We start from the raw sequence: 57,671 nt of genomic DNA on the forward strand, positions 1-57,671 counted from the left end.
TTACCAACACCAGCATCATTGTTATCATGTTCTAATATTTTATCAGCGACTTGTTTAAGTTCGGTTGTACCATTAGGCATTGCAATTCCTAAATTGACACCTTTAATCATTTCAATATCATTTAATCCATCACCAAATGCAATCATGTTTTTTTGATCAATTCCAAAGTGATCAGCAACCCAGTTTATTGCAGATAATTTTGATGAATTAAATTTATAGATTTCATAAACAGCATGTTTAGAATCATGACCCCATAATCTAAAGCCTAATTCACCTTTTAACTTTTCGGTAATAAAATGTTCGAATTCACTCATAAAAGGTGTGGATACTAAATATATCATGCCTGTAGGCGTATGCCATAAATCATTAAAATCTGCATGAATAATTTTAGCATTTTGACTTCCCATAAAGATATTATGTAAACGGTCTAAATATTTATAAGCATAAATATGATCGCCATATGAATAAAAAGCGGACTCTAAGTGAGGCTTTGTAAAGTTAAAAAGACTATGTGCTATTTCTACTTGGATTCCATCTGTTACAATTTGGAATTGAGGATTTTTAGGTTCTCTAATGTTTCCACCGTTATCGGTTATTACAGGGGTTTTCAAATCAAGTTCATTATATATATCAATGGTTGCATGAAATGGTCTACCGGTAGCAAGAACGACCATATGCCCTTTTTCTACTAACTTTTTAATAACCTCCTTATTTTTTTGAGGTACTTTAGAATCATCATTTAATAACGTGCCATCTAAATCGATAGCAATCAAGTGTTTTTCCATATAACCATCCCTTTCATATATTTCTTTAATTATCGCATATTAAATGTATTCTTACAAGTTTATATGCCTAATTATGGCTTAAATATAGTATAATTTATGTAAAGGTAGGTAATTTCAAGACATGATATGGGACTTAGGTTTTATTCAATTAAATATTGGTTGGCTAATCGCATTTTTTACAGGTGTTGTCTTTGGAGTTATATTGCTTTCTATGTGGTATATCGTTGCAGTGATTGCATCTTTAAACAAGGGAATGAGACGTACTAAAGTACAAGAAGAAGATATTGATGAAAAAGAGATTCAGTGGCTAATAGAAGATGCACATAAAACATTTAAAAATAAAGAGTTAAGAAATCGTATAGGATATGGACAACACTTACTAAATACCGCTTTGGAACTCAGTTCTGATATTGCAACTAAGTTTTATCCACGAAGTAAATATCCATATTTAGAATTATCTCTTGATGAATCACTTGTATTGTTAAAATATGTTTCTGATAGATTTGATGAATTGTTAGAAAAACCAATATTAAAAATGTTTAAAGGAATTACTCTGCGCAGATTAATTACATTAAATGATGCTAAAGTAAAACTAGATAAAAACCTACTAGTTCGTACAACAAATAAACTTAAATTAAATGAAATATTTAAACAATCGATGATGGCATTAAATGTTGTAAATCCTATCTACTGGTTTAGAAGATTGGTACTTGATAATGTAACCAATGCTGTCATGATAAAACTTGGATTAGTAATTATATCTCTGACCGGAGAAGAAACATATAAAATATATTCTAAAAAAGTATTTAATCAAGAATCAACAATTGATAGTGGAATTGATGATTTATATAATGATATTGAAAAGACCTTAAAGGAGGATGCACCAAGTGAAACGTAAAAAGAAAAAAATAGATGTTTATGAGCAAACGTTTAAAATCCCTCAAATACCTAAAATTGATGGTATTCGTTCCACTTATAAGTATGTAAAAGAAAGATTTGTATCCCCTCTTTTTGGAAGTGATGTAAAAGATGAGGTTCATGTACCATTTGTAGTTAATGTTATCGGCGATAAGGTAAAAAAATATGATGCATTTAGAACTAATCCTAAAATGACAGATGATGAAACTCAAAAAAATGGTGGAAAATATTACGAATTTAAAGAATCAATCATTAATAAGGAAACAAGAAAACGAATATTTGGAATTGATTCATATCATAACAAAGATAAAATTGATGAAAAAGAAGTTCATGAAGTTGAAGAAGATGTCATTAAACCTGTCATTCAAATTGAAAAAGATGAGAACAGCCAGTTACCTCCTTGGATGCGTGGTAAAAATATCGAAATCGAACCAATTGAAAAAAGTGAGATTTTAATCGAAACACATGAACGTTCAAAAAAAGATATTCAAGTAAAAACAAACTTCAACCAAAACTATGAAGCTGATGATATTAAACCTAATAATCAGTTTAAAGTTGAAAGAAAAGAAGTACCTATTTATTCCAATAGTTTAGAAAAAACTTATGATTTACCACCACTGTCAATATTGGGTAAGTTAGAGCGTAATGTTGATGATAAGCCACAATGGTTATTAGAACAAGTAGAAATTATCAATAGAACCTTAAGAGATCATTCAGTAGAAGGTGAGGTTGCTAATTCTAAAAAAGGACCTACCGTTACCAGACATGAAATCTCTTTAGAACCAGGTGTTCCTGTAAAAAGAATTAGCGCACTTCAAGACAACTTGATGATGAATTTAGCAGCTAAATCCTTAAGAATTGAAGCACCAATTCCCGGAAAACCTTTTGTAGGTATTGAAGTACCAAACAAAATTGCTGATATTGTATCTTTTGGAAATGTAGTCGATCATGCTGACTTTTTAGAAGATCATAATCATCCACTTAAAGTAGCATTAGGAGAAGATATTGACGGTACAAATATTTATGTTGATATTGCAAAAATGCCACATGGACTGATTGCAGGTGGTACAGGTAGTGGAAAATCTGTTTGTGTGAATTCAATATTAATTTCTTTACTGTTAAAAAATAAGCCGGAAGATTTAAAACTTATATTAATAGATCCAAAAATGGTAGAGTTAACACCTTATAATGATCTACCACATTTAATCACGCCTGTTATAACTGACCCTAAAATGGCTGCAACTGCACTCAGTTGGGTCGTAGATGAAATGGAAAATAGATACAAAAAATTTGCATCTACACGTTCAAGAGATATAAAAAGTTATAACGATAATATAAGTAAAGGCTTTATAGATGAAGAAAAAATGCCTTTAATTGTTATAGTGATTGACGAATTAGCAGATTTAATGATGGTTGCTGCACATGATGTTGAGGATGCTATCCAAAGAATAACTCAAAAAGCTAGAGCTGCTGGAATCCATTTATTAGTGGCAACTCAAAGACCAACTGTAGATGTTATTAGAGGTACAATCAAATCAAATATTCCAACACGTATTGCATTTAGAGTGTCAAGTTTTACAGACTCTATTACGATTTTGGATAATGCTGGTGCTGAACAGCTATTGGGACGTGGTGATATGTTACTAAAGGAAGCAGATCGTCCAATACGTCTACAAGGTGCTTTTATTTCTGATAAAGAAATTGATACTGTAATTGACTTTATTAGAAAGCAAACAAAACCAAATTATGTACTCAAACATGAAGATTTAAAATATATCGTACAAGCTAAAGAAACCATTGATGATGAAATTTTTGCAACAGTGGCAGAATATGTTGTATTAGAAAACAATTGTTCAATAAATTCAATACAAAAAGAATTTAATATTGGTTTTAACCGTGCTCAAAAGATCGTCACATTACTTGAGCAATATGGAATCGTATCTAGCCAACAAGCAACAAAAGCACGTGAAGTGTTGGTTACAATGCCAGAATTACGTGAAATACTAGATAAAGCAGGATTATAAAATGAAACAAGTTCAATGGTTCCCAGGACATATGTTTAAGTCCCTTAGGGAGATTAGAGAAAAAATAAGTTTGATGGATATTGTCTATCTACTTATAGATGCTAGATTACCATTTAGTAGCATGAATCCAGAAATACTTAAAATTGTTGGTGATAAGCCAACACTTTTACTATTTAACAAAATTGATTTAGCTGATAGAAAAACTGTAGATAAATGGGTACAATACTATGAATCACTAGGTTTTTATACACTCTTAATAAATAGTCAAAATGGCTTTAACATCAATAAAATATATAGTCGTAGTAAAGAGGTACTAGAAGAAAAAATATTGAGAAAACAGTCTAAGGGTATGCAATTTAATCGCGTAAGAGGCATGATTTTAGGGATTCCAAATGTAGGCAAGTCAACCTTGATAAATAAGCTGGTGTCAAAAAAAGCAACGACTGTAGGCAATAGACCTGGTGTTACCAAAGCTCAACAATGGATTAAAGTTAATCCGAATTTTGAACTTTTAGATACACCTGGTGTATTATGGCCAAAATTTGAAGATGAAAATGTAGGTTTTGCACTCGCTATTACAGGGGCAATTAAAGATGATACATTACCAATGAATCAGGTGGTTATATATGCCCTTGAGTATTTAAAAGAATTTTATCCAAAAAGACTACAAGAAAGATATGCAATAGAAAATGTTTCAAGTTTAAGTCCATTAGAAATACTCGATCACATTGGCAAAGTAAGAGGGGCAATTATTAGAGGTGGAGATACAGATTATGAGAGAGTATATTCAATCTTACTAACGGATATACGTAATAAAAATTTAGGAGCATTAAGTTTTGATAACAGACAATCTAGTATATGAAAAAAAATTATGGAGTGAAGGATATACTTTTATAAGTGGTGTTGATGAAGCAGGGCGTGGTCCACTTGCAGGACCTGTAGTTGCTTGTGCAGTTATTTTGCCTACAGATTTTTATCATAATGAAATAAATGATTCCAAAAAAATATCAAAAAACAAGCGAGAAGAACTTAAAAAAATTATTGAAACTCACGCATTATCAATTGGTTATGGAATTGTATCTCATGAGACTATAGATTCAATCAATATCTTAGAAGCATCTAGAATAGCGATGGAAGAAGCTATAAATAACCTGAAAATAACACCTGATATATCATTAACTGACTATATGAGGTTAGATAATCATAAACATATAGCTATTAAATATGGTGACAGGCTATCCTTTACAATTGCATCCGCAAGCATATTAGCTAAAACAAAACGTGATGAAATTATGGCCCATTATGATGAGGTTTATCCAAATTATGGGTTTATTAAGCATCAGGGCTACGGGACAAAACTACACTTAGAAGCTTTAGAAAAATTTGGTCCTTGTAAAATACATAGAAAAACATTTAAGCCGATTCAAAAATATATGAGTCCTAATAATTAATTTTATTAATACTCTACTTTGATTTTATTTTATTTATTAATCAACTAGTGATATAATAAAACAAACGGTATAATAAACAATTATAAGACAATTATACGTATAAAACAAAATGATACGTTATAATAGACAAAAAGGATAAGGAAAAGGAGTAAATAAATGGCAAAAGTTATTACGTTAGGTGAAATAATGCTGCGTTTGTCAACACCCGGACAATCAAGATTCGTACAAGCTGAATCTTTTGATGTTGTTTATGGTGGTGGAGAAGCAAACGTTGCAGTATCTTTAGCAAATTATGGACACAAGGCACACTTTGTTACTAAATTACCAACTCATGAAATCGGACAAAGTGCAATTAATGCATTAAGACGTTACGGAGTACATACAGACTATATTGTACGAGGTGGAGAACGAGTAGGGATATATTATTTAGAAACTGGTGCATCTATGAGACCATCTAAAGTTATTTATGATCGTGCAAATAGTGCAATCGCACTAGCAAAAGCAAATGAGTTTAACTTTGATGAAATTTTTAAAGATGCAGACTGGTTTCATTTTTCAGGAATTACTCCAGCTTTAAGTAAAGAGGCTGCCGAATTGACTAAACAAGCATTAATTGCAGCTAAAAAGAACAACGTGATGGTATCTGTAGATTTAAATTACCGTAAAAAATTATGGACACCAGATGAGGCTAGAAGTGTAATGCGCCCGTTGATGGAATATGTTGATGTCTGCATTGGTAATGAAGAAGATGCGGATTTAACATTAGGTTTTAAACCTAAAAACACAGATGTAACAGGTGGTAAATTAAATATTGATGCCTATAAAGATATCTTTAAAGAAATGGCAGAAACATTTAACTTTAAAATGGTTGGAACATCTTTACGTGAATCACATTCTGCAACACATAACGGTTGGAGTATTTTACTATATGATGGTAATGATTTTTATCATTCAAAAAAATATGAGATTAATCCGATTATTGACCGTGTAGGTGGAGGGGATTCCTTTAGTGGTGGATTAATTCATGGACTTCTTACTCGTACACCAAAAGAAGCAGTTGAATTTGCCGCGGCTGCAAGTGCACTAAAGCATACAATTCCAGGTGATTTTAACCAAGTAAGTGAATCTGAAGTAGATAATCTTTCAGGTGGAGATCAATCAGGAAGAGTTCAACGATGAAAGAAAACAGATCTGTTGTCAGATTACTAGAAATTCTGGATTTAATTTCAAAGCATGAAGAAGGTTTAACCTTAGGTCAAATTTATAGAAAACTAAACATTCCCAAGTCGACTGCTTATGATTTTTTGAAAACACTTTATCAATATGATGTTGTATATTATAAAGATCACCGTTTAAGAAATTATATTATTGGTTCTAGATTATATATTATGGGATCAAGTTATAAGAAAAACTCTAAACTAATCGAATCCGTTGAAAGAGAGTTGAAAATATATTCTAACAAATATGGAAAAACAACATTTATCAACAAAAGTAGCGACAATGAGGTTGTATACATTTTTAAATATCAACCGACTAACAGTTTAATAGCTACATCAGAAGAAATTGGTACAGTCCTTAGTGCTAAAGATAAACATCCAATTAGCCAGGCATTCAGTATATTTAATAGAGATGTCTCTGAATTATCCGAATTAGAACTTGAAATATACCGTAAAGGATATATTATAAGTGATAATGGTAATTCAGGCCAAATACAAACAATCGCGGTTCCAATTAGAAACTTTGAAAACCGTGTGATTGGAGTAATTTCTGCTTCTGACTTGTATCAAGAATATAAAGATCCTACTGAAGAAATTGAAGAACTTATGTCTATTGGTGTGGTTGCATCAAAAAGATTAGGTTATATAGAATCAATTTAAATATAATAACAAACAAAAGATAATTGATAAATACTTTATTAAGTAATTCAATTATCTTTTTTTATTTTTATAGATTTAAGACGAGCGCTTATCATAAGGTAATGAAGTGCGGTATAATGAACGATACAACAGATAAAATGAATAGAAATGATAAAACGTTTTTTATTTAGCACGATTTTGAAGTTTTAAGTTGCATTCGAAATATAAATCTTATATAATCACAATGAAAACGTTTTTATAGGAGGATATGGATGATTAAAGTTTTAAAGCGTCTATTTATAATAGGAATATTTACATTAGTTTTAGTTCTAACAGGATGTTTAGAAACTAAAACAACTTATTTAGAGACACCAAGATTTAATCAAGTGAATATACATGCCGGATTAGAAAGAGGAAGTATTCAACTTTTTGTTGGTGCTAAAAATAATGAAACAGTTATTAATTATGCAGTAACTGATGCAAATACAAAACAACTTACAAAAGAAGAGTTTGAAACATCAAGTTCAGTTATTAATAAAGGAAATGCCAAAGGTGTTTTATTTAAATTGGTTGATGGATTAGCAGATGAGACATACTATAATGTTTTTGTAAGTTTATCACTCAATGAATTTGAAAGTGACATATTAATGTTTCCAGTTAAAACTGTATCAGAAATTGAAACACTTATTAAAGGAACAGGAACTGAAGAAGATCCATTCTTAATTAGTGAAGCGTGGCAGTTAGCAGAAATTACTACCGGTAATTTTGGTTATATAGATACTGCACATTACCAATTAGTAAATGATATAGATTTATCAGAATATGAAAATTGGATACCAATTGGTAAACAAAATGGAGCTAATAAAAAGTTTAATGGTGTATTTAATGGTAATGGGTATACAATATCCAATTTAACTATTAAAAGTACTGCTGGTGTTGAAAAGTGGGGATTATTCCAAGAACTAAATTTTGATGGATTAATCATTAACTTGAAGTTGGATAAAGTGGATATAACTGTTGATGGATTTAGAGTTGGTGCTTTAGTAGGATATGCTAAAGGAACAATCCATCAAGTTCATGTGACAAATGCTAACATTACTCAACCAAGTGGTGAAGGTCAAATTGGTGGAATTATCGGATCATTTTATGATTCAGGTTCGATTTCACAGTCTAGTTACCAAGGTAATGTAACTGCTAGTGGCAGACGTGTAGGTGGTATTGTTGGAGCAGCTACTACCAACCAAGGTTATGATAGAATCTCATTAAGTGATCTATTATTTATTGGTGAGGTTAAAACTGTTGATGCAACAGGTCGTCAAGTAGGTGGTATTTTAGGTGCTGGAACTGGTGTATCTGTAAATGCTGTCGTTGTAAAAGGTAACGTTTCAGGTGTTCGTCAAATTGGTGGAGTTTTAGGATACATTGAAAATAATGTAGGAGTTCCAACGCATGTTAGAAACTTAGTGTTCTTAGGCGATAAGGTTGAAGCAGTTGGCGGAGACGGTAATACAACAATTGGTGTGGGATATATTCTAGGTGATGGTTCATTTACGCGCGGTGATTATGTATATGAATTAGGATTTGCACATGATTCAATTGAAGGTGCTAATAATAATAGTTCATCCAGAGCACAAAATGGAACAATTGCTAAACTTGAAGAGTTAAAAACCGTAGAATACTACAACCAAAATATCATTCGTTTTAATTTTGAAACTGTATGGCAAATGTCAAATGGTGAAATAAGTCTTAGGAGGATTGGTTAATGAAAAAACTACTTTTATTATTTTTAATACCTTTAATGTTAATTGCACTTGTTGCATGTACAAATGAGGAAGTATTACCACTTCCAATAGAAGATCAAACCTCTTTTGAAGAATTAAAAATACTTGTTGATGAATTTGATTTAGGCATTGACTTGGATAATGTTAGAACAAACATATCCTTACCAAGAAGAACAACACATCCATTGCTTGAAATTTCATGGCGATCAGATAAAGTGGATTTTATAAATTCGGATGGGCATGTAACAAGACCCAATCATGATCAAGCACCTGAGGTTGTCAGATTAACAGGTCAATTTGTTCTATCTGGAAGTAGAATTGATAAGATATTTGATATTACAATCTTACCTGAGCCTTCAAGTGAAGAATTGTTATTAGAAGAAGATATAAAAGATTTAGAATTATTTCCTTTAGATAAAGTAACGACAGATTACTTAATATTACCTAGAGTTACATATAATGGTTCATATGTTGAGTGGACTACAAGTGATGCTTCAATTATTGATTTAGAAGGTAATGTTACTTTACCTGAAAAAGGTCAACCAGATAAAGATGTGGTACTGACTGCACAAATATCTACAAGTAATTTATCTGTATTTAAAGATTTCAATGTAAAAGTATCATATGAAGAACCAAGTATTGAAACAATTAATGAAGATGATCCTCGAATTCTAAGAAAAATAGTAATTAATAATAAATTGGAACTTCTCCAGGCAATGTTAAATGCTAAGCCGGGTGATGCATTACTATTAGAACCTAAAGCATTTTTAGATGTCAATGTTAAGTTAATGAATAGTGGTACAAAAGATAATCCAATATTTATTATTGGAACGCCTGGTCAAACTTCGATAGAAGGTCAATCAATGATTCACATACAGGCTAATCATGTAGTTGTAGCAAATCTAACATTTGAAAATGGTTCTCCAACCAATGACCGTGGAGCGGTATGGTTACAAGGTGATCATTTAAGATTAACAAACAATTTATTCTATAAATTTGAACGAGTTGGTGAAGACTATAAATGGGTATCATTAACTGGTAAACATCATGAAGTTGATAGAAATACATTTGATGGTAAATCAACAGGTGGATCACTACTAACAATTTGGAGAGATGACCGCTCACCACAATTCCATAAAATATACCAAAACGCATTTACAAACTATGCAAATGGTGGTGGACAAAATGGTTATGAAACAATCCGTTTAGGAACATCCATTCATTCGCAATCAGATAGCTACATTTTAATTGAAGATAATTATTTTGCTGATGTGAATGGCGAAATTGAAATTATTTCAGTTAAATCAGGTAGAAACATGATTAGAAATAATACATTCCTAAGAAACTTAGGTCATATTACACTAAGACATGGTAAGAATAGTATCGTTGAAGGTAATGTTATGGTAGGTGAATTTATCCAAGATACGGGTGGAGTTAGAGCCTATGATGCTGGTCACATTATTAGAAATAATTATATTGATGGTATTAATACAACAAGTAATACAAGAGCGGGTATCGTTATTCATTCAGGTGTAAATTTACCTGGAGATGAAACGGTTTTAAATGCACAGTGGACACCATATAATGTATTAATTGAAAACAATACAATTTATAATTCAAGACAATCAATTTTATTTGATGGAAAATACTCACAAACATCATTAGATGTTACTTTAAAAAATAACTTTATTGTTGCAAGATCAGGTTTTGCAGTTATTAGATATGACAAACCTCACAATAATACAACATTCATTAATGAACATTATTATAGTGATACAGCATATGCAGGTGGTGGAGCATTTAATGTTACAACACCACCAACAGGTGTGACATATCAAAATGAAATTCCATTAATTACTCCGGTTGATGGTTTATACTTACACGAAAGCTTCGGAGCTAGCGGTGTTAAACGTATAAAAGTTAACGAGGTTGGAGTAAGCTGGTTAAAGTAGTTCTCCCTTTAAAGTATAAAATAAATTTATACCCCTAACTAATTTATTTTATATAAGAGTATATTATTAGACAACCGAGTTTAATCTTGGTTGTCTAATAATAATTGATAACTGTCCGGTATTTTAAACAAAAACGAGATTGAATCAACAATGAAATTAAATAGTCTATATATTCGTACATAATCAATTGACAACCTTATTTAAGTTGACTATAATAAGTATGTATGAAAGCGCTTTACTAAATATGACTATTTCATCTTATAAACTTAATTAAATAGGCATGCAGTGGCCAAAATAATAAAAAAGTAGACTGCACTACATTAAAGTTGGAGGATTTATGAAAAAAATATTATCAATGTTATTTGTATTAGTTGGCATACTATCACTCATCGCATGTACCCCAAGTGATGATGTAAATTTACCGTCTTTTGATGGTGAACCAACAGTTACACAACATACAGATGCAGGGAAATTACAAATTACAGCTGAAAGTACACATGAAGAAGGTCGTATTTTCTATGCTGTATATTTAAGTAGTGTAACAACTAAAACTGCAAGTGAAGTAGTTTTAGGCGAAGGTAGTGTATCAAAGGGAAGTTCAACTTCTAAGTCTTTAGACGTTGTCCTAACATTAGAAGCTGATACTGATTATGCTGTATTTTTTGTAGTAGCACATGGTGAAACGTATACATCGGTAAAACGTGTTACTGGTAAAACAAAAGCCGTAGAACAATTAACCTTAGGTTTTTCATCATTAGCACTTGCAACAGGTACTGAAGATGGAGAAATCATACTAAATGCTCAATCAAATGGTCTTGGAACAATTTATTATGTATTGGTTGAAGAAGGTAAACAAGCTCCAACAGCAAGCCAAATTAAAGCTGGAGCAAATTATGGTGATGTTGTTGTAGTTAAATCAGGAAATGGTGCTTCACTATCAAATGTTGTTTTAAGTGGGTTAACACCACAATCGAGATACACAGCTTATTTTGTAGTTGAATTAGACAATACATTTAGTACAGTTCGTAATATGTCTGCAACAGCAAAATTAAATATTGTTCAAATTGATAAAGGTGAAGGTACTGAAGAAAATCCGTTTAGAATTTCAACTATTCAAGACTTAGAACAAATAGGAAAAGGATTCTATGAACTTACAGGTAAAGAATGGACTGTAACAGATTTCTATGTACTAGAAAATGATATTGACTTAACTGAAAAATATGGTGCACAAAAAGAAAGTTTCGAACCATTAGGTGCTGATAGTCAAGGATCAAGATTCGAAGGTACACTTGATGGGGCTGGATTTAGTATTATTGGGTTATATATTGATAAAGATTCATCAATTGCTCCATATAGAGGATTATTTGCATCAAGTGAAGCAACTGCAGTTGTAAAAAATATTAAATTTGTAAATCCATATGTACATGCATCAGGTATTGGTGAAAGTGATTCAAACCATGGTGCTGGTATAATATTTGGATACTTAAAAGGAACAATAGATAATGTAGAAATTATTAATGGTGTTGTAGAAGATACACTTAATGGTACACGTGTTGGAGCAATTGCGGGGCGTATGTATGTTACAGGTTCAATTACTAACACATATATTAATGCAGACGTGAGTGCATTTAACCGTGTAGGTGGGGCAGTTGGTGTGGTAGACACATCAAGCGCAGGTACTGCACCAATCGTATTTAAAAATATCGTATTTGATGGTTCAGTTATCGGAGAGGATGAACACATCGGTGGTTTAATTGGCTATGCCAGAGCAGCTGATGTATCTAATGTATTTATTACAGGATATATTCAAGGTGCAAGAAATACCGGTGGAGTTTTAGGGTTCTTCCAAAAAAGAGGTGATAATTCAAATGTTATTGCTTCGATCAAAGATGTAATTGTACATGCAACCATTTATGGTACTGGAACAGCTGCAAATGTTGGTGAAATCATTGGTAATAGAAGTACAAGTGGATTAACTGGGTTTGAACACTTACTATTAATTGGTAATTTATACACTGCTGAAGGTTCATCTGTTGATGGTGGTGGTGGTGCAAGTGCAATAAATGGTACACCAATTACATTAGAAGAATTATCTACAAAAGCTTGGTTTGAAACAAATATTCCAACTTGGGACTTTGTAGAAGATTTTGAATTAACTGAAACTCAAGATAGACCGGTTTTACAAGGTACTGCCGACTTAGGCTTAATTAAAGAATTAGCAATGCCACTTGTAACATTACCAAGTGTAGGTCCTGGTCAAGAAGAAAAAGAATTAAAAGTGGATATTCAAACAAATCAAGAAGGATCAACAATTTATTATGTTGTTTTAGACACAGAAACTGAACTAACTAAAGAAGCAATTATGTCACCATCAGGTGTGTTATTTAGTGGTAGTGGATCTGTAATTAGTGAAACTCATTTAATGGCAGAATTTGATACAACATATTTTGTTTACTATGTAGTAGAACTTGCTGATGAATCAGTTAGTGAGGTATTTACTACATCAGGAAAATCTAAGGTAATGACTGAATTAGTTATTAGTGGTGGGTTAAGACCAGGTGCATTAAATAAAGAGTTAGTTATTAATTTAGAAACAAACCTACCATCTACAATTTACTATATCATTGTAGATGCTGCAGGTGAATATACAGACGAAGAAATTAAATTAGGTACAGATGCACTATTTAAGGATAGTGGATCAATTATTAGTAACGTTACACATTTAATGGCTGATGCTGATACTGAATATTTCTTCTATGCATATGCAGAAGCAAGTGACCGTGATGGACGTGCAAATGGTTCAGGTAAATCTGGGTCATCTGAAGTCATTAATTATGGTACAGGTACAGAAGTAGATCCATTTATTATTCGTTCTGTAAATGATTTGGCTGCTATTGGTAGTGGATCATATAATGGAAATGGTGTGGACCTAACGTATGCAAATAATGCACACTATGTTCTGGCAAATAATATTGATTTAAGTTTAGTTTATGGTGAAGGTAAACAATCATGGACACCAATTGCTGAATTTAAAGGAACATTAAATGGTGCAGGATTCACAATTAATGGTTTATACATTAAAGGATCAGGTGCTGGTAGATTTGGATTTATTAAATATATTAACAATGGTGTTGTTAAAAATCTAAACTTTGAAAACTCAACTGTGATAATAGAGTCTGATGGTACAACATATGATCATAATGATAACGCTGTTGGTACACTTGCAGGACATGTAGGTAACAGTTCAGTAATTGAAAATATTAGAATAATTAATGGTTCAGTTAATGCATTAAGAGAACGTGTAGGTGGGCTAGTTGGTTCATCCACTGATCACTCAACAAATGCAAATAATATATTTAAAAACATTTATGTTGAGGCGAATGTTACTGGTACAGGTCGTACAGGTGGTGTGTTTGGTAACTTAGGTGGCACTCAATCACAAACTCGTATGTTAGTTTCTGATATCGTGTTTATTGGTGAGGTTAAAGCAACAACAAATAACCGCGTAGGTGGAGTTATTGGTTGGACACAACATTCTTCCATTCAAAATGTTTATGTTGATGCAGTTGTTGAAGGATTAGGAAGTGGAAATAACGTAGGTGGAGTTGTTGGTTATACACAAGACAGTGCAACAGCAGTTATAGTAAATAACATTTTAGTTAACGTTAAAGTTACACATAGTGGTTCTAATAATATTGGAACAATTATTGGTGCAAAACAATCAACATCTAACCCGACTGTTACGAATGTTTATGAAACTGAGGCAAGTTCAATTACATTTGTTGGAGAAAGTACAAGTGGAAATTCATTCCAAGCTGAAGTTTTACCATTAGAATTTAATGCAGCATGGTTTGAAACAAATATGCCAGGATTTAATACTCAAAATGGATGGGAATTTAAAGTTGGTTCTCAAAGACCTTCATTAATTGGAACACCTGATGATGGATTATTTGGTGTATTAGAAGCATAAAAATTGATATAAGATTTGATGATGGGTGGATTAAAATTAATCCACCCCCATCAAAAAATATTTTATTTAAATGTGTTTTGTAACATATGGTTACATATAGATTTAAGTAAACTGTTTTAAATAACTTTATTACGAACATTTAAGGAGAATACGAATGAAAAAAATGAGTTTAGGTTTATTACTGTTGTTAATGAGTGTAATTTTATTAGCGTGTACCCCAAAGGATGATGATAAAGATCCAAATCCGGACCCGGATCCAGATCCTATTGTTGACTTCAATGATTATGAGTCATTATTTGAAGGTGACTGGAATATGCCAGGCTTGTTTAATAAAAATGGGCAAGCCCATCAAATGCCAGAAGAGGTTAAAAAAACAGGGTTAACTTTAGATGTTACAAACTTTGGTGCAAAACCAAATGATGAATCATTTGATAACTTTGCAGCATTTAGGGATGCAATTGATGCTGCTGAAGCAGGGGATGAAGTCTATATTCCTGAAGGTACATTCCATTTTACAGGGTACATAAACCGTGATGGATATTATTCCCATATATATCTAAAATCCGGTATTATCTTAAGAGGTGCTGGTAAAGATAAAACAATTTTAGTTTCTAAATTCTCAGAACGAACAAATGAAACAAGTCAAACAACATTTATTACTGTAATTAATAGTCAAAATATACTGATTGAAGGGTTTAGTCTAACATCACCAGTTTTAGATAGTGAACTACCTGATCCTAATAATTCAAACTTTACATCATCAGTTTTTAAAGGTATGGTCAATGGGATTGCTATTGATACTATTGGGACAGTCACATCACCAGAAAATCAAACTCAAAATATCGTTGTTAGAAATGTTTTAATTGAAAAATTTAGACGTATGGCTATACGTTTGAAACAATCAAAAGAAGTAACAATTGATTCAATTACCGTACAAAAAGCTACAAACCTAGGTGGCGGTGGTGCGGGTTATGGAATTTCTATTCAGGGTTCAGGATGGGAAGTAGACTGGACAGATACAACTAAAGATACAGTTCATAATATTGTTAAAAACTCAGAATTTTTAGGGCCTTATTTAAGACATGGTATTTTAATACAGTATCATGCACATAATAATTTAATTATTGGAAATACATTAAAAGATCATCTACTGGATGCTATTGATTTGCATGGTGAAGATGAATATTCTAATGAAATAACAGAAAATACAATCATTAACACTAGAAGTGGTGCAGGTATTGGTGTTGGTAACTCAGGAGCAACCCACGATGCAGCAGGTAGAAATAACTATATCCATAAAAATATAATTGATGGTGGACTAAGAGGTATTGATGTTATACTAGGTAGTCCAAGAACGGTAATTAAAGAAAATGTTATAAAAAATTTAAATCTACCTAAATCCAATGGAATTACCTTAAGTAAAGCACCTTATACTTTTATCATAAATAATGAATTTGAAAATATAAGTGGTGATGAAGGTCATGCGATTAAAGCAACTTACTCATATGATCCATTTGATCCACAAAGTGGTGTGCCAAACTATCTTAACATCGTAGGAAATACTTTTAATGCTGTAAAAAAAGGTGTATATGTACAAACTCATACAGAAAACTTTACATATGAAAATAATTCATTTTCAAATACATTAGAGTTTGAATTTAAAACAGATGTCGACACATTTGTTGTACCTGGAAAATCAACATTAATGGACCCAGTTCAAGGATTTGAAATACTACCAACAGACATAACATTTGTTTCAACAGAAATCAAAGATTTTACATATTATCAAAAGAATATGAAGTTTAAAGCATCAATGATTGAACCCCAATTTAACCGTATGATTTATGCTAAGTTTGATATTACCGAGAGAACAAATATTGTATATAACAAAGTATATTTAAGTATCACTGCTAAAGCTCAAGAAGGTCAGCCGACAATTAACATTTGGGGTTCACCTTCCTATACGGGCTGGTCAAAAGATACAATCACTTGGAATAATTCAAAATATCATGAACCAAATCTATCAAAGATAAGTTTTGATCCTGAAGTTGATGATTTAACTAAAGTTGTGGATTTCCAATTTCCTGTTCCAGGATACAATTTCAACACATATTACATCGATATTACTGAATGGATTCAAACTGTTGATAAAAATGCATTTACATTTATTTTAACTAATGATTTAGTAGAAGAGGTGTATATGGAAGTTTATAATCACGAACAAGTATCCAGTAATCAACACTTTAGACTAATATTCAAATAAACGATAAATATAGGGATTTTTCATCAAAAGTGATAAATCCCTAAAAAAGTGATAAACTTCTGATAAAGCGTTTACATGTTCGGTATATCGCACGAAGTAGGAATAGTTGTTACTTCTATTTATTAATCGTGCGATTATATATACGATATTCATTGACTAAAGAATTTTAATACGGTATAATAGCTATGTATTGAAAACGCTTTTATATATCTATGAAAATAAGAGGAAGGTGACTTATGACATATCAAAATTATAGAAAAATGGATTTATCATTTTTCGCTCTAATTGGTATGATCTCAGTTCTAATTAGTGAAGGTGCATTTATTTTAATGCCCGATGTACAGTTTAGAATATCCTTATTATTATTGGTGGGTTTTATCGCCGGAATAAGATGGGGAAAATTTGCATTTATACCTTACTTCTTATCCATGATGTTACTTTTAATATTTAATGATCTTTATAAAGATTCAATCATCTGGATTCCTTATTATTTGATAAGTTCTATAGGGTTTGTCATTCCAATAGAATTATTTAGAAAATATTTGAGTGGGTATGAAAATAACTTATTTAAAGTAATTGGTGTTTTTATATCAGCATTCTTAAGTCAAGCGGTATTTTCAAGTTTATTTGTAATGATTATAGATGGTGTTAATTTCTTCGGATTTCTAATAGATTATGTTGCAGTTAACTTACTAACAATTACAATGGTTTTATTATTTATTATCGTATTATTTAAAGCAAGTAATGCATTATTCAAAAATATGGATGTGTATTTAAAACAAGTTCAGGAGGAACAAGAAGAAGATGTTTAAACAAAATCATAATGAGCTTAAACGAAATGTTGGTATAGGTGAACAAACATTTTGGGATAGAGGGCTCCACATCATAAAACGTGATTGGCAACTTTACTTATTAATTATTCCCATGGTTATTTGGTTTGCACTCTGGGTATATAAACCAATTACTGGATTACTCATCGCTTTTAAAGATTACCGTCCTGTATTAGGCGTATATGGATCAAACTTTGTTGGCTTTAGAAACTTTCAACAAATTATGTTCAGCGCTGAATGGGCACCATCTTTTTGGAGAGCATTTAGAAATACTTTTTTAATTAGCACGTATGGATTGGTATTTGCATTTCCAATACCTATATTACTAGCACTATTATTTAGTGAAATTACTAATGAATTTTATAGAAAAGTTACACAAACTATTGCATATTTACCTCACTTCTTATCAGAGGTAATTATTACCAGTTTAGTTCTAACGATGTTATACAATGGTCCGGATTATAATGGTATACTTGCATCCTTTTTTGAAAATATTGGATTCATAGAACCTGGAAAAAAAGTAGCTGAAATGGCAATCTACTTTAGACCAATGTACATTATAACAGGTATATGGAAAGAAGCTGGATATGGGTCAATTGTTTACTTTGCGGCAATTATGGGTATATCACCGACACTTTATGAAGCACTAAAAATTGATGGTGGTAATAAATTACAAGAAATTAGATATGTCACATTACCTGGGATGGCTCCAACATTAATTATTATGATTGTATTAAGAATAGGTCGTATGTTAAGTGTTGGTTATGAAAGAATTATTCTTCTATATAGTATTCCGACATATTCTACTGCCGATGTAATTAGTACATTTGTATTTAGAAATGGGCTAGAGGGTGCAAATAGAGCAATCGCAGGATCTGCAGATATCTTTAACTCATTAATTGGGTTTGCGCTTGTCATGGCAGCAAACATGATTAGTAGACGTTTATCAGATACGTCTTTATGGTAGGTGAATGATAATGGAAAGAATGAATCGTAGTGAAATTGTATTTAAAATCATAGCCTATATTTTAATTGGAGTATTTGCAGCTGTTGCCTTATATCCTCTAATTTATGCAGTATCTGCCTCAATTAGTTCAAGAGCTCCTTATGAATCAGGACAAGTGGTTTTATTTCCAGTAGATGTAAATTTTGATGTATATAAAATATTGTTTACAAGAAATGCATTTTGGATCACTTATACAAATACATTATTCTATACAGTATTTGGAACAATTTGGAGTATGTTTGTATCTGTAACTGGAGCATATGCATTAGCCAAAAAAAGATTACACTTTAGAAGACAATTTAACTTCTTTGTAGTCTTTACTATGTGGTTTAGTGCAGGTATGATTCCCTCATACTTAAACTATGTTGAAATGGGTGTGGATAATCGCTGGGGAATGGTATTTGCATTTGGTGTTCAAGCCTTTAATATTATTTTATTAAGAAATTATTTTGAAAGTGTTCCTTCGGAAATTGAAGAGGCAGCAAGAATTGATGGGGCAAGTGAGTTTCAAATGCTTAGTTCAATTTACTTACCAATGTCTAAAGCAGCACTTGCAACTGTCACACTATTTTATGCAACATCTCGTTGGAATGGATATTTCTGGGCAAGTATTTTACTTAAGAATTCACAAGAAAAACCTTTGCAAGTATTCTTAAGAGAAGAAATGCAAAGTTATCAAACATTACTTGATAATATGTTAGGAGCAGATACATTAGCATTCTCACCAGACTCCTATGCATATGCAATATTAATTTGTTCAATCATCCCAATATTAATTATTTACCCATTTATTCAAAAGTATTTTGCTAGGGGTGTTAATATGGGTGGAGTTAAAGGTTAAAAAATATTAAAAAAACTACTTTTTCAAATAAGGAGGAAAATAATGAAAAAAGTGTTTAGTTTAGTTTCGATATTAATTTTAGGAGTGGTGTTAGTCGCATGTGGACCTAAAGCCGATATTATTGGACCAGATGAAGTTGTTGCAATTAAAACAAGCTTTGCTGACCAAAATACACAACGTAGATTTACATACGAACAATCAAACCCTCTAGTTATGCCAGATGGTAAAACAATCACAACGGGTGAATTAAAACCAACTTGGCAATTTGTTGAATCACAATTAAACCTAGATATCACTGACGTATCAACACCTGGTCAAAGACCAGTTGATATGTTTGACTTTGCTGCAGCAAATAGTTTTGCAGATGCAAACGTTTATGGTGGTGGTAACTTAGGAGAAAGAATTATGGATGCTGGTGTTGAAGGATATTTTGTACCATTAAATGATCATTGGGATAGATTACCAAACTTTAAAAAATATCTAGACGCTAATCCACTAGTTTCAGAGTCAATTACTGCTTGGGATGGTAACATTTATCATGCACCATATATTGCTGAAATTGATAACTATGCTCGTATGTATATGGGACGTTATAGCTGGGTTACTGCATTATTAGATGGTGAAGTAGACGGTAATGCATTTGCTCACGAAACAGAAACAGCAGAATTAACAATTGCTTATGAACCATATTGGGTATCAGGTAGTATAACTGGATTACCTTATGGTAATTTAAGAAAAACTAAAAACGTTGCACAATTACAAGCAGATGCAGCTGTGGCTGGGAAAATTAATGGTGTTACAGCACTACAAGTACTAAAAAATTATATTGATGAAGTTTATCCAACACTAGAAAAACGTTCAGATTTATTCTTGGGTGAAACAGGACAATATGACATCGATGAGTTAACAGCATTATGGAGAGTAATTAAATTACATCCAAATACATTAACTAAAGAAGCAACTGGTACAGTGCGTGCAGAAGCAACAATTTATCCTTTCTTCACACGTCAATCTAACCATAGAGAAGAATTATTAAGATTACAAGTTTATTTTGGTGGACAAAGAGTCCATGGATCTGACTCATATGGTTCAAGATTCTATATTGACCATAATGGTGAATTACAATATTCATATGCTCAAGATTCATTCTTAAACAACTTACAACGTATTAGAGGTTGGGCTAGAGAAGGTTTAGTTGATCAAAGAATCTTTGGTCAAGCAAACTCAACAAACTTAAGAACAGGTTTAATCTTCTCAGATGGTAATGAAGCTAATAAAGTATTTGGTTTTATGACTTATGACTTTACATCTTCAACTACTGCAGCAACTGGTGGTCAAGATGATGTTATCGCTATCTTACCTCCTCTAACAACTACACCTGCATCTAATGGAGAATTCGTTCACTATGTAGAAAATGCACGTGTTGTTAAACCTGATGGTTGGGGAATTTCAAGTGCTTCTACAGAAAAAGAAATTGCAGCATCATTAAAAATGTTTGATTACTTCTTTACTGAAGAAGGAGCTAAAGTACAAAACTATGGAACACCTGATATGTGGGTTGAGGGTGAAGAATTTGAAAACCCATTTGATGGTACAAAAGGTCCTAAATTCAATGACTGGACAATTACAACTGCTGGTGCAGTATCAAATGGTGATATTTCATCATTCTTACGTGACCATGTTGGATCTTTAATTGCTATTGGATATCAAAAAGAAATTGGTTTTGAACTTCAAGCAACATCAGAAAATGGATTCAAGAGTTGGGACTTATACTTTGGTAATGAAACTAGACCGGCTGTAATAATGAATTCATATACTGCAACCGAACCATATTATCAATTAGCTCCAGCAATTATCTCATTAAACTTAAATGAGGTTAATATCGTTACAAACCAAACTACAATGCGTGCTGATACACAACTTGTTGACAATATCTTTGGATTTATAGGGGATGTTGATGGCGAGGATGTACCAAAAGATGTAGCGGGATTAAAAGCAATGTTTACAACTGCAAATGTTGCAACTTATGTAGAAATTTATCGCACAGCTTATGCTAGAATTTCTGGTTAAAAATATAAAACAATAAAGGAATATGGAGAGAATTAATAAAATTCTCTCCCTACTTCCAATATAATGTGGCACTATATTGGAAGTGGAAATAAGGAGGACATCATGAATAAATATATTAATAAATCCTATCAGGTACTTTCAATTCTATTTTTTGTAGGAATCGTAGTATTTTTCATAGGATCACTTTCCATTATGACAGATTTATATATACTTTCAGATTACCAATCATATCTAAAGCCAGAGGCTTTAACTTTATATAACAAAGCAAGTGAACTAAATAAAAACATGTTCGATGTTGCCACATTCTTAGTTGTTATTTCTTCATTTGTAATGTTTTTCAAACTTTACCGTAAACAAATCAACATGGTTTCATTTATTTATTTAATGATTATAGTTACTTTGGCGGCTATATTACTTGGATACTATGTATTTCAAACATATCAGTTATTTAATCTTTATCATTCTACTGATATTTCATGGAGTTCAAATGCTAATCAAGAACTATTACGTTATACAGAACCAGGTGATTTTTGGCTAGTTTATGCAACGGGATCAACAGTATTTGGCTTTATAATTTCGTTAATTTATCTACCAATAACAATTATAAAATTTTTAAAAACACGTCGTAATAATGTGGAGGTATTGGTATGAAAAGACCAGCAAGAATGTTATATCAACCAAACAAAATCGGTTATTATTTAATGTTAATCTTCATCATTGCAAACCTTGTATACACAATACAATCACTTGAAACAATGGCAACAACTTTGTTTTTAGGAACAGATACAATGATTAATATAGCAATACTACTTGCAGGTTTCTTAGCATCAGCAAAAATCAAAGTATATGATAAACGCTGGAGCTATATTGCAATTGGATTTGCTTTATTCCAAATTGTTAGAATGTTTTGGACTCCAGGCATTAAACAAGACTGGGTAGTTTATTTAGCAATTTCAAGCATAAGTGCTCTACTTGCAAGTTTTATTTCACTTCATAAAATAAATATTATCGAAAATCTGGATAAAATTGGTGATGATCATCCATTACAAATAGATAGATATAAAGAAGAAGTTATAACTGAATCTTCAAGTGATATAAAAGATGTTCAATCAAGTCATGACAAAGATTCATATAAACTATCACTTAAAAGTATAAATAAAATTTATGCCAATGGTGTACATGCAGTTAAAAACTTTAATTTAGATATAAAAGAGCGAGAATTTATTGTTTTAGTTGGACCATCAGGTTGTGGTAAATCAACAACTTTAAGAATGATTGCAGGGCTTGAATCAATATCAAATGGAAAAATGTTTTTATATGACAAACAAATTAATAAACTTGCACCATCAGATCGTGATGTTGCTATGATCTTCCAAGATTATGCACTTTATGGTCATATGACGTCATATGAAAATATGGGGTTTAGTTTAAGACTTAGACATGAAAATGATATTTATATTCATGATAAAGTAGTTGAAGCCTCAAAAATTGTTCAACTTGATAATGAGCTAAAAAGATTACCTAAAAACATGTCAGGTGGTCAACGCCAAAGAGTTGCACTTGGCCGCTCAATTGTTAGAAACGCACAAGTGTTTTTAATGGATGAACCGTTATCTAACTTAGATGCAAAACTAAGAGATAGTACGAGAAAAGAAATTGTAAAATTACATAATGATTTAAAAGCAACTATTGTATATGTAACACATGACCAAATCGAAGCTATGACTATGGCAACTAGAATTGTTGTTATGAATGAAGGTTATATTCAACAAGTAGGAACACCTTCAGAAATCTATAATGAACCATCCAATCTATTTGTTGCAAGTTTTATGGGAATGCCTCCAATGAACTTCTTTGAAGGGGAAATTATGGGTTCCAAGTTTGTTTCAGATAGACTTGTACTTGAATTAAATGAGGAACAACAAGACCTTATTAAGACATATAAAGATAGAAATATAGTTTTAGGTATACGTCCTGAGTATTTCTCATCAGATTTACAACATTTAGTTGATAAAAACTGGATTGTTGATGTAGAAGTTCAAATGATTGAATATAGTGGGTCTTCTCAAGTAGTAACATTTGAGTTATCTGGTCAAACAATTAATGCAAAATTAAATACTAGAGACATTATTAATATAGGTGATGTAATTAAACTTGCAATTAAAAGAGATGCTGTATTGTTCTTTGATAAAGAATCTACTTTAAGAATTACTAATCAATGTCAAAAGATTTCAACCGTATTTGATGGAGAAAACTTAATTTTAAATGATGAAAAATTAAGATTACCAGAACATATTAAAACAACTTTAAAAGATTATGTAAATAAACAAGTACAACTAAACTTTAGATTAGAAGATTGTGTTATTGATGAAGATAACGGTTGGATGATGAATGCTTTTGATGCAATTCCTTATGGAGATTTCTACCAAGTTATTTTCACTAAAGATGATTTGAGAATTGAAACTAGAATGAGAAATGATGTTAGTTTTGTTGTTTCAAATGATTACAAAGTGAACTTCAATTTTGATAAAGTACATTTCAAAGACATAGCAACCAATAAAACTATTGAAGGACCAAAAAAATGAAAAAGATAATGGATATAATTAAATCAATCTTACATCGTGTATGGGAGTTTATTAAAGAATCGCCAAAATCTTTTGGTGCCTTGTTAGTTGGATTTAATGGTTTATTTCAATTAGCAATTTCGCAACAACACATATTAGCGTTAGTTACAATTAGACCTACCTTAGAAGGGACTACAGGCATTAAATCTGAAGGTATTGGTATGTTTTTCTTCCTATTTATATTATTTGGATTAGTTTCAATATTTGCAGGTACTAGAATTGTAGATAAAAATTCATTATTTAGAGCAGTTGGATCTAATTTAATAACTATAGGGTTTGGAGTGTATTACCTACTTCAAATAACAAACCCAAGTACGTATATTACTTTTGGTCAAGTCCAAAATTCTGTGATAATTATGATTTTAGGTTTAGCACTTTATATATTAGCTATTATCTTATATTTGTTACATCTAAGAATATATAAAAAGGATACACCAGTAATTTATGAAAATTAAGAAAATAAAAGACTGGAAAGAGACTACTAAGGTATTATTATTTAGAATTTGGCTTGCAGGAGCAGTTGCACTATTTGTTGGATGGACACCAATAGGTGGTGGCGAAAATTCAAGTCCCTATTTTATTTACCAGTTAATATTAACGCTTGCAATTGGCTTATTTATTACTAATATCATAATTATGGGTCCAGTTAAGCGAATGATGTTTAACCTTCCAACTAAGCAACGATTTAAAGATCCACTTGTTAAGCGTGTATTAGAAAATATTTTACATGTGTTTGCCATGATTGGTATTGTTATACTCATTTGGCTAACATATGCAGGAATTAATAAAATTTTGGAATTATTTAATATCTACGGTGAAAATGGACTACCATTCATACTATTTGAACCATTTACATTTGCCGGATTATATGGTTTATACTTTAGCTTAGGAAACTATATATATCAAAAAATGTTAGGTACACCAAAAATAATGGATAATAAAAATTAATAAAAAGAAAGTAAGGTAAAAATGAAAAAATATTTATTTATTGATAAGTCAATTGAATCTATGGTGGAATTAAATCAAACAACTAAAAAACAACAATATGATCTATTACTTGAACAATGTAATAAATATTTTGATTATGAACTTCCAGCTATACATCCACCCAAATCTACAACATATATGGGCATGGCAATAGCAAATTTAAGTTTTATATATCTACTTACTAAAGATATAAAATACTATAATGAAGCCATTCGTTGGATAAAGACAGTTATAGGATATGAAAAATGGGGCCATGCACACTTGGTTAATGTTGACTTAAGTGCTTCATGGATAATGTTTGGATTATCTTTATCCTATGATTGGTTAAAAGAAGTTATGGATAAAGACTTAAGAAAAAGTGTAGAAGATAAATTATTGTTACAAGCAAGAATAATGTATCAGTATCGAGTAGATACATTTGGTAAGGGTTGGTCAACAAGTTTTTTTCAAAATCATAACTGGATTAATATGACAGGGCTTGCTGCTGCTGGCTTTGCATTAAAAGATATAACCGATGAAAGTGAAATATGGATTAAAACATGTGAAGAAAACTTTAGTGAAGTCTACCCAAATCTACCTTTAGATGGGTCATATTATGAAGGTGTTGTGTATTGGCGATATGGTGCCATGTGGTTATTTGTATATGCACACCTAATAAAAACAGAAACTGGCAAAGATTATTTTAAAGAAGTTCCGTTTTTAAAAGAAACATTTTTCTATAGATTATACCAAGCAGTTCCTGATTTAGGACAAACTGCAAATTTTGGAGATACCCACGATACACGTAGTGGACATCCAAATGCAGTATATTACAAAATAGCATCTGAATACAACAATGGTTATGCTCAAAATCTAGCAAATTTAGTTGAAACAAAATTTTTAGACCTAGAAGCACAGTCTAAAGTAAAACCGGGTATTTTATCTGAAATGTGGCTAAACTATTTATGGCACAACCCTAAAATTGATCCAAAACCATTTACTGATTTACCACTTGTGAAATATTTTCCGGATTTAGGATTAGTAACACATCGTTCATCATGGAATGATGATGCAACTTTCTTAACATTTAAAGCAGGTGCACCAGGTGGAAAAAAACAATGGGATCAGTTATTTGAATTAAAAAAGAAAGGTATTGATGCTTATTCACTGAGTCATCATCACCCTGATAACTTATCATTTATTATGTTTTCAAAAGGTGAATATTTAGTAATTGATGATGGATATAATCGCCATATGAAAGCAGCATATCATAGTGTACCTTTAATAGATAACAAAGGTTATGCTAAAGAAGGTATTAATGATGTATTAACACATTCTGCAAATTATCTTCAAGAGATAAAACCTGATTATAAACCAGAAGATTTTGAGGCAAATATTACATCATTTAATAATGATGAACATGGTATGCAAATTGTTTCAGAGGCGCATAAAGTATATGATCCAAGTTTTAATATGTTAGAGCTTAGAAGAAATATATTAACTACTCATAATGATTACTTTATAATAACTGATACATTTCATAGCAAAGACAAACATACATATCAATTTTTAATTCAAGCACCAACAAAATATACTAAAAACGAACAAGGATTTGAAATAAATAACAATCAATCTAAACTTAGTGTCATACCTTTAAATAAAGACTTAAAAGATAATTTAGTCTCAAACACAATTAAAGCAGTTATGACGACACAAGAACCAGACAATTTTACAATTCAACAACTTGAAGCACTCGAGTTATCTACAATAAAACCATTAGAAAATTATGTAATGGCAAATCTATTATTAGTCAATCCGAATACAAAAAATATTGCTGTTGAAAGAATTGAAAATGAATCGACAAAAGGATTTATCATAAAAATGAAATATCAAACAGATATATTTTTACTTAGAAAAACATCAATTCATTATAACGGCATCATAACTAACGCTGAGAGTGTATTACTTACATTTAAAGATGATGAACTTCAATCTTATATGTTACAAAAAGGTTCTAAGTTAAGATTAGATGATAAAGTAATTTTAAATGAAGTTGCAGTAAATGATTACAAAGGAGGTGTATGAATTGAATTATTTTGATATAAATGCATTAAATGATGCAAAACAAGAAATGCCCGCTTTTAATCAAATGATAGAAACAATGAAAAAAGAAGTTATTGAGTTTGCAACAAACTTTAAAGATGATCCTAAATTATTAAGTGAATGGGGACATCATGATTTTTGTAAACTAGATGGCGGAAAATTAATCTTTGATGTAAATAAACCACATGATCATATATGTGAGATATGTGGAACAAATAATCAATCCAAGTTATTAGATGGTGTATGGGTATATAATTATAGAAATTTAGCTATCTTAAATATTTGGAAATCTGCTTTCTTATTTAAAAAAACAAATAATAAAATTTATTTGGAGTATATATATAAAATTTTAGGATTCTACTCTGATAATTACACAAGTTTTAAACTCCATAACAAGGAAGGATTAATCTTCGATGATTATGAAACTATGAAATGGGGCGCTGGTCGTTTAATGCCACAAGGTTTAAATGAAGCGATTATTACTGTAAGAATTATAAATGCATTAGAGTTAATAAAAGATGATATTGATCCTAAGTTCTTATCTGATTTAAAGAAAAATTATTTTGATGAAGTTACTAAATTATTAATACCACAAGTAGATAAAATACATAATATATCTTGTTGGAAAAATAGTGCTATTGGAATGATTGGGTTATTCTTTAATGATAAAAAGAACATTGAATTTGCATTTAATGGAACCTATAACATCGTTGAACAAGTAAAAAAAGGTGTAACAAAAGACGGATTTTGGTTTGAAGGATCGATTCACTATAACTTCTTTACCTTAGAAGGAATCATTAATTTATTACTGTTTTCTAAAATATATAATTACCAACCCGAAATAACTTTAGAAAACACAGTCAAACAAATGTTAGAAGCTGCATATTATTATGCATTCGATAATCATATTTTGCCAAATCCAAATGATGGTTGGCCAGATATAAATTTAAAAACATATAGTTATATATATTCAGTAGCAACAAAAATTTATGGATTGGATAGTCATATTGCAAACCTACTTAAACTCATTGAACAAAGTCCAACACCGAGAGTTGAACTACCCTTATCCAAGCCATATTACTATAATAACGAAATTTCTTTAGAAAGACTGATTTTAGTTCCAAATTTAGATCTAAAATCAGTTAAAGCAGTACCTACAAAATCTACCAACTTTCCATCATCACAATATGCTATATTGAAAAATGATCGTGTAAATGTATTCTTAAAATATGGACATAATGGTCCATCACATGCACATTTAGATAAGATGAATATTGAAGCGACAATTGATGATATTCTAATTACTAGAGACCTTTCAAATGCTGGATATGGAAATCAATATTGTAATGAGTGGCACAGGATGACACCGTCTCATAACACAGTTGTAATTGATGGTAAAAATCATCGTTCGATGGCTCCAGGAAAAACGCTATTATTTAGTGATAGTGAAATGTCGTTTAAAGCAACAAGTATTTATGATATTGAACTTGTAGAACTATCTAATTTAAGAAAAACAATGAATCATGATGAGGTAACTAAATACATTAAACATAACTACAGATTAACTGAAGAAGATGTTGAAAAATTACTTAATAATGATGACTTAGATTTAAACAAATTAGCGCAAAAAGATAATAAAGAAATTGATTTTACAAGAACAATTAAACTTAACGATGATGGCTATGTAGATACATTCTTGGTTGAATCAAATAAAGAAGTAAATATGGATTTATTTATGCATGTTGAAGGCGATTTAATAACTGAAGTTAAGGGCGTTGAGGCATCACTTGATTTTAATACTGATGGCTACCAACATATACATAATGTAAGATTAATTGATGAAAATAAAACAGATGTTAATTTAAAGTGGTTGATTTCAGGTAAAGTGTTTGAATATAATTTAAATTTAGAAAATGCAAAACTATTTTTAGCAGATACATTCGATAATCCAATAACAAAAAGTAGACAAACACTTATTATTAGATATTACGGAAATCGTAAAGAATTTAAACAAATATGGAAAATATAAAGGAGCAACATTATGATTAAAAACTTTTTCTTCAATAAAGAAGATGCTAAAGTAACAATTATGCCAAATACAATTATTAGAAAAGTATTAGCATATAATGATAATTTAATGATTGTAGAAAATGAGTTTCCAACTGCCGGCATAGTAGCAGATTTACATAGTCATCCACACGAACAAATTACTTATATTGTATCTGGTGTGTTTGAGTTTACAATTGGTGATCAAAAAAAGATTGTAAAAGCAGGAGATTCCATGTATAAAGAACCAAATATTATTCATGGTGCAGTTTGTATTGAACCAGGTGTTTTAATTGACTGTTTCACACCACATAGACAAGACTACGTATAATTATGTATTTTGACATTGTAAAGTATGATCCAGTAAATAATTATATTCTTTATGATATTTATCAATTACAAAAATTAAAGAAAAATATTAATAAAGATTATTTAAGGCAATACATTGATGACATGGAATATTTATTTAATGAACCGTTTGAAACAGTCACATCTAAAAACAAGTCATTAAGTAAGGATAAAAAAGACTATGTCAGCTTAGCCACTTACTACTGGCCAAACCCAAATACTTCTGATGGTTTACCTTATGTTCAAAGAGATGGACATGCCAATCCAGACGGTAAAAACTATGATAAAGATAAATTAAGAAGATTGGCATTCTTAGTTTATCATGCAAGTCTTTTAAGATATTTAACAGGTGATGTTAAGTATCAAAAACTGTTAGAAAAACATCTATATCATTTCTTCATAAATGAAAAAACAGGAATGAATCCGAATATGAATTATGGTCAATTTATTCCTGGAAATAAAATAGGTAGAAAAGAAGGAATAATTGATTATTCAGCAAATTTTACATACGCTCTTAGAATGATAATGAATCTTGAATCACTAAGGATGATTAATAAAGATTTAGTATATGAGTTAAGAAATTGGCATAAGTCTTTACTTGATTGGTTACTAAATAGTGAAATTGGTGTAGGTGAAAAGAAAGCTTTAAATAATCATGGAACATTTTATGATTTAGCCTGTGTTGTCATTGCAAAATTTGTAAACAATGATGATATTACAAAGGAATTTACCGATAGTTTCTTTGCAAGATTAGACTATCAAATAGAAGCAGATGGTAGTATGCCACTAGAGTTAAAGCGTACAAAATCATTAAGCTATACACTAATGAATATCAAAGGCTTACTTGAATTAGAAAAAGAATTAGGAGTTAGCCATACCGAAAAACTAAATTTAGGTATTAGATGGGTAGTAAATAATTTATTTAATCAGAAATGGCCTTATGAGCAAATAACACCTGTAGATCCAGGTGTACTCATATTGCATCAATCAATTTATGAAAACAACTTTAACATTCATGTTCCAATGAATGTTAATAAAAATGAAGTTATCAACAAAACATTATGGTACTTACATAAAATATAAGGAGGAATTAACATGAGTAAAAATGTTTTAATTACAGGCGGTACTGGAGGTATTGGTTTTTCAGTCGCACAAACTTTAGGTAAAGCGGGCTTTACAGTATTGATTAATGATATTAATGAAAAAGTCGGTAAAGAAAAGGAAGCTGAACTAAGAGCCCAAGGGATTAATGCAGAATTCTTCTTGTTTGATGCTACAAATGAAGATGAAATTAATAAAGCATTTGAAGAAATCTCAAATAAATATGGAAGTTTAGAAGCGCTTATTAATGGTGCAGGTGGTTTAGGTGGACGTAGTCAATTTGAAGGTATGAAAACTGAATTCTTCAGATCAGTTATGGCACTAAATTTTGATAGCGTAGTATTTGTTACAAGAGCTGCGATACCTCTACTTAAAAAAGGTGTCAACCCATCAATTATCAACTTCACATCAATTGCTGGTTGGAACGCAGGAGGTCCAGGTGCTGGTATTTATGCTGCATCTAAAGCTGCTGTAACAACACTTACTCGCGCATATGCTAAAGAATTAGCAGAATTTAATATTCGTGCAAATGCAGTGAGTCCAGGTACAATTGATACACCATTCCATCAAGCTACTAAAGTTGCTAATCCAGCTTTATTTGAATCATGGAAACAAGGTATTTTAATGAAAAGATTTGGTCAACCAGAAGAGGTTGCATCAGTTGTTGAGTTCTTAATTAGTGATAAAGCATCTTTCTTAACAGGTGAAATCATTCAAATTAATGGAGGACAGGCTTTCATCTAGCCTTTATAAGGATAGAATATGAAACCTAAATCTAACAAAAGAGAACTAATTTTATATGGTAACATTTATAAGGTAATTTTAATATTAGCTTTACCTGTAATTTTAAATAACGTTATATTAGGTTTATATCAAATTATTGATAGTTTTTTCTCGGAGTCACTTGGAGATGGTGGTTTATCTGCCGTCTCCTTCACTGCTCCTATTATTGGTATATTAAATGCGGTTGGGGCAGCTTTAGCAGTTGCAACAACATCATTAGTTGCACGTTATATTGGAAAATCAGAAATATTAAATGCTCGTAAAACAATGGCACAAGTGTTACTTATTACAAGTACAGTATCAGTAGTAATTAGTTTTTTAGGTATTATTTTTTCTTATCAGATAGTTCATACGTTAAATGCAAGTGATCAATATATAGACTTAGCGAATCTTTATTTAAAGTATAATTTAATAGGATTACCATTAAAGTTTATTGGAGACATATATTTTAGTTATAAAAGTGCACGTGGTGAAAATGTTCATACGATGCTTACGAGTTTAACAAGTATGTTAATTAAAATTATTTTATCGATAATTTTAGTACATCAAATGAAATTAGGAGTTTTAGGATTAGGGCTTGCAACAATCATGTCTTATTCAATCATTGTAATTGTAGGAATTATTGATATGTTTGTTGTTCATACTGAATTTAAAATAAAGATAAGTGATTTTAAAGTAGCAAAAAATTTACTTATACCGTTTTTAATTATGATAATACCTTTACTTATTGAGAAGACATCATTAAATTTTTCTCATGTAGTAGTAAACTATTTTATAACACAATTTGAACCAAGTGTCATTGCAGCTTATGGATTAACAAATAAAATTAATAGTTTATTTTTTATTATACCTACTTCAATTGGAACTGCCTTAATTGCTATTCTTGCACAGAATTTAACTGCAGGGCATCATACTAGAAATAACAAAGCAATAAAAATAGGCTTGTTATTAGGTATATCATTTTCAGCTTTTGCAATTACATTTCTATATATATTTCAAATTCCAATAATCAATTTATTTACAAAAGACCCTGAGACAATTAGACATACAATAAATGCAATGAATACATACAGTCATACGGTATTTGCATGGGCTATTATGCAAATTGCAATTGCTGTTTTCTATGCATCCGGTCATGGATTTGTCCCAATTATAATTAGTTTTTCCAGATTACTAATTTTTAGAATTCCAATATTATATGTTCTACTAGAGTTTACAAATTTAGGAGAGTATAGTATTTGGTATTGTATGTTGATTGCAAATATATTAGCTGCAATCTTGTCAATTGTGTTAATGCTACGTATCAAATGGCAAAAAACACCTAAGTATTTGCTATAAAAATACAAATATAATATAATTATTTCATGTCATACGGTTTCTAGGAGGATCAAGTTATGAAGGGATTAATCATTTTTGAAGATGGAATGGAAGATAACGAAGGTATTTCTTCACGCGCCTTATTAAGAAGAGGCGCTGTTGAGGTTAATACTGTAACGACCAATCCTAAAAAAGAAGTTAGAACTGGATATGGATTAAAGGTTTATGTTGATTATCATATTGATGAAATAAGTTTAGCAGATTATGATTTTTTAATTATACCTGGTGGACCATATATTGCAAGTATCTATAATAAAGAAACAAAAATTAATGAAATTATAAGACATTTTTATGATAATAATAAACTAATCGGAGCAATCTGTGCAGCACCTAGATTAATTGGTTACATGGGACTTTTAGACGGATTAGAATTTACATGTTATCCAGGTGTAGAATCTGATATTAAGGGTGGAATTTATCGACCTGATCTAAAGGTTAGTCATACAGGTAATATTTTAACAGCTAGAAGTTCTGGAACGGTTATAGAATTCATTTATGAAATGGTTCGTATTTTATTTAACCTTAAGAAAGCTGAAGCATTAATGAATCACCTAGTTTGGACAAAATAATCTTCATAAATATTACAAGATAAAGATGTTAACTCATTCAATTAAGCTTAACATCTTTTTATTTTCCGCATAATCTCATAAAAACACATATATTTTTGTAAAATTCATCAAATAAAGTAAATAAAATTGATTCTATATAATATATTTATATAGACAATTGACACATAAATTTATATACTTGACATCAAAATAAATCAGTATATAATGTATAAGGTAAGAAACCAAGGAGTTGAGATTATTTATGTCAAATAAAGTAATCATCGTTGAATCACCAGCTAAATCAAAAACAATTGCCAGTTACTTTAATAATGAAGTGACTGTTTTATCCTCTGTAGGACATATTAGAGATTTAGCTACATCTGGAAAAGGTGGCCTGGGAATTGATGTTGATAATGATTTTAAACCAACATATAAAGCTATAACAGGTAAAGCAAAATTAATAAGTGAATTAAAAAAGAAAACAAAAGATAAAGAGATTTTAATCGCAACCGACCCGGACCGTGAAGGTGAGGCTATTGCATGGCACTTAGCAGATGAGTTAGGCCTTGATTTAAATGAAAATAATCGAATTGTATTTAAAGAAATTACAAAACCAGCAATCCTTGAGGCACTAAACCATAAAAGAAAAATTGATATGGGTTTAGTAAACTCTCAAGAAAGTAGAAGAATACTAGATCGTATTATTGGTTTTAAATTATCTTCATTTTTAAGAAATAAAATCAAATCACAATCTGCAGGACGTGTACAAAGTGTTGCACTAAAACTTATTGTCGAACTAGAACGTGAAATATTAAAATTTGTACCTGAAACATATTACACCATACACGCACATTTTGGTAAAAATAAAGCTGACTATGTCATACCAAAAGATACAAAAATTAAAAAAGAAGAAGCAACTAAAATTGTAGAAACTTCTACTAATCCATTTACAGTAACAGATATTACAACCAAACAAACAACACGTAATGCCAAACCACCATATATGACATCTACATTACTACAAGATGCAGTAAATAGTTTATATATGTCATCTGCTCGTACAATGCAAGTTGCATCAGAACTTTATCAAGGTATTGAAATCAATGGTGAAATCATCGGTTTAATTACCTATATGAGAACAGATTCTAATCGTTTGAGTAAGGAATTCGTAGATCCTGCAAAACGTTATATTGAAAACGTTTATGGTAAAGAATATGTGGGTTTTTATAAAACAAGTAAAAAAGATTCAAGTCAAGACGCCCATGAAGCTATTAGACCAACAAACTTAAATCTTACACCTGATAGTTTAGAAAACCAATTATCAAAAGATCAATACAAACTCTATAAGAAAATCTATGAACGTGCACTTGGATCATTAATGGCTCCAGCTAAGTTTGATAACACTAAAATCACTTTAGAATCAAATGGTAATATGTATACTATGGATGGAAGCATACTTGTATTTGATGGACATTTAAAAGTTGTAAATGATAATGCAAAAGACAAATTACTGCCAAACTATAAAGTCGGTGAGAAACTAAATGCAAATAATGTTGAGATGATAGAAAAAGAAACTCAACCACCTGCAAGATTTAATGAAGCATCATTAATTAAAACACTTGAATCAAAAGGTATAGGTAGACCATCTACATATGCAACAATTATTAAAACGATTAAAGCTAGAGACTATGTTACAGTAGAAGAAAAACGATTTAAACCAACTGAACAAGGTATATTAACAGTTGATACATTAAATACATACTTCGAACAAATAATGAATGTCGACTATACATCTTTAATGGAAACTAAGCTTGATCAAATTGCAGAAGGCAATGTGGAACAAGTTAAACTACTAAGAGACTTTTATGATTCATTTATACCGGCACTTGAAAATGCTAACGAGAAGATGGAAAAAATCAAACCAGTAGTTACTGATAAAATTTGTCCATTATGCGGACAACCTTTAGTGATTAGAAAATCTAAGTATGGGCAATTCTACGGATGTAGTGGATTCCCTAAATGTAAATACATTGAACAAATTGAAAAATAAAAACGCCGTTTGGCGTTTTTTTCTATTAATTAGTACCAAATACATTCACTAACTTGTATAGTCACTTGTTTTACCTGTCAATTATAGGTATAATATATTTAGTTATATAGATAAGTGTTTTTCCTTAAAATGAATAAATGCTCCAATCATTCCTGAATCATTTTTATGAGTTGCAGCAACTAACTTGGTATACTTTCTTAAGTTTGGTGTAATCTTAGGTATAAAGAATTCATTAAGCTCATCAATAAAAGATTTTCTGCCTGTAATACCACCACCAATAACAATCATATCAGGGTTAAAAATATAGGTTAAATTGGCAAGCCCGATACTTAAATTGTTATAAAATTTTTGAACCAGTTCAATCGCTTTAGGATTTTTATTATCATAAAGATTATATACATCTAATCCGTTCTTTACTTGATCTCCAAACACTTCTTGAGCCTTTCTTACAAGTACGGATGTAGCTGCAAGATCTTCATATTTTTCTTCATTAATAAGCATTAGCCCAAACTCACCTGCATTATATGCAACACCTTCAAAAATATGATTATCAATTAAAATTGCTCCACCAATACCTGTACCAATTGTTAAAGCAATAGAAACCTTAGAGTTTTTGGCACCACCTAAAGTAGCTTCACATAAAGCCATGGCATTAACATCATTAATTGCACTAACTTTAAGACCCGTCTTACTAGATAAGTATTCTACAATGTTTATACCAATATAATTCATTATTGAATTTGTAGCACTTAAAACCTCACCTGTATCAGAGTTAATCACTCCGGCAGATGAAATAGCAATCCCTTGTGGATTATAATGTTTTAGTGCTTCAACTTTTAATAAAATATCTTCTAAAATAAACTTTCCACCTAAAGGACCTTTAGAAGGAAATTTATCTTTAAATAAAAATTCGTTTAATTCATTGATGATACCGTACTTAATTTCGGTTCCACCTATATCAAATGTCAAATAGTTTTTCATTATTCATCACTTCCTTAAAATATCACTATAATTATTATATAGATAAATATTAATATTTCAACAAATTTCAAATTAAAGGAGATTTAACATATATGTCAGAACCAATATACATGATAATACAAAATGATATAAAAAAAGATATCAATGATGGTGTATTTCAAATAGGGGATTTAGTACCATCAGAAAATGAGCTTAAAGATAAATATAATGTATCTAGAATGACTGTTAGGCAAGCATTAAATAACTTGGTTAACGAAGGTTATTTATATCGTCATAAAGGTAAAGGTACATTTATTTCAGAACGTAAAATTGAAAAAAATATTCACGGTGTTCGTTCATTTACAGAAGAAATGGCTGCAATGAACCGTAAGGTATCTAATAAAATACTAAAGTTTGAAAAAATACTTGTTCCTAATACGATTGCTGACAAACTATTCTTATCAAAAAAAGATGAGGTTTATCATATTGAACGTGTAAGATATGGGGATGAAACACCAGTTTTATATGAACAACTCTACATTCCTGTTAAACTATTTAAAACAATCGAAGAATCAGATTTAAAACACTCCTTTTATGAATATGTTGAAAAACAAATGGGTTTTCAAATTTCACACTGTTTACAATCTATTGAAGCTATAAAAACACCTGAGGAAATTCACAACATATTAGCAGTTAAGGAAAATGATCCAACATTACTTATTGTAAGAAATACATTTTTATCTAATGGACGCCCATTTGAATATGTAAAGTCATTTTATAGAGGCGATCAATATAAGTTTGTACAACATGCAATTAAATCATAGTTCTTAAAAAAATATTTAATCAATGCGAAAGGTGCATTGATTTTTTTCTTATGTATAGACAAGTTTTAAATAACTTGATATACTAATACAAACGTTTACATTTAGTGAGGTATGAAATGGAAAAAATATTAGATTTAAAACATATTAGCATAGAAAAGCAACATTGTTTTGGTGGTGCTTGGTATTATAAGGTCATGAGTAAACCATATGATTTTAATGGAATTGAAGGTGTAATTACATTACCAATGCCTTTAATTAATCGCTTTAAAGATAATATCGAACCAAATTTACCAATAGACTTTAATCATAAAAACTTAGATGTGTCATCAATTTATATGGGTGGACATGCAAAATATGAATCCGATGTAGGACTTGCTTTATCAAGAGCTAATTTAGATGGTAATGTGACAGAAGGAAGTTGTGTATACCGTCCATTTTGGCGTTATATTACAGATGGTTTTGATGATGCTGGTACATATGATTTAAAAAACAACCGTAACTATAGTGCAAGCATTCTAAACAACAAAGATGGAATTAAAAATGTGTATGCACATTATCATCCAAGTTTTTCGGAATTTTATTACCTACCAGGTGATAAATTGCTGATGCGATTAACAAGTCCAAAACCTAACTACTTAGTTTTAGAAATTAAAGTGTTAGAAGTATCTAAACTAGAATACAGTATAAACTTTAGAAAAAAATATAACCTAAAACAACCACAAGATTTCAAATCACCACAAATGAGTTCACCAGGACACGGTGTTAAAGGTATAAAAACATATAAGCGTGTAAATGCAATTGATCAAGTAAGCAATGAAGGCAAAGAAGCAATTTTAACAAAAACTGTGATAAAGGATGCCATTTGGAATAGTTGTCACTTATTATATAAAGAAGATGGTAAACAATATAAAACACCTTTTAATGAGGATATATCCGTACAAATGGCATGCCCACTTGAAAATGCGTTTATTACTACTGCAATTGATGAAAAAACAGGTGGTCAAAAAATCACTATTTCACCAATAAGAGGCTAAATAAATGAAAAAAATATGGATCTTACTACTTATACCATTCGTTTTTGGATTTACTTTCTTTTCAACGGGATTAGATTATGTTGTCTTAGATGAGGTTATATCACAAGTAGATGGTGTTACACATCAAAGAATACAAGCTAATTTATATAATGATAATCAAACAAAATCTATACAGGAAATAAGTATTTTAAAGAAAGACGAAACAATCGAAACCACAGTTTGGAGTTACTTTGGTCCGGATGGAACATTAATTAATAAAGATATACTAACAATTGCACAAGATTTTGAAACTAAACACCCTGAATATGAGGTATTAGCTGGAATTAATGGTGATTATTTTACAACTAACCAAACAATTAATTCAAACATCATATTTGGCTCAAAAGTTGTTAACCCTCAAAATCATAGTAAATATCTATCAATTGAAATGGATTTGAATGGAACATTCATTAATAGTCATAAACAATTAACATTTAGCAATACTTTTTATGCATATATCTATGATAAAAATACTAATGCTTTATTTGATGTTGTAGAACTACTTCCAATAAATACTCGAACAGTAAATGATGGACAAACAAGTATTTTTTATAATTACAGCTCAATAAATAATACTGCTACAAATCACTATTCACTAGATATATTAGAAAAAAGTATTATTGGCCAACATCAAATGTTTTATGCCACAAATCCAACATTATTAAATACAAAAATTGAAACATCGATTCAAAAACTTTCTATTATAACAAAAAATGATAATGTCATAAATTTACTTGATAATGGTGCAGCAATTAAAATTCAAAAAAGACCAACCCAAATAGAAGAAACACATACTGTAGTGGGTGTTGATTCTAAAATTATTGATAATGGAACAATCAAACTATTTAGTGAAATTGGTGGGCAATCAGAATCAAACAACACAGCAAGACATCCTAGAACAGGTATCGGTTTTGATCAAAATAATAATCCGATTCTATTTACTGTTGATGGCAGAAATCCGGGTATATCTGATGGGGTAAACTTAAGAGAGTTTGCTAAGATAATGGCTGAAAATGGTATATTAAATGGTTTTAATTTAGATGGTGGTGGCTCTACACAAGTATTTATAAAAAAAGATGGTGTACACCAAATGGTAAATAAACCAAGTGATACCTCACCTTATCGAAGAGTTTCAAATGCTATATTATTTATTAAACCAAAAGATAATAGTAAAGTTATTGAAAATATAACATCCGAACATATTGAATTAACATTACCTAGTACAAATTATGAAGTTTATTTAAATGGTACAAAAATAAATCATACAACACCAAAGGTAGAAATAAATTTAAATCCATATAAAAATCAAGTTATTTCAGTAATTAATCCGTTAAATCATACACCAATATACCAAAAACTAATTTACTTATCTGAAATTAAAGGACCTACTATGCCAGTATTTTCAATTTCACATGAAATTAAAGGTACAAAAATAGAATTACTTATAGAGTTTTTAGACCCTGATTTTCTAATAAGTAAAATGAATGCGACAAATACCACAACTAACGAATTAAGAGTTGCACTGGTTCAATACATGGGTCTTCGTAAAGCTACATTTGATACAATTAATACAGGTAAAAATGATTTTATAATAGATTATGAACTTAAAAATGGTTATAAAGGACAACTTACATATAGTTATACACATAATGATGATATAGAAGAACCTGTTGTACCTGATATACCATCAAACCCAGATAATAATGATTCAACAAATCTTTCACCAGCATTTTATATATTAACAATTTCTACTACAACAATACTTTTAGCAGGTATCATCACATTGATGGTTATAATAAGGAGAAAAAAATGACAATAAATCAAATTCTTAATGATTTAAAAATCAAACATAATGTTCAATCATTTATCCATTCTGATGAAACGAAATTAGATGGGGTTACACTTTTTTATAAAAATATACCAAGTGCACTATTATTTTTAAAACACTATGAACTTACAGGTGAAAAGTTAGTTGATGATGGATTTAAAGTTAAAGGAACCATGATCGATTTGTCTAGAAATGCTGTATTTAAGGTTGATTATTTTAAATCTGTTATTTTAAAACAGGCACTTTTAGGTTTTAATGAAATTTGGTTATATATGGAGGATGTCTTTGAATTAGAAAATTATCCTAAGTTTGGATATTTAAGAGGAAAATATACTTTAGAAGACATTAAAGAACTTGATAACTATGCCAATAGTTTAGGTGTAAGTTTAATTCCATGTATTCAAACATTAGGCCATATGAGTCAATTTTTGCGTTGGCCAAGTTCTAGTAAGTTAAAAGACCAAAATGATGTTTTATTAGTGTCAGATCATACGTATGATTTTCTTAATGATATATTAAATTTTTGTAAAAATGCTTTTACAACAAATAAAATACACATAGGTATGGATGAGACATTTGGTTTTTCCTTTGGTCAATACTACAAAAAGTTTGGATTTAAAGATCCTGAAAACTTATTTTTAGAACATTTAAACAAAGTATACAGTTTAGCTAAAACTAAGGGTTTTGATGAGATATTAATGTGGTCAGATATGTTTTTTAGACACCGCTCAAAGACCGAATATTATTATGATACAACTATTACTTTTGAAGATGAATTTATCAATAAACTTCCAAAAGATATCACAATGGTTTACTGGGATTATTATAACCATAAGCCGGAAATTTATGAAAAAATGATTATTAATCATCAAAAAATGAATCGTAAAGTTATCATGGCTAGTGGTACATGGATATGGACACGTCTTGCATATGATCAAGTAAAAACATTAAATACAGCGACGCATGCAATAAAAATGTCAAAAAAACATGGTGTAAGTGACATTATTTTTACTCAGTGGAATGATGATGGTGCATACTGTGACTATGATACTTCGTTTTTAGGACTATTTGATGTTACACAAGTCATGCATGATGGTATGTTAGATGAAAAGTATTTAGGTTCTATTCATGAAAAAGATTTTGATACGTTAAAAAAGGTTAGTCAAATTAGTCATTTAGGTTTTAATGCTGTAAATTTATTGTGGGATGATCTATTACTTGGAATTTACTTAAATAATTTAGTTGGATATAACGCTGAAGCATTAACGCCTTTAATAAAAAATGTCGAAAATTACATTGAAAGCATTAGAAACTTAAATTACCCTCACTACATTTATTTAGCTAATATGCTAAAAAATAAGTTAGAACTTAGAAAAATGTTACTAAATGGATATTTTAATACACATGAATTTTTAGGTGTGGACAAAGTATTAGAAGATTTTAAACATAATTTATTAGAAACATTAAAATCATTTGAAGATAATTGGTTAAGTAAAAATAAGGTATTCGGTCTTGAAGTATTACAAAATAGAATATTTAGTCAATTAAGACGAGCTGATTTCTACAAACAAATCGTTTCTAATTATAACAAAGGTGATGTAATTGCCTATTTAGAAGAAAAACTATTAGAAGAAGAATACTTGAGTGAAAAATATATGGAAAATGCATTTTCTAGTAAGCATTAATTGATTAATTGATAAAACGCTTACAAAAAATACTTGACTATACAACAAACTGTGGTTATAATATAGACAGATGTATATACAATTAAAATAAAAGGAGATAAAAATGAAAAAGATTAGTTTTAATAAAAACATCTTTACAGTATTATTGGTATTCGTATTCACACTATTACTAGTTGCATGTGATACGGGTCCAACGGATGAAGAAGTAGTTAATGAAGCTTTAGAATCATTAACAATCGGATTCCAATCAGGGGATAATGCGGCTTCAGTAACTAAAAAAGTTACTTTACCTGCAAGTGTAGGTGATGTAACAGTTACATGGACTACAAATAATGCTGAAGCAATTGCAGCTAATGGTGATGTAACTAGAGTTTATAAACTAGACCAAGAAGTTAGATTAACAGCTACTTTAAAATTTAATGATGCTCAAGATGTGAAAAATTTTGATTTAGTTGTTAAAGCATTAGTAGATAATATTCCACCAGCATTTATGGGTGCTATCTCAGGTAAATTAGCTCAAGTTAAACACTTAGAAACTGCAACAGTAGATTTATTAGAAGGTGTTACAGCAAGAGATAATGTGGATAACTATGATGTGGAAATTACATTAGATACTAAAGATTACAATAAAGATGTTGCTGGTACATATACAGTAACTTATACAGCAACTGATAGTTCAGGTAATGAAACAACTATAGATCGTGATATCGTTGTTGAACCAGCACTTGATGCAACAGTTGATGCTGCAGTAATTGGTGATGACTGGGTTGAATATGTTTATAATGATACTGGTGCATTTGTTAATAATGGTACATATGGTGCTGAATTTAGAACACATGATAAATTATATGTAATGGATAAAGCATTCTTTTCAGCAGAGTTAGCAGAACATGCTTCAGAATATCCTGGAAATGCGAAACCTGTAACGGTAGGTATACCAGTATTCCCATATGGATCATTAATTATTACAGATAAAGACTTTAACATCATACATGCAAGATTCCAATTTGGTGTATATATTGAACTAAATGTAGTTGATGGAGAAACTATTCTAACACATACTGATGTTGAATGGAATGAAGCAAACACAGGCGTTGCTGGTGGACATATGTTTGTTGGTGTTGAATCAAAAATACCTGAAGGTGGTTTTGTAATGTTTGCATCATCACCAGCTCCTCAAAAAACAAGAGTCTTCTTAGTTTCTAACCTTTTCCAATCAAACTATACTGGTGGAGCAACAACTAAAGATGGCCAAGATATCTTCGATTTAACTACTATTACATTAGAATTAAAAGAAGATTATAGAGTATTAATTCCTCTACCAGATAAAATTGGTACACCAGAAATTACTTTAAATCGTCATACATTATCATGGACAGCTATTCCAAATGCATTAAATTATTCGTTAATTATTGATGGACAAGTTCATGGTAATGCATTAACAAGTACATCAATTGATTTATCAACACTTGATTTAGCAATATCAGAAGATGATGGTTATGAAATTCAAGTAAGAGCAAATACACTTGATATCTTCAAGTATAGCTCTTCTGATTTATCAGATACAATTTTATATAAAAAGGTAGTTATTCAAACTTTAGATGCTCCTGTAATAGAAGTTGATACAGAAAATACTAAATTAATTAAATGGTCAGCTGTTGAAGGTGCTGCAGAATATGAGGTTTATGTTCAAAACACAAATAATCAGCCTGGTACAGCTGGATCATATTCTGAACTTGTAGGTAAAACAACTAATACATCATTTGATGTAACAGAGTTTACTAAATTTAATGGTGTAAACTACTATTATGTTATTGGTATAGGTATGGCAACACATTCAGATTCTGTAAGATCAAATAGAGTTTTAATTGACCAAACAGTAACAACAACAATGAATATAGGTGGTATGTTAACAGAAGTTATCGTTACCAATTATACAGATTACTTCAATAGAAGAAATGAAGGGTCTACTTCTCCAGTTAAATTAGGAAATAACTTATATTTAGTGACTGGAATTGATCAAATTACTAGTTGGGGTGGACTATACAATGAATCAGGTGGAGCTGTCGTTATTTTAGACAAAGACCTTAATGTTAAAGTGGTTAGAGGTATTTTTGCTAAAGAGACATTTACAGTAGTAGATAAATGGTTTACAGATGAATCATACGCTGCCAACAATGCCCAAACTGTAGGATTTGGTGACTATGTTGGTACTGGAGATATGTTATTAATTGGTAGAAACGGATATAATGCAACATATATAAGTGGTGAAACAACATCAACAGCTGCAGCAAGAGATCTAGTGGCTTACCACTTCATTAATCCATGGACAACATTCCCTCAGGCAACAGCAGGTGCTCAGGGTGCTGGTAATGGTTGGAGAGCAGGAGTTGCAAACTTTATTGATCCAACATTAACTGAAATTAGTTTTGTAACAGCAGAATAATAAATTAGTAATTATAACGTCGAACAAGCAACTTAATATTATTTTAGGTTGCTTGTTCTTACGTTTATTAGAAAGGTGTTTCGTATGTCATTTTTTGAAAGATATGTTAATTCAAAATTTTATCATTTCACAGACTTCTTATTTAAATTGCTCCTAATTAATGTGTTAATGATCTTTACATCAATATTAGGACTTTTTATTATTGGACTACCAATAGCACTATTGGCTGGAATATTGACAATACGAACAGTCTTAAAAAAAGGATCACCTGGTGTCTTTAAACTTTATTTTAAATATGTAAAATACGTATTTAATAGAAGTATAGTAACGATAATACTATTTATTTTACTATTATCATTACTTGGATTTAATACATATTTCTTCTATTCAGGTTTAGAACCATTTAGTTGGTATTACTTCTTAAGTTTCATGTTGATGATTTTACTATTTATGATGTCATTAGTAAGTTTTATTCATGCATTAATGCTATCTAGTGTATATGAACTAACTATAAAATCATTATTTAAACATAGTTATTTATTAACTATTGGATTTTCGGTTAGAGGCTTACTGTTCCTAGTTGCTACATTTATGATTGTTTATACAATTATCCTTGTACCAATACTTGGAATATTAGTGGGATTAAGTAGTTTTAGTTTATTGATTTATGGATTATTAGTCCAAGGATACTCTAAAATTGAAGCACTCGAAAATGAACTGAATGAACTCATGGATGAGATGAACGATTAAGAAGTATTAACTTGACTAGTCAAGTCAAAAATGATATACTATTTTTGAATTGACTATACAACTTAAAGCAAAGAGGTTTTTATGAAAAAAATAATTATAATGCTACTTTTAGTAGTAATAGGAGTAGGAATATTATTCTCAAATCAAAATAATGTAAGCGCATATACTCCGCGTAGTTATAATGGTTCCATTTATGAACTTGATAATAATGAAAATGGTACTTATAAAACGTATGTTAATAAGCAAACGGCTGTTTTCCCTAATGAAGTAGTTGATGTTGATTTGACTCTTTTTGAATATGAAAATGGTCTTGTTGAAAACGATGTTCCCTATTATGATAGTTTTCAAGATGATTTAAATGTAAGAAAAGATGGCCTTTATATTCCTGAGTCAGGTGATATTACATTTAGTTTAAATGTTGAAAAGGCTGGTTATTATCATATTGGATTAGACTATTATTCAATTTTAGGTAGAAGTTCTAATATAGAAAGATCAATTAAAATTAATGGCGTATATCCATTTGTTGAGGCTAAATCAATTACATTACACAGATTCTTCGAAGATGCATTTAATGTATCAGAAGGTAGAATTAAAGGAAAATCAGATGTAAGACCTAGACAAAATGAGATTCATTTATGGACAACTGACACATTTAAGGACCGTGTAGGATATTATAATGAGTCATATTTTTTCTATTTTAAAGATGGATTAAACGAAATAACATTAGAGAGTAAAAGAGAACCGTTTGTTATTGGTAGATTATATTTATTTCAAGAAGATAAAGTGCCTACCTATGAGTCATACTATAATGAACTTTCAACCGCTGGTGCAAAAATAATTAATTCTAATTACACGATTGAAGCTGAAGAAGCATATTTAAAAACTTCTCCTTCTTTAAATCCAATAGCTGAGTTTTCCACACCTAAATTTACACCATATGAGGCATTTATTACAAGATACAATGCAATAGGTGGAAATAACTGGCGAGTTGCTGGTGATGAAGTTACTTGGGATGTTAATGTTAGCGAATCTGGTTTTTATAAATTAACATTTAAAGTTATGCAAAACTTTTCAAGTGGACAATCAAGTACTAGAAGTTTAAAAATCAATGGTAAAACACCATTTGAAGAAGCTAAACAAGTTGAATTTAGATATAGTAGTAATCTTCAATACGTTACATTAGGTAATGATGATGCTATGTATGTATATTTAGATGCAGGAAGAAATGAAATATCACTAGCCGCTAATATAGGTATGTATGGTTCAGTTGTTCAAAGAGTTAATGTACTTATTCAAGAATTCAGATTATTTTATAGAGAAGTAGTTATGCGCACAGGATTAAATCCTGATGCTTATGCAGATTATTTACTGACAAGATATGTTCCAAACTTTAATCAAAGATTACTATCATTTGAAAATGAATTGCAATCAATTCGTGATGAAATAATTCAAACATCTGGTGGTAGATCACAACTCATTTCAGCATTTGATCGTACTTCAAATCAAATCAAGAAGTTTTTAGAAGATGAAAAAAATGTACAAAACGGATTAAGAGAATTTGAACAAAATATATCTGCACTAGGTTCATGGGTTATTTCAGTTTCAGAACAGCCACTTACAATTGATCAAATTATACTATCAGGTGATGATTATAAATTACCTAAAATCAAACAAAATTTCTTTCAAAAAATGTGGCATGAAATTGTTTTATTCTTTGGTTCATTTAGAGATAATTCAGATTTTGGTACAGGTTTTGAAGTAGAAGGGCCAACTATTGATGTTTGGGTTGGTACAGGTAGAGATCAAACTACATTCTTACGTCAATTAATTGATGAATCCTTTACAGAACAACACAATATTAATGTCAATTTAAAAATGGTTAATATGGGTGTGCTCTTACAAGCAACACTATCAGGCAATGGTCCTGATGTCGCAATTGGTGTAGATCAAAAAACTCCAGTAAACTGGGGAATTAGAGATGCGATTGTTGATTTAACAGAGTTTCCAGATTATGAAGAAGTAGCATCTAGATTTAATCCATCAGCTCTTGAAGCACTAACGTTTAATCAAAAAACATATGGATTACCTGATACAGAAGATTTTTTAGTTATGTTTTATAGAAAAGATATTTTAGAAACTGTAGGCATTAGTCAAATTCCTACAACATGGGAAGAAGTTATTGATATATCGCCACTGTTACAACGTAGATATTTAGAGTTTTATGTACCTGTATCACAAGGTGCAATGTCAACAGTATTGTATGCAATGATTAAACAGTATGGCGGGGAATTATATCTAAATAATGGTGCAGAATCAGGAATGCTAGAAAAACCAAATATCGATGCGTTTTTAGATTTTACTAGATTATATACAGATTACGAATTTTCATTAGAAGCAAACTTTGCTAACCGTTTTAGAAGTGGTGAAATGCCAATTGGTATTGCCAATTACTCACTATATAATACATTAAGTGTATTTGCACCTGAAATTTCTGGTCAGTGGGATTATGGTTTAATACCGGGAAAAATTGTTGATGGCGTATTAAACAGACATTCTGTTTCTACTGTATCAGCAACTATTATTATGAATAATACAAAAGAAAAAGATGCGAGTTGGGAGTTTATGAAGTGGTGGTTATCGAAAGATATTCAAACAGATTATGCTCGAGCAATGGAAGCAATTATTGGTTCTGCTGCAAGATACCCAACAGCAAATATAGAAGCATTTGAACAACTTCCGTGGCCAACTAAAGACTACTTAATGCTAAAAGAACAAAGACAATTAGCTGTAGGATTACCAACTGTGCCAGGAGATTATATTGTTGGTCGTCATATTGATAATGCATTTAGAGCGGTATTAAACAGTAATGTTACACCTCAAGATTCACTATATCAATATCATTTAAAGATCAATGAAGAGATTGCTAGAAAGCGTAAAGAGTTGGGCTTATGACAAAACAATTAACAAAAAGACAAAGTATATGGAAACAAATAAAAGCAAATAAAGTTTATTATGGCATGATGGCTCCATTTTTAATCATATTCTTTGTATTTACAATACTACCAGTCATCATGAGTTTATTCCTAAGTTTTACAACTTTCGATATGTTAAATCCGCCGAAATTTGTAGGCCTTGATAACTATACATATCTATTACTAAATGATGATGTCTTCCTAATAGCAATGAGAAACACACTAATACTTGCAGTTGTTATAGGACCTGTAAGTTATGCAGCTGCCTTTATCTTTGCATGGTTAATTAATGAATTACCACCAAAGATTAGATGGATACTAACAATTGTATTTTATGCACCATCAATAAGTGGTTCTGCATTCTTATTATGGCAATTAATATTTAATGGCGATATGTATGGATATTTAAATGCATTTTTAATTAACATGAATATTATTGATGCACCCATACTATGGCTAAAAACACCTCAATATGCACTTCCAATTATCATCATTGTTCAATTATGGCTGTCTTTAGGAATTAGTTTCTTATCATTTGTTGCTGGTCTTCAAACAGTTGATAAAACACTTTATGAAGCAGCTGCAATTGATGGTATTAGAAATAGATGGCAAGAACTGTGGTATATTACTTTGCCTCAAATGATGCCCCAGCTTATGTTTGGTGCTTTAATGCAAATTACAGCATCATTTGGAATTGGAACAGTTTCCACAGCTTTACTTGGTTTTCCTTCAGTTGAATATTCAGGACATACAATTATTACACACCTAATGGATTTTGGTGCGGGATCACAACGTATGGAATTAGGTTATGCATCAGCAATTGCTACAATACTATTTATTTTAATGATGGTTGCTAACTTGGCAGTTCAAAAATTACTTAGAAGGGTTGGTACTTAATATTATGAATGACAATCAAAATAGTATAATTTCAAAATTAAAGTTAGATAATGTTAAGAAAAAAAGAATTAAACCCAAAGGTAAGAAAAGACTTAGCCGTTCATGGCAAGGAGACCTTTTTATTGGTATCCTACTCATTGGATTTGGATTATTTAGTGCCTATCCTTTAGTATTTACAATCGCAAACGCGTTTAAACCTCTTGATGAAATATTTTTATTCCCACCTCAGTTATTTCCAAGAAACTTTACATTTGAAAACTTTACAGATTTATTTAATTTAATTGGAAATACAAGAATTCCAATTTCAAGATATTTTTATAATACACTATTTATTACAGTTTTTGGGGTTTCAGGTCACGTATTATTTGGTGCACTTGCAGCATACCCACTTGCTAAACAAAAATTTCCAGGAAAAGCTTTAATTAATCAATTAATCGTATATTCATTAATGTTTTCAAGTTTAGTCACAGTTGTTCCAAACTATTTAGTAATATCTTGGTTAGGATTAATAGACACACCATGGTCCATTATTATTACATCATGGGGCTTTACATTAGGATTATTCTTAATGCGTCAGTTTATGGTGACTATACCAACAGAATTATTAGAAGCAGCACGTATAGATGGTGCTGGTGAATATAGAATATTTTTTAAAGTAGTCATGCCACTTGTAAAACCAGCATGGCTAACAGTTATAATCCTTTTATTTCAACAATTATGGTCAACAGATGGTGGTGCGTTTATTTTCACAGAAAACCTTAAACCATTATCATTTGCTTTACAACAAATTGTTGCTGGTGGTATTGCAAGAACAGGTGCATCTGCAGCTGTTGCATTACTGATGTTGATTGTGCCAATTACAGTCTTTATTATTAGTCAAACTAAGATTATCGATACAATGGCACATTCAGGAATTAAGTAGGTCAAGCATATGATGAAAATAATGATATTTATACAAACCTTGACACTTATTTTAACTGGTACTGCAGCAATCGATCAACCTTATAACTATGCTTACTGGGGAGAGATTGCATCATCAGAATCTATGCACTTATTAAGAGTTATTGATAACTCAAATATAGTTGATGAAGCCGATTTAAGAAATCCAATTCAACTAGGTGATTTAAGAGATATATTTGTATATGAAAATAATTTATATGTATCAGATGCTACAGCAAATAAAGTGCATATATTCAACTCTGAATTTAAATATGTTAAATCATTACCAAATGAATCAGATTTAAATGGAAAATTAAACTCACCTCAAGGTATATACGTATTTAATGATGAGCTTTATGTATCAGATTATAGTAATAATCGAGTAGCAATATTTAATTTAGAAACAGAACAATTTGTAAGAGAAGTCAAAAATCCAAATGATGTCATATTTGATTCTTTAGAATTTAAACCCTTAAGAATCGCTGTAGATAGAACAGGAAGAATGAATATTATTGCCTTCAACGTATTTGAAGGAATTATGGAATTTGACAAAGAAGGTAATTTTAACCGTTATTTCGGAACAAATACAATTCAATTAAGTGTACTAGATGCATTAATTTACCGATTTTCTACCAAAGAACAACGTGATAAAATGGCTTTAAATCTACAATCAAGTTTTACTTCACTAGACATGGATTCAGATGGTTATGTGTATACAGCTTCACGTGCAGAATTTTGGCAACCTGTTAAAAGACTAAACTTTAAGGGACGTAATGTCTTAGAAAATAAGGGATTAGTTGGTGTGGTAGGTGATGCAAACACTCAAGATACAGATACAAGAACAGATGTTGGACCATCACAAATCATTGATATAGCTGTACATGAATCGATGCAAAGATATAGCATACTAGATCAAAATCGTGGCAGAATATTTACATATGATAAAGAAGGAAACCTACTTTATATTTCTGCTGGTAAAGGTAGTTTACAAGATCAACTATCTGGTCCAACTTCCATTACATATTTTAATGATTTAATTTTAGTAACAGATAATACATCAAAAAGTATTAAAGTATTTGAACCTGTGGAGTTTGCAAAACTTGTTAACGAAGCACTTGGTCAATACAATGAAATGAACTATGAAGCAGCTAAAGATACATGGCAAGAAGTATTAAAATTAAATTCAAACTACTTCTTAGCATATGCAGGTATTGGTAGAGCACAATTAAGAGAAGGTAATTATAAGGATGCAATGCATAATTTTGAATTAGGTTATGACTATTATAATTACTCCAAAGCATATGAACAATATAGGAATGAGCAATTAGCAACCTTCCTACCATATGTCTTAGTTACCGGCCTTGTAGTAATGGGTTTTGTAATTTATAAATCAGTGAAACAAGCAATTAAACGAGAAGGAGATGATTGAAATGTTTAAACAAGTTAAAAATAAATTCATAAATTTCGATTATGTCCAATTCTTAAAAAACATATGGGAAGATTTCTTTAAATTTCCGCTTTATATCATGACACATCCATTTAAAGGATGGGAAGATCTAAAGTTTGATAAAAAGGGAAAATATCATGTTGCTATCATATACATATTTCTACTAGTAATAACTAGTGCACTACAAATTACAGCTTCAGGATTTTTAGTTAGCTTACCATTTGTTGGTAATTATTCAATTGTTCGTACATTCTTTTTAATTACAGTCCCAATATTACTAATTACTTTAGGTAATTGGTCAATTACTTCATTATTTGATGGTAAAGGAAATATGGGTGAAATTTTTAAAGTAATAGCTTATGCTATCATCCCACTAGTTTGGGTTGGTATACCAATGACTATATTATCAAATTTCCTTATACAAGAAGAGTTAGCAATTTATACAACAATTAATAGTATAGGAGTATTCTTGACAGGATACATGGGTTTATTTGGATTATTAGTTATACATGAGTATGGCCTTGCAAAAACTTTAGTTACAATTATTGCAACAATTGTTGCAGTAGCAGTAATTATCTTTGTAGGATTACTTATTTTAACTTTATTCCAACAAGTATTTGGATTCATTGATCAAGTTTATAATGAATTCATTATGCGAAATTCTTAAGATGAAAGGCAGGCATTATGAAAGTAAAAATATTTAAATATAGCATTGTCCTTTTATTGGTTATAAGTTTAGTCACATTTGTAGCTGTACAAGTTTTTAGTCATAAAACAGTTTACATACCAAGACCAGAATATAACAAAACAGGATTTATCGCAAAAGAAGATTTTAGTGATGATACTATTACACTACAAAATACAGATTACAAATTTACATTAAATACAGAAGATACAAATTTTGAATTATTTGATGAAGATACAAATCAAACATGGTATTCAACACCTAAACATGAAACATTACTCGTTCCTGCAGATGCAAGAGAATTATTCGTATTATTTTACGAAAGAAAAATTGAAGCATCTAGAAGAGTTAGTGTAAATGATGAATCAATTCAGTACCAAAACTTTGAATTTAGAGTTACAAGTGACATGGTTGAGGTTCTTTATAAAGTTGGTGGTAAACATAATCTTTCAATGGTTGATTTACCTAGACAAGTATCAGATGAAGATTTTAATACATTAATCATCGAACCCCTAGAGGAAAAAGTTACAGAAGGTTTAGTTGAAGGGCGAGATTTAAGATTCTTAAAATCACAGTATAACTATGTAGCAAATGATCAAAAACATTATCTAAGAACTCTGGTTTCTCAAGATTCAATTGATATCATTTATAGTTTAGTTTTTGACCATTCACTCTATACATATGAAAAGTACCTAGAAGATTCAAATCGTTATGGACTGCCAACAGCTCTACAACTACCATATTTTGAATTCGCAGTTCAATATAAACTAACAAATTTAGGATTAGACATACGTTTAGTTAATGATTCCATTGTAGAATCTGAAGAATTTCCAATTGCTTATATTGATATACTTCCATATTTTGGAGCTGGTAATTTAGGTGATGAAGGATATACAGTAATACCTGATGGTTCCGGTATATTTATTAATCATAACAATCAAAAATATAGTACAGTAGGCTATGAAAAACGTGTTTATGGTTCTGATTTATCAATTGGAACTGCACATCAAGTTAAACCTGCATCAAACGAAAGATTATCATATCCAATGTATGGATATAATAAAAACAGTTATAGTTTTATTGGAATTATTCTAGAAGGTGATGCAATGTCTACACTAAGAGCTGGCTACTTAACTGAGTCTAGTGGTGGAGCCATTACACAAAAAATACCTTATGCGCATTATAGATACTTCTTAAGAGAACGTGATGCATTTATATTCCAAAATTTAAACAATCAACACCGTGTAACAACGTGGACTGTACCATATAATACTGAAGATTTTGTCTTATCATATCAGTTTATTGAAAAAGAAAATTCTACATACTTTGATATGGCAAAACTCTATCAAACACATTTAGTAGAAACTTACTTACTTGAAAAAATTGAAAGTCAAGAAAAACTACATATTACAATGTTAGGTGGATATTTAGATAAGAAGTATTTCTTAGGATTTCCATATCAATCTGTTGAATCATTAACAAATGTAAATGGTGTTAAAAATATAAAATCAGAAATTCAGAACCTAGGCATTAATGATTTTAGTATGACCTATCAAGGCTTTTCAAACCAAGGAGTAAAACCAACAACGTATCTTAAAACTGATTACAACAAGAATATTGCAACTAGAAAACAACTAAGTAATTTAATCAGTGAATTAAAAAATGAAGACATTGATTTATTCTTAGAGTTTACAACACTTTACGCTTACACAAAAAATAATTTAAATCTAGATAAAGATGTGACAGAATCTATTTTCCATAATCCAATATACAGATATCCATATAGTCCTGCAACTTCATTAGCTGATAAAACTAAGACCATTAGTTATATACAAAACACATCAGCCACAGACCGTGTGATATCAAACATACTTAAAACAACAAACAGTTTAGGTACCAGTAACATAGCATTAACAGACTTTGGATCACAACTTGCATCAAACTTAAATAAGAAAAACACAATGTTTAGATATGATGTAATCTCCAATCAACAAGCAACTATTCAAAGATTAGCTGAACATAACATACAACTTAGAAATCCTAATTTATATGCATTGATATATAGTGATCAAATCCTTGATTTAAATATGAAAGGTACAATGCATGCTATTGTTGATTATGATATTCCATTTGTACCACTAATCTTAAATGGATATTTCAATTATGCAGGTGAATCAGTTAATATAGATGACAGTAAAAATGTTAAATGGCATATGTTAAAGGCAATTGAAACAGGTGCGAATATTCAGTTTACATTTACAAATGATGAAACAACTAAACTGATTAAAACAGAATATAATTACTTAATCTCAACTTATTATAATTACTGGTTAAATGATGTAAAAAATATATATGATACTTTAGAAGGATTAAATATATTTAATAAAGAAATAATCAATCACCGCGTACTCAATCCACAAGGATCACTTGTTGAAGTCACATATGAAGGTAACCTAAAAATACAAATCAACTATGAAACAGAAAGTTATATGGTGATATCATGAAAGAAAAACAAGTAAAATATGTCGATATCAGCCAACTTGATAACCATCGTATAAAAACAGAATTAAGAATTGAAAAATTAAAGCATAAATTATCAAAAAATGAGACACTAATCAATGACTTATTGAGTAAAGAAAATTCTAGATATATTAAAAAAATTGTTAGAATTTCAGATAAAAACCAAAAAATCAAAAATACGATTAACAGATTATCACTAAGATTATTAGACATTCAAAAACAAAGGTTAGTTAAACGTAGTTATTATCAAATATTTAAAGAATGGTTTTCAAGAATACCTAATCAATATCAAAAATATATTTGGGGTATAATCTTTACAATTCCGTGGCTTATAGGAATGTTACTGTTTTTCTTACCTTCATTTTTCCAATCAATATGGTGGAGCTTTAATACGGTAGCACCTTCAAGTGATGGATTAAAATTTAGTTTTGTAGGCATAGAAAACTATATACACTTATTCAGAAGTTATGTGATAGATGGCAATACAGTATTTAGTGTTGAACTCTACTTATTTGTTCAAAATTTACTTATCGATTTACCAATCATATTAATATTTTCTATATTAATTGCAGTATTCTTAAGTAAACCATTTAAAGGCCATACTATCATTAAAGCCATATTTTTCATCCCTGTAATATATAACTTCACATTAATTTCAGACACACTCACACGTGGATTTGGTCAATACATCGACTCATCTACTGGTGCAGACCAAATGTTTGTTCAACAATTATCCTCCTTTTTCTTAGAAATAGGTATTGGTGGAGATTTAATTAGTATCATCTTACAAGCTGTTGATAGAATATTTATGATTGTAAATCTATCAGGCATCCAAATCCTTATATTTATAGCAGCAATTCAATCCATCCCCAATCATTTATACGAGGCTGCTAAAATAGAAGGTGCTTCAAAGTATGTTATGTTTTGGAAAATTACGATTGCTATGATTACACCATTTATACTAACTGCAGCAGTTTATACAGTCATAGATTCATTTACTAGAGCTCCAATATATAGATTCTTAGATTTTGCAATGAACGAAAATAGATATGGCTTAGCAGCAAGTATCTCAATGAGCTACTTTATAATTAACATTGCAATTATTGGACTAGTTTATCTAATGATGAGAAAGAGAGTATTCTATTATGATGACAAAAACTAAAACAACCTTTCTAAATCGTCAATTTGATAAAATTAAAGACTCATCAAAACAGTTTTATGATCGTAGATTAAAAACAACTTACAAACGTAAAATGACATTTGAGTTATTATTAGAAAAAGCTGCAATATTAATGAAATATTTCTTACTATATGGCTTAGCATTTGTTATTTTATATCCTTTATTACAGCAAATATCAATTGCACTACGTGCACCTGGTGATATTGATAAAGCATTAGTTGTATGGATACCTGAAAACTTCTCATTACAAAATATAAAAATTGCAGCAATTGTACTAGATTATTGGAACGCATTAAAAAATTCAATAATACTTAGTGGAGTTGTAACTATTTTACAAGTATTAACAACAGCACTTGCAGGTTATGCATTTGCAAGATTAAAGTTTAAGGGACAAGGCATATTATTTATAATTGTGGTTGCAACAATTATTGTTGCACCATCTACAATTGAACTGCCTTTGAAAATTAACTTAATGAACTTTTTAGGCACTGGTAAGTCTTTATTAGGTTCTCCTAATACAATGTATATTTTTGCAGCAACCGGTATGGGTATTAAAGCAGGTATATTTATATTCTTATTTAGACAGTTTTTTAGAGGTATACCAGAAGAAATAGAAGAGGCAGCTTACTTAGATGGTGCAAACCCTCTTCAAGTATTTACAAGAATTATGTTACCAAATGCTCGTGGAGCAATGGTTTTAACAGCAATCTTAACTTTTGTATGGCAATGGAATGACTCTTATTTTACAGCCAACTTTGTTACTAAAATCAACAGTGATTTTTCTACCCTCACAACAAAGATGATGTCCATTAGAAATGCAATTCAAGGAGCAATTATTCAAGCAGGTGTATGGGAATTATTTGATCAAGATGTGACTCAAAATCCACTCTTTACTTCAATGATTTTAAATACTGCAGCAATGTTAGCAATGATTCCTCTACTCATCTTTTACTTATTGATTCAAAAAGTATTATTTACAGAAGGTATTGAACGAAGTGGCCTAGTAGGCTAAAAAATAAAGGAGAAAAATATGAAAAAAATATTTATAATTTTAACTTCGGTTCTATTTTTATTTGTTTTAGTTGCATGTGGTCCTGGAACAAACGAACCAGATCCAAATCCAGATCCAGATCCAAATCCAAATCCAGACCCAGATCCGGATGAAACAAAATATGATTTAGGTGGAATTGATTTCGTTATTATGGTTGACAATGGTCAAAGAAGTGATCCAAGATCATCTATTTACGAACGTTTATTCAAAGAAGAAAAAGCAGCGCTTATTAGTAAAGTAGAAGAAAAATATAACATCAAAGTTGTATTCCAAACATATCCAACAAATGCTTCATGGGGTGGAGCTAGAGAACGTTATATTATCGAAGAATCTGCACTTAAAACACAATCAGCGCATGTATATGAAATTATATCAACATCTCTTGGTAACTTAGCTGAGCAAGATGCAATTGTTCCTTTAGATGATTATATTGATGCTTATGGCTCAAAAAACTTCTGGGAATCTAAAAAAGCATTTGGTTTAGTTAAAGGTAGCTATTATGGTTATGATGACCAATTCCCAATTGCTGATAAAGGTTTATATTATAATGTTGATTTAATGGGAAGAGTTCTAGGAACAACTAGAAAAAACGAACCATTAGAACTATGGAAAAAAGGTGAATGGACTTGGGAAAAATTCGCTGAACTTGCTAATACACTTAAATCTGGCTTAAATCACTTAAGAAGTGATGAAGATGGTGGTCCTCAATACGTATTTGGTG

General features: G+C 30.4%; 43 protein-coding genes (2 of these 43 cut by a window edge). 41 read left to right on the forward strand and 2 right to left on the reverse strand.

The window, feature by feature from the left end:
- Positions 1-785, reverse strand: partial view of an HAD family hydrolase gene (locus G324_RS0100730; protein ID WP_025724482.1) — the 5' portion only. The gene continues 28 nt to the left of window position 1, outside the view; the window shows 785 of its 813 coding nt (coding positions 1-785); the start codon lies at positions 783-785; the stop codon falls past the left edge of the window.
- Between the two features lie 121 nt (positions 786-906).
- Between G324_RS0100730 and G324_RS0100735 the strand changes: the two genes are divergently transcribed.
- The 26 genes from G324_RS0100735 (at position 907) to topA (ending at position 35,693) form a co-directional block, all read left to right on the forward strand.
- Complete coding sequence (locus G324_RS0100735; RefSeq protein ID WP_025724483.1) at positions 907-1,683, forward strand: hypothetical protein; 777 nt, start codon at positions 907-909, stop codon at positions 1,681-1,683.
- The gene (locus G324_RS07005; RefSeq protein ID WP_025724484.1) at positions 1,673-3,727 is read left to right on the forward strand and encodes a DNA translocase FtsK; all 2,055 of its coding nucleotides are present in this window, start codon (positions 1,673-1,675) and stop codon (positions 3,725-3,727) included. The genes G324_RS0100735 and G324_RS07005 overlap by 11 nt, the downstream gene beginning before the upstream one ends.
- Position 3,728: 1 nt before the next feature.
- Positions 3,729-4,589, forward strand: coding sequence for a ribosome biogenesis GTPase YlqF (ylqF, locus tag G324_RS0100745; RefSeq protein WP_162146769.1), 861 nt, complete (start codon positions 3,729-3,731; stop codon positions 4,587-4,589).
- A complete protein-coding gene (locus tag G324_RS0100750; RefSeq protein ID WP_025724486.1) occupies positions 4,564-5,178 on the forward strand; it encodes a ribonuclease HII in 615 nt (204 codons plus the stop codon). Before ylqF ends, G324_RS0100750 begins: the two co-directional genes overlap by 26 nt.
- A 156-nt stretch (positions 5,179-5,334) precedes the next feature.
- The gene (locus G324_RS0100755) at positions 5,335-6,357 is read left to right on the forward strand and encodes a sugar kinase (RefSeq protein ID WP_162146770.1); all 1,023 of its coding nucleotides are present in this window, start codon (positions 5,335-5,337) and stop codon (positions 6,355-6,357) included.
- Entirely contained in the window at positions 6,354-7,055 is a 702-nt protein-coding gene (locus tag G324_RS07550; RefSeq protein WP_025724488.1) for a helix-turn-helix domain-containing protein, read from the forward strand. The genes G324_RS0100755 and G324_RS07550 overlap by 4 nt, the downstream gene beginning before the upstream one ends.
- A 251-nt stretch (positions 7,056-7,306) precedes the next feature.
- A complete protein-coding gene (locus tag G324_RS0100765) occupies positions 7,307-8,797 on the forward strand; it encodes a hypothetical protein (protein WP_025724489.1) in 1,491 nt (496 codons plus the stop codon).
- Positions 8,797-10,767, forward strand: a complete 1,971-nt coding sequence (locus G324_RS0100770) for a polysaccharide lyase 6 family protein (RefSeq protein ID WP_025724490.1) — start codon at positions 8,797-8,799, stop codon at positions 10,765-10,767. Before G324_RS0100765 ends, G324_RS0100770 begins: the two co-directional genes overlap by 1 nt.
- A gap of 337 nt (positions 10,768-11,104) precedes the next feature.
- Complete coding sequence (locus G324_RS0100775) at positions 11,105-14,737, forward strand: autotransporter outer membrane beta-barrel domain-containing protein (protein WP_025724491.1); 3,633 nt, start codon at positions 11,105-11,107, stop codon at positions 14,735-14,737.
- Between the two features lie 154 nt (positions 14,738-14,891).
- Positions 14,892-17,000 carry a right-handed parallel beta-helix repeat-containing protein gene (locus tag G324_RS0100780; RefSeq protein WP_025724492.1) on the forward strand — a complete coding sequence of 703 codons (2,109 nt, stop codon included), beginning with the start codon at positions 14,892-14,894 and terminating at the stop codon, positions 16,998-17,000.
- A gap of 236 nt (positions 17,001-17,236) precedes the next feature.
- Complete coding sequence (locus G324_RS0100785) at positions 17,237-17,812, forward strand: hypothetical protein (protein ID WP_025724493.1); 576 nt, start codon at positions 17,237-17,239, stop codon at positions 17,810-17,812.
- On the forward strand, positions 17,805-18,797 hold the full coding sequence (locus tag G324_RS0100790; protein ID WP_025724494.1) for an ABC transporter permease: 993 nt from the start codon (positions 17,805-17,807) through the stop codon (positions 18,795-18,797). Before G324_RS0100785 ends, G324_RS0100790 begins: the two co-directional genes overlap by 8 nt.
- Before the next feature lie 10 nt (positions 18,798-18,807).
- Positions 18,808-19,677 (forward strand): carbohydrate ABC transporter permease, encoded by an 870-nt coding sequence (locus G324_RS0100795; protein WP_025724495.1) that lies wholly within the window; start codon positions 18,808-18,810, stop codon positions 19,675-19,677.
- Between the two features lie 42 nt (positions 19,678-19,719).
- Complete coding sequence (locus G324_RS0100800; RefSeq protein WP_025724496.1) at positions 19,720-21,747, forward strand: type 2 periplasmic-binding domain-containing protein; 2,028 nt, start codon at positions 19,720-19,722, stop codon at positions 21,745-21,747.
- 102 nt (positions 21,748-21,849) lie between these two features.
- Entirely contained in the window at positions 21,850-22,398 is a 549-nt protein-coding gene (locus G324_RS0100805; protein WP_162146771.1) for a hypothetical protein, read from the forward strand.
- On the forward strand, positions 22,395-24,332 hold the full coding sequence (locus tag G324_RS07015; protein WP_245587882.1) for an ABC transporter ATP-binding protein: 1,938 nt from the start codon (positions 22,395-22,397) through the stop codon (positions 24,330-24,332). Before G324_RS0100805 ends, G324_RS07015 begins: the two co-directional genes overlap by 4 nt.
- Positions 24,329-24,826: a hypothetical protein gene (locus G324_RS0100815; protein ID WP_025724499.1), complete on the forward strand. Its 498-nt coding sequence runs from the start codon at positions 24,329-24,331 to the stop codon at positions 24,824-24,826. The genes G324_RS07015 and G324_RS0100815 overlap by 4 nt, the downstream gene beginning before the upstream one ends.
- Entirely contained in the window at positions 24,816-25,319 is a 504-nt protein-coding gene (locus G324_RS0100820) for a hypothetical protein (RefSeq protein ID WP_025724500.1), read from the forward strand. Before G324_RS0100815 ends, G324_RS0100820 begins: the two co-directional genes overlap by 11 nt.
- Positions 25,320-25,340: 21 nt before the next feature.
- Positions 25,341-27,422 carry a DUF4962 domain-containing protein gene (locus G324_RS07555; RefSeq protein WP_162146772.1) on the forward strand — a complete coding sequence of 694 codons (2,082 nt, stop codon included), beginning with the start codon at positions 25,341-25,343 and terminating at the stop codon, positions 27,420-27,422.
- Between the two features lies 1 nt (position 27,423).
- Positions 27,424-29,469, forward strand: a complete 2,046-nt coding sequence (locus G324_RS0100830; protein WP_025724502.1) for a heparinase II/III domain-containing protein — start codon at positions 27,424-27,426, stop codon at positions 29,467-29,469.
- A gap of 12 nt (positions 29,470-29,481) precedes the next feature.
- Complete coding sequence (locus G324_RS0100835; protein WP_025724503.1) at positions 29,482-29,817, forward strand: cupin domain-containing protein; 336 nt, start codon at positions 29,482-29,484, stop codon at positions 29,815-29,817.
- A gap of 2 nt (positions 29,818-29,819) precedes the next feature.
- Positions 29,820-30,917, forward strand: coding sequence for an alginate lyase family protein (locus tag G324_RS07560; protein ID WP_025724504.1), 1,098 nt, complete (start codon positions 29,820-29,822; stop codon positions 30,915-30,917).
- Between the two features lie 12 nt (positions 30,918-30,929).
- On the forward strand, positions 30,930-31,679 hold the full coding sequence (locus tag G324_RS0100845) for an SDR family NAD(P)-dependent oxidoreductase (RefSeq protein ID WP_025724505.1): 750 nt from the start codon (positions 30,930-30,932) through the stop codon (positions 31,677-31,679).
- A gap of 18 nt (positions 31,680-31,697) precedes the next feature.
- Complete coding sequence (locus G324_RS0100850; protein ID WP_025724506.1) at positions 31,698-33,056, forward strand: MATE family efflux transporter; 1,359 nt, start codon at positions 31,698-31,700, stop codon at positions 33,054-33,056.
- Between the two features lie 56 nt (positions 33,057-33,112).
- Entirely contained in the window at positions 33,113-33,664 is a 552-nt protein-coding gene (locus G324_RS0100855; RefSeq protein WP_025724507.1) for a DJ-1/PfpI family protein, read from the forward strand.
- Between the two features lie 241 nt (positions 33,665-33,905).
- Positions 33,906-35,693 carry a type I DNA topoisomerase gene (gene topA / locus G324_RS0100860; RefSeq protein ID WP_025724508.1) on the forward strand — a complete coding sequence of 596 codons (1,788 nt, stop codon included), beginning with the start codon at positions 33,906-33,908 and terminating at the stop codon, positions 35,691-35,693.
- Positions 35,694-35,795: 102 nt separating this feature from the next.
- On the opposite strand, the gene G324_RS0100865 is transcribed toward topA, so the two are convergent.
- Entirely contained in the window at positions 35,796-36,674 is an 879-nt protein-coding gene (locus G324_RS0100865) for an ROK family protein (protein WP_025724509.1), read from the reverse strand.
- Between the two features lie 92 nt (positions 36,675-36,766).
- Between G324_RS0100865 and G324_RS0100870 the strand changes: the two genes are divergently transcribed.
- From G324_RS0100870 to G324_RS0100940, 15 genes are all read left to right on the forward strand, one after another.
- Entirely contained in the window at positions 36,767-37,477 is a 711-nt protein-coding gene (locus G324_RS0100870) for a GntR family transcriptional regulator (RefSeq protein WP_025724510.1), read from the forward strand.
- A 116-nt stretch (positions 37,478-37,593) separates the two neighbouring features.
- The gene (locus G324_RS0100875) at positions 37,594-38,511 is read left to right on the forward strand and encodes a hypothetical protein (protein WP_025724511.1); all 918 of its coding nucleotides are present in this window, start codon (positions 37,594-37,596) and stop codon (positions 38,509-38,511) included.
- A gap of 4 nt (positions 38,512-38,515) precedes the next feature.
- On the forward strand, positions 38,516-40,363 hold the full coding sequence (locus tag G324_RS07030) for a phosphodiester glycosidase family protein (RefSeq protein WP_162146773.1): 1,848 nt from the start codon (positions 38,516-38,518) through the stop codon (positions 40,361-40,363).
- Positions 40,360-42,063: a beta-N-acetylhexosaminidase gene (locus tag G324_RS07565; RefSeq protein ID WP_025724513.1), complete on the forward strand. Its 1,704-nt coding sequence runs from the start codon at positions 40,360-40,362 to the stop codon at positions 42,061-42,063. Before G324_RS07030 ends, G324_RS07565 begins: the two co-directional genes overlap by 4 nt.
- Positions 42,064-42,166: 103 nt before the next feature.
- Positions 42,167-44,509: an immunoglobulin-like domain-containing protein gene (locus G324_RS0100890; protein ID WP_025724514.1), complete on the forward strand. Its 2,343-nt coding sequence runs from the start codon at positions 42,167-42,169 to the stop codon at positions 44,507-44,509.
- A gap of 84 nt (positions 44,510-44,593) precedes the next feature.
- Entirely contained in the window at positions 44,594-45,259 is a 666-nt protein-coding gene (locus G324_RS0100895; RefSeq protein ID WP_025724515.1) for a DUF624 domain-containing protein, read from the forward strand.
- Positions 45,260-45,340: 81 nt separating this feature from the next.
- Positions 45,341-48,211 carry an extracellular solute-binding protein gene (locus tag G324_RS0100900; RefSeq protein ID WP_162146774.1) on the forward strand — a complete coding sequence of 957 codons (2,871 nt, stop codon included), beginning with the start codon at positions 45,341-45,343 and terminating at the stop codon, positions 48,209-48,211.
- Positions 48,208-49,128, forward strand: a complete 921-nt coding sequence (locus tag G324_RS0100905; RefSeq protein WP_025724517.1) for a carbohydrate ABC transporter permease — start codon at positions 48,208-48,210, stop codon at positions 49,126-49,128. The genes G324_RS0100900 and G324_RS0100905 overlap by 4 nt, the downstream gene beginning before the upstream one ends.
- 4 nt (positions 49,129-49,132) lie before the next feature.
- Entirely contained in the window at positions 49,133-50,050 is a 918-nt protein-coding gene (locus tag G324_RS0100910) for a carbohydrate ABC transporter permease (RefSeq protein WP_051457508.1), read from the forward strand.
- 9 nt (positions 50,051-50,059) lie between these two features.
- Positions 50,060-51,496 carry an NHL repeat-containing protein gene (locus G324_RS0100915; protein ID WP_162146775.1) on the forward strand — a complete coding sequence of 479 codons (1,437 nt, stop codon included), beginning with the start codon at positions 50,060-50,062 and terminating at the stop codon, positions 51,494-51,496.
- 1 nt (position 51,497) lies between these two features.
- On the forward strand, positions 51,498-52,181 hold the full coding sequence (locus G324_RS0100920) for a Yip1 family protein (protein ID WP_025724520.1): 684 nt from the start codon (positions 51,498-51,500) through the stop codon (positions 52,179-52,181).
- Between the two features lie 17 nt (positions 52,182-52,198).
- Positions 52,199-54,703 (forward strand): DUF5696 domain-containing protein, encoded by a 2,505-nt coding sequence (locus tag G324_RS0100925; protein WP_162146776.1) that lies wholly within the window; start codon positions 52,199-52,201, stop codon positions 54,701-54,703.
- The gene (locus G324_RS0100930) at positions 54,700-55,881 is read left to right on the forward strand and encodes a carbohydrate ABC transporter permease (protein ID WP_025724522.1); all 1,182 of its coding nucleotides are present in this window, start codon (positions 54,700-54,702) and stop codon (positions 55,879-55,881) included. The genes G324_RS0100925 and G324_RS0100930 overlap by 4 nt, the downstream gene beginning before the upstream one ends.
- Entirely contained in the window at positions 55,865-56,911 is a 1,047-nt protein-coding gene (locus G324_RS0100935) for a carbohydrate ABC transporter permease (protein ID WP_025724523.1), read from the forward strand. The genes G324_RS0100930 and G324_RS0100935 overlap by 17 nt, the downstream gene beginning before the upstream one ends.
- Before the next feature lie 18 nt (positions 56,912-56,929).
- Positions 56,930-57,671 carry the 5' portion of an ABC transporter substrate-binding protein gene (locus tag G324_RS0100940; RefSeq protein WP_025724524.1) on the forward strand. It continues 752 nt past the right edge of the window, so the window shows 742 of its 1,494 coding nt (coding positions 1-742); its start codon is at positions 56,930-56,932; the stop codon falls past the right edge of the window.

Origin of the sequence: Acholeplasma granularum ATCC 19168, from assembly GCF_000526235.1 — a bacterium.
GTDB classification, from domain to species: domain Bacteria; phylum Bacillota_I; class Bacilli_A; order Acholeplasmatales; family Acholeplasmataceae; genus Acholeplasma; species Acholeplasma granularum.

Coding starts and splice junctions, on each gene's coding strand:
- G324_RS0100900 (WP_162146774.1), top strand. CDS start 45,341: ATGAAAAAAATAATTATAATGCTACTTTTAGTAGTAATAGGAGTAGGA.
- G324_RS0100895 (WP_025724515.1), top strand. CDS start 44,594: ATGTCATTTTTTGAAAGATATGTTAATTCAAAATTTTATCATTTCACA.
- G324_RS0100795 (WP_025724495.1), top strand. CDS start 18,808: ATGGAAAGAATGAATCGTAGTGAAATTGTATTTAAAATCATAGCCTAT.
- G324_RS07030 (WP_162146773.1), top strand. CDS start 38,516: ATGAAAAAAATATGGATCTTACTACTTATACCATTCGTTTTTGGATTT.
- G324_RS0100870 (WP_025724510.1), top strand. CDS start 36,767: ATGTCAGAACCAATATACATGATAATACAAAATGATATAAAAAAAGAT.
- G324_RS07015 (WP_245587882.1), top strand. CDS start 22,395: ATGAAAAGACCAGCAAGAATGTTATATCAACCAAACAAAATCGGTTAT.
- topA (WP_025724508.1), top strand. CDS start 33,906: ATGTCAAATAAAGTAATCATCGTTGAATCACCAGCTAAATCAAAAACA.
- G324_RS0100780 (WP_025724492.1), top strand. CDS start 14,892: ATGAAAAAAATGAGTTTAGGTTTATTACTGTTGTTAATGAGTGTAATT.
- G324_RS0100890 (WP_025724514.1), top strand. CDS start 42,167: ATGAAAAAGATTAGTTTTAATAAAAACATCTTTACAGTATTATTGGTA.
- G324_RS07555 (WP_162146772.1), top strand. CDS start 25,341: ATGAAAAAATATTTATTTATTGATAAGTCAATTGAATCTATGGTGGAA.
- G324_RS0100775 (WP_025724491.1), top strand. CDS start 11,105: ATGAAAAAAATATTATCAATGTTATTTGTATTAGTTGGCATACTATCA.
- G324_RS0100930 (WP_025724522.1), top strand. CDS start 54,700: ATGAAAGAAAAACAAGTAAAATATGTCGATATCAGCCAACTTGATAAC.
- G324_RS0100855 (WP_025724507.1), top strand. CDS start 33,113: ATGAAGGGATTAATCATTTTTGAAGATGGAATGGAAGATAACGAAGGT.
- G324_RS07560 (WP_025724504.1), top strand. CDS start 29,820: ATGTATTTTGACATTGTAAAGTATGATCCAGTAAATAATTATATTCTT.
- G324_RS0100915 (WP_162146775.1), top strand. CDS start 50,060: ATGATGAAAATAATGATATTTATACAAACCTTGACACTTATTTTAACT.
- G324_RS07550 (WP_025724488.1), top strand. CDS start 6,354: ATGAAAGAAAACAGATCTGTTGTCAGATTACTAGAAATTCTGGATTTA.
- G324_RS0100765 (WP_025724489.1), top strand. CDS start 7,307: ATGATTAAAGTTTTAAAGCGTCTATTTATAATAGGAATATTTACATTA.
- G324_RS0100875 (WP_025724511.1), top strand. CDS start 37,594: ATGGAAAAAATATTAGATTTAAAACATATTAGCATAGAAAAGCAACAT.
- G324_RS0100790 (WP_025724494.1), top strand. CDS start 17,805: ATGTTTAAACAAAATCATAATGAGCTTAAACGAAATGTTGGTATAGGT.
- G324_RS0100910 (WP_051457508.1), top strand. CDS start 49,133: ATGAATGACAATCAAAATAGTATAATTTCAAAATTAAAGTTAGATAAT.
- G324_RS0100785 (WP_025724493.1), top strand. CDS start 17,237: ATGACATATCAAAATTATAGAAAAATGGATTTATCATTTTTCGCTCTA.
- G324_RS0100835 (WP_025724503.1), top strand. CDS start 29,482: ATGATTAAAAACTTTTTCTTCAATAAAGAAGATGCTAAAGTAACAATT.
- G324_RS0100905 (WP_025724517.1), top strand. CDS start 48,208: ATGACAAAACAATTAACAAAAAGACAAAGTATATGGAAACAAATAAAA.
- G324_RS0100800 (WP_025724496.1), top strand. CDS start 19,720: ATGAAAAAAGTGTTTAGTTTAGTTTCGATATTAATTTTAGGAGTGGTG.
- G324_RS0100865 (WP_025724509.1), bottom strand. CDS start 36,674: ATGAAAAACTATTTGACATTTGATATAGGTGGAACCGAAATTAAGTAC.
- G324_RS0100845 (WP_025724505.1), top strand. CDS start 30,930: ATGAGTAAAAATGTTTTAATTACAGGCGGTACTGGAGGTATTGGTTTT.
- G324_RS0100770 (WP_025724490.1), top strand. CDS start 8,797: ATGAAAAAACTACTTTTATTATTTTTAATACCTTTAATGTTAATTGCA.
- G324_RS07565 (WP_025724513.1), top strand. CDS start 40,360: ATGACAATAAATCAAATTCTTAATGATTTAAAAATCAAACATAATGTT.
- G324_RS0100920 (WP_025724520.1), top strand. CDS start 51,498: ATGTTTAAACAAGTTAAAAATAAATTCATAAATTTCGATTATGTCCAA.
- G324_RS0100850 (WP_025724506.1), top strand. CDS start 31,698: ATGAAACCTAAATCTAACAAAAGAGAACTAATTTTATATGGTAACATT.
- G324_RS0100925 (WP_162146776.1), top strand. CDS start 52,199: ATGAAAGTAAAAATATTTAAATATAGCATTGTCCTTTTATTGGTTATA.
- G324_RS0100935 (WP_025724523.1), top strand. CDS start 55,865: ATGATGACAAAAACTAAAACAACCTTTCTAAATCGTCAATTTGATAAA.
- G324_RS0100820 (WP_025724500.1), top strand. CDS start 24,816: ATGAAAATTAAGAAAATAAAAGACTGGAAAGAGACTACTAAGGTATTA.
- G324_RS0100735 (WP_025724483.1), top strand. CDS start 907: ATGATATGGGACTTAGGTTTTATTCAATTAAATATTGGTTGGCTAATC.
- G324_RS0100755 (WP_162146770.1), top strand. CDS start 5,335: ATGGCAAAAGTTATTACGTTAGGTGAAATAATGCTGCGTTTGTCAACA.
- ylqF (WP_162146769.1), top strand. CDS start 3,729: ATGAAACAAGTTCAATGGTTCCCAGGACATATGTTTAAGTCCCTTAGG.
- G324_RS0100815 (WP_025724499.1), top strand. CDS start 24,329: ATGAAAAAGATAATGGATATAATTAAATCAATCTTACATCGTGTATGG.
- G324_RS0100805 (WP_162146771.1), top strand. CDS start 21,850: ATGAATAAATATATTAATAAATCCTATCAGGTACTTTCAATTCTATTT.